The 55,067-nt window shown below is 70.2% G+C and carries 57 protein-coding genes and 3 pseudogenes (2 of these 60 only partly in view); 28 read left to right on the plus strand and 32 right to left on the minus strand.

Annotated elements, in window-relative coordinates; all coding sequences use genetic code 11:
* From ACPPVT_RS17350 to ACPPVT_RS17360, 3 genes and pseudogenes are all read left to right on the plus strand, one after another.
* Positions 1–461 (plus strand): annotated as a pseudogene (locus tag ACPPVT_RS17350) (histidine kinase) (its annotated part extends 10 nt beyond the left edge of the window); the annotation flags it as partial.
* A 36-nt stretch (positions 462–497) separates the two neighbouring features.
* Positions 498–932 carry a sensor histidine kinase gene (locus ACPPVT_RS17355; RefSeq protein ID WP_426567192.1) on the plus strand — a complete coding sequence of 145 codons (435 nt, stop codon included), beginning with the start codon at positions 498–500 and terminating at the stop codon, positions 930–932.
* Positions 929–1,606 carry a response regulator gene (locus ACPPVT_RS17360; RefSeq protein ID WP_426562429.1) on the plus strand — a complete coding sequence of 226 codons (678 nt, stop codon included), beginning with the start codon at positions 929–931 and terminating at the stop codon, positions 1,604–1,606. The genes ACPPVT_RS17355 and ACPPVT_RS17360 overlap by 4 nt, the downstream gene beginning before the upstream one ends.
* A 60-nt stretch (positions 1,607–1,666) precedes the next feature.
* Here the strand turns inward: ACPPVT_RS17360 and ACPPVT_RS17365 are convergent, their stop codons facing one another.
* On the minus strand, positions 1,667–2,101 hold the full coding sequence (locus tag ACPPVT_RS17365; protein ID WP_426562431.1) for a hypothetical protein: 435 nt from the start codon (positions 2,099–2,101) through the stop codon (positions 1,667–1,669).
* Positions 2,102–2,789: 688 nt separating this feature from the next.
* On the opposite strand from ACPPVT_RS17365, the gene ACPPVT_RS17370 reads away from it, so the two are divergent.
* The 3 genes from ACPPVT_RS17370 (at position 2,790) to ACPPVT_RS17380 (ending at position 3,967) form a co-directional block, all read left to right on the plus strand.
* Positions 2,790–2,915, plus strand: a complete 126-nt coding sequence (locus ACPPVT_RS17370) for a hypothetical protein (protein WP_426562433.1) — start codon at positions 2,790–2,792, stop codon at positions 2,913–2,915.
* A gap of 136 nt (positions 2,916–3,051) precedes the next feature.
* Complete coding sequence (locus tag ACPPVT_RS17375) at positions 3,052–3,207, plus strand: hypothetical protein (protein ID WP_426562434.1); 156 nt, start codon at positions 3,052–3,054, stop codon at positions 3,205–3,207.
* A gap of 355 nt (positions 3,208–3,562) precedes the next feature.
* Positions 3,563–3,967, plus strand: coding sequence for an NUDIX domain-containing protein (locus tag ACPPVT_RS17380; protein ID WP_426562436.1), 405 nt, complete (start codon positions 3,563–3,565; stop codon positions 3,965–3,967).
* A gap of 150 nt (positions 3,968–4,117) precedes the next feature.
* Here ACPPVT_RS17380 and ACPPVT_RS17385 read toward each other — a convergent pair whose 3' ends face one another.
* Both ACPPVT_RS17385 and ACPPVT_RS17390 read right to left on the minus strand, forming a co-directional pair.
* A complete protein-coding gene (locus tag ACPPVT_RS17385; RefSeq protein ID WP_426562438.1) occupies positions 4,118–5,272 on the minus strand; it encodes an acyl-CoA dehydrogenase family protein in 1,155 nt (384 codons plus the stop codon).
* 31 nt (positions 5,273–5,303) lie between these two features.
* Positions 5,304–6,293 carry an LLM class F420-dependent oxidoreductase gene (locus ACPPVT_RS17390; RefSeq protein WP_426562440.1) on the minus strand — a complete coding sequence of 330 codons (990 nt, stop codon included), beginning with the start codon at positions 6,291–6,293 and terminating at the stop codon, positions 5,304–5,306.
* An 81-nt stretch (positions 6,294–6,374) separates the two neighbouring features.
* Here ACPPVT_RS17390 and ACPPVT_RS17395 point away from each other — a divergent pair, with 81 nt between their 5' ends.
* On the plus strand, positions 6,375–7,724 hold the full coding sequence (locus ACPPVT_RS17395) for a UDP-glucose dehydrogenase family protein (RefSeq protein WP_426562442.1): 1,350 nt from the start codon (positions 6,375–6,377) through the stop codon (positions 7,722–7,724).
* Positions 7,721–8,149 carry a CoA-binding protein gene (locus tag ACPPVT_RS17400; RefSeq protein ID WP_426562444.1) on the plus strand — a complete coding sequence of 143 codons (429 nt, stop codon included), beginning with the start codon at positions 7,721–7,723 and terminating at the stop codon, positions 8,147–8,149. The genes ACPPVT_RS17395 and ACPPVT_RS17400 overlap by 4 nt, the downstream gene beginning before the upstream one ends.
* Before the next feature lie 31 nt (positions 8,150–8,180).
* Here ACPPVT_RS17400 and ACPPVT_RS17405 read toward each other — a convergent pair whose 3' ends face one another.
* From ACPPVT_RS17405 to ACPPVT_RS17420, 4 genes are read right to left on the minus strand one after another with little or no spacing between them, the layout of a single operon-like run.
* Positions 8,181–9,599, minus strand: a complete 1,419-nt coding sequence (locus tag ACPPVT_RS17405) for a DUF5123 domain-containing protein (RefSeq protein WP_426562446.1) — start codon at positions 9,597–9,599, stop codon at positions 8,181–8,183.
* A complete protein-coding gene (locus tag ACPPVT_RS17410) occupies positions 9,599–10,459 on the minus strand; it encodes a carbohydrate ABC transporter permease (RefSeq protein ID WP_426562448.1) in 861 nt (286 codons plus the stop codon). The genes ACPPVT_RS17405 and ACPPVT_RS17410 overlap by 1 nt, the downstream gene beginning before the upstream one ends.
* Positions 10,456–11,445, minus strand: a complete 990-nt coding sequence (locus ACPPVT_RS17415; RefSeq protein ID WP_426562450.1) for a carbohydrate ABC transporter permease — start codon at positions 11,443–11,445, stop codon at positions 10,456–10,458. The genes ACPPVT_RS17410 and ACPPVT_RS17415 overlap by 4 nt, the downstream gene beginning before the upstream one ends.
* Positions 11,442–12,773 (minus strand): ABC transporter substrate-binding protein, encoded by a 1,332-nt coding sequence (locus ACPPVT_RS17420; protein ID WP_426562451.1) that lies wholly within the window; start codon positions 12,771–12,773, stop codon positions 11,442–11,444. The genes ACPPVT_RS17415 and ACPPVT_RS17420 overlap by 4 nt, the downstream gene beginning before the upstream one ends.
* A 195-nt stretch (positions 12,774–12,968) precedes the next feature.
* Here ACPPVT_RS17420 and ACPPVT_RS17425 point away from each other — a divergent pair, with 195 nt between their 5' ends.
* Positions 12,969–13,739 (plus strand): DeoR/GlpR family DNA-binding transcription regulator, encoded by a 771-nt coding sequence (locus ACPPVT_RS17425; protein WP_426562453.1) that lies wholly within the window; start codon positions 12,969–12,971, stop codon positions 13,737–13,739.
* A gap of 9 nt (positions 13,740–13,748) precedes the next feature.
* On the opposite strand, the gene melA is transcribed toward ACPPVT_RS17425, so the two are convergent.
* Positions 13,749–15,056, minus strand: a complete 1,308-nt coding sequence (melA, locus tag ACPPVT_RS17430; protein ID WP_426562455.1) for an alpha-galactosidase — start codon at positions 15,054–15,056, stop codon at positions 13,749–13,751.
* Positions 15,057–15,153: 97 nt separating this feature from the next.
* Between melA and ACPPVT_RS17435 the strand changes: the two genes are divergently transcribed.
* From ACPPVT_RS17435 to ACPPVT_RS17450, 4 genes are all read left to right on the plus strand, one after another.
* A complete protein-coding gene (locus ACPPVT_RS17435) occupies positions 15,154–16,107 on the plus strand; it encodes a carbohydrate kinase family protein (RefSeq protein WP_426562457.1) in 954 nt (317 codons plus the stop codon).
* Positions 16,104–17,027: an SIS domain-containing protein gene (locus tag ACPPVT_RS17440; protein WP_426562459.1), complete on the plus strand. Its 924-nt coding sequence runs from the start codon at positions 16,104–16,106 to the stop codon at positions 17,025–17,027. Before ACPPVT_RS17435 ends, ACPPVT_RS17440 begins: the two co-directional genes overlap by 4 nt.
* On the plus strand, positions 17,024–17,869 hold the full coding sequence (locus tag ACPPVT_RS17445; RefSeq protein ID WP_426562461.1) for a class II fructose-bisphosphate aldolase: 846 nt from the start codon (positions 17,024–17,026) through the stop codon (positions 17,867–17,869). Before ACPPVT_RS17440 ends, ACPPVT_RS17445 begins: the two co-directional genes overlap by 4 nt.
* 114 nt (positions 17,870–17,983) lie before the next feature.
* Positions 17,984–18,586, plus strand: coding sequence for a hypothetical protein (locus ACPPVT_RS17450; RefSeq protein WP_426562463.1), 603 nt, complete (start codon positions 17,984–17,986; stop codon positions 18,584–18,586).
* Here the strand turns inward: ACPPVT_RS17450 and galE are convergent, their stop codons facing one another.
* From galE to ACPPVT_RS17465, 3 genes are all read right to left on the minus strand, one after another.
* Entirely contained in the window at positions 18,587–19,573 is a 987-nt protein-coding gene (galE, locus tag ACPPVT_RS17455; protein ID WP_426562465.1) for a UDP-glucose 4-epimerase GalE, read from the minus strand.
* A gap of 157 nt (positions 19,574–19,730) precedes the next feature.
* Positions 19,731–20,273, minus strand: a complete 543-nt coding sequence (purE, locus tag ACPPVT_RS17460; protein WP_426562467.1) for a 5-(carboxyamino)imidazole ribonucleotide mutase — start codon at positions 20,271–20,273, stop codon at positions 19,731–19,733.
* Positions 20,270–21,376, minus strand: a complete 1,107-nt coding sequence (locus ACPPVT_RS17465) for a 5-(carboxyamino)imidazole ribonucleotide synthase (RefSeq protein ID WP_426567193.1) — start codon at positions 21,374–21,376, stop codon at positions 20,270–20,272. Before ACPPVT_RS17465 ends, purE begins: the two co-directional genes overlap by 4 nt.
* A 211-nt stretch (positions 21,377–21,587) precedes the next feature.
* On the opposite strand from ACPPVT_RS17465, the gene ACPPVT_RS17470 reads away from it, so the two are divergent.
* Positions 21,588–22,109 (plus strand): GtrA family protein, encoded by a 522-nt coding sequence (locus ACPPVT_RS17470; protein ID WP_426562470.1) that lies wholly within the window; start codon positions 21,588–21,590, stop codon positions 22,107–22,109.
* Between the two features lie 168 nt (positions 22,110–22,277).
* Here the strand turns inward: ACPPVT_RS17470 and ACPPVT_RS17475 are convergent, their stop codons facing one another.
* Genes ACPPVT_RS17475 through ACPPVT_RS17500 form a run of 6 tightly spaced genes read right to left on the minus strand, consistent with a single transcriptional unit; the run spans position 22,278 to position 27,558 of the window.
* Positions 22,278–23,504 (minus strand): sensor histidine kinase, encoded by a 1,227-nt coding sequence (locus tag ACPPVT_RS17475; protein WP_426562472.1) that lies wholly within the window; start codon positions 23,502–23,504, stop codon positions 22,278–22,280.
* A gap of 21 nt (positions 23,505–23,525) precedes the next feature.
* Positions 23,526–24,194 carry a response regulator transcription factor gene (locus tag ACPPVT_RS17480; RefSeq protein WP_426562474.1) on the minus strand — a complete coding sequence of 223 codons (669 nt, stop codon included), beginning with the start codon at positions 24,192–24,194 and terminating at the stop codon, positions 23,526–23,528.
* 57 nt (positions 24,195–24,251) lie between these two features.
* Positions 24,252–25,055, minus strand: coding sequence for an enoyl-CoA hydratase-related protein (locus tag ACPPVT_RS17485; protein ID WP_426562476.1), 804 nt, complete (start codon positions 25,053–25,055; stop codon positions 24,252–24,254).
* 10 nt (positions 25,056–25,065) lie between these two features.
* Positions 25,066–26,166, minus strand: coding sequence for an adenylate/guanylate cyclase domain-containing protein (locus ACPPVT_RS17490; protein WP_426562478.1), 1,101 nt, complete (start codon positions 26,164–26,166; stop codon positions 25,066–25,068).
* A gap of 2 nt (positions 26,167–26,168) precedes the next feature.
* On the minus strand, positions 26,169–26,699 hold the full coding sequence (locus ACPPVT_RS17495) for a PH domain-containing protein (RefSeq protein WP_426562480.1): 531 nt from the start codon (positions 26,697–26,699) through the stop codon (positions 26,169–26,171).
* Between the two features lie 7 nt (positions 26,700–26,706).
* On the minus strand, positions 26,707–27,558 hold the full coding sequence (locus ACPPVT_RS17500; protein ID WP_426562482.1) for a biotin--[acetyl-CoA-carboxylase] ligase: 852 nt from the start codon (positions 27,556–27,558) through the stop codon (positions 26,707–26,709).
* A 24-nt stretch (positions 27,559–27,582) separates the two neighbouring features.
* Here ACPPVT_RS17500 and ACPPVT_RS17505 point away from each other — a divergent pair, with 24 nt between their 5' ends.
* Positions 27,583–29,190: an acyl-CoA carboxylase subunit beta gene (locus ACPPVT_RS17505; protein ID WP_426567194.1), complete on the plus strand. Its 1,608-nt coding sequence runs from the start codon at positions 27,583–27,585 to the stop codon at positions 29,188–29,190.
* The gene (locus tag ACPPVT_RS17510) at positions 29,187–29,420 is read left to right on the plus strand and encodes an acyl-CoA carboxylase epsilon subunit (protein ID WP_426562484.1); all 234 of its coding nucleotides are present in this window, start codon (positions 29,187–29,189) and stop codon (positions 29,418–29,420) included. Before ACPPVT_RS17505 ends, ACPPVT_RS17510 begins: the two co-directional genes overlap by 4 nt.
* A 28-nt stretch (positions 29,421–29,448) precedes the next feature.
* On the opposite strand, the gene ACPPVT_RS17515 is transcribed toward ACPPVT_RS17510, so the two are convergent.
* From ACPPVT_RS17515 to ACPPVT_RS17540, 6 genes and pseudogenes are all read right to left on the minus strand, one after another.
* Positions 29,449–30,861, minus strand: coding sequence for an FAD-dependent oxidoreductase (locus ACPPVT_RS17515; RefSeq protein WP_426562486.1), 1,413 nt, complete (start codon positions 30,859–30,861; stop codon positions 29,449–29,451).
* 248 nt (positions 30,862–31,109) lie between these two features.
* Positions 31,110–31,868 (minus strand): class I SAM-dependent methyltransferase, encoded by a 759-nt coding sequence (locus tag ACPPVT_RS17520; protein WP_426562488.1) that lies wholly within the window; start codon positions 31,866–31,868, stop codon positions 31,110–31,112.
* A 51-nt stretch (positions 31,869–31,919) separates the two neighbouring features.
* Positions 31,920–32,216, minus strand: a pseudogene (locus tag ACPPVT_RS17525) (GNAT family N-acetyltransferase); the annotation flags it as partial.
* Positions 32,217–32,327: 111 nt separating this feature from the next.
* Positions 32,328–32,792 (minus strand): GNAT family N-acetyltransferase, encoded by a 465-nt coding sequence (locus tag ACPPVT_RS17530; protein ID WP_426562490.1) that lies wholly within the window; start codon positions 32,790–32,792, stop codon positions 32,328–32,330.
* Between the two features lie 48 nt (positions 32,793–32,840).
* Positions 32,841–33,719, minus strand: coding sequence for an RNA polymerase sigma-70 factor (locus ACPPVT_RS17535; RefSeq protein WP_426562492.1), 879 nt, complete (start codon positions 33,717–33,719; stop codon positions 32,841–32,843).
* The gene (locus tag ACPPVT_RS17540; protein ID WP_426562494.1) at positions 33,716–34,306 is read right to left on the minus strand and encodes a carboxymuconolactone decarboxylase family protein; all 591 of its coding nucleotides are present in this window, start codon (positions 34,304–34,306) and stop codon (positions 33,716–33,718) included. Before ACPPVT_RS17540 ends, ACPPVT_RS17535 begins: the two co-directional genes overlap by 4 nt.
* A 184-nt stretch (positions 34,307–34,490) precedes the next feature.
* Here ACPPVT_RS17540 and ACPPVT_RS17545 point away from each other — a divergent pair, with 184 nt between their 5' ends.
* Positions 34,491–34,880 (plus strand): carboxymuconolactone decarboxylase family protein, encoded by a 390-nt coding sequence (locus ACPPVT_RS17545; RefSeq protein WP_426562496.1) that lies wholly within the window; start codon positions 34,491–34,493, stop codon positions 34,878–34,880.
* A 55-nt stretch (positions 34,881–34,935) separates the two neighbouring features.
* Here the strand turns inward: ACPPVT_RS17545 and ACPPVT_RS17550 are convergent, their stop codons facing one another.
* Together ACPPVT_RS17550 and ACPPVT_RS17555 are read right to left on the minus strand one after the other, a co-directional pair.
* Complete coding sequence (locus tag ACPPVT_RS17550; protein WP_426562498.1) at positions 34,936–35,292, minus strand: VOC family protein; 357 nt, start codon at positions 35,290–35,292, stop codon at positions 34,936–34,938.
* 50 nt (positions 35,293–35,342) lie between these two features.
* Complete coding sequence (locus ACPPVT_RS17555; RefSeq protein WP_426562500.1) at positions 35,343–36,350, minus strand: GNAT family N-acetyltransferase; 1,008 nt, start codon at positions 36,348–36,350, stop codon at positions 35,343–35,345.
* 194 nt (positions 36,351–36,544) lie between these two features.
* On the opposite strand from ACPPVT_RS17555, the gene ACPPVT_RS17560 reads away from it, so the two are divergent.
* The 8 genes from ACPPVT_RS17560 to ACPPVT_RS17595 all read left to right on the plus strand — a co-directional run bounded on the left by ACPPVT_RS17560 (position 36,545) and on the right by ACPPVT_RS17595 (position 45,072).
* On the plus strand, positions 36,545–38,236 hold the full coding sequence (locus ACPPVT_RS17560) for a DUF885 domain-containing protein (protein WP_426562501.1): 1,692 nt from the start codon (positions 36,545–36,547) through the stop codon (positions 38,234–38,236).
* Entirely contained in the window at positions 38,233–38,880 is a 648-nt protein-coding gene (locus ACPPVT_RS17565; RefSeq protein WP_426562503.1) for a Maf family protein, read from the plus strand. The genes ACPPVT_RS17560 and ACPPVT_RS17565 overlap by 4 nt, the downstream gene beginning before the upstream one ends.
* 56 nt (positions 38,881–38,936) lie before the next feature.
* Positions 38,937–39,785, plus strand: a complete 849-nt coding sequence (efeU, locus tag ACPPVT_RS17570) for an iron uptake transporter permease EfeU (RefSeq protein WP_426562505.1) — start codon at positions 38,937–38,939, stop codon at positions 39,783–39,785.
* Positions 39,786–39,839: 54 nt separating this feature from the next.
* A complete protein-coding gene (gene efeO, locus ACPPVT_RS17575) occupies positions 39,840–40,976 on the plus strand; it encodes an iron uptake system protein EfeO (RefSeq protein WP_426562507.1) in 1,137 nt (378 codons plus the stop codon).
* Positions 40,977–41,017: 41 nt separating this feature from the next.
* On the plus strand, positions 41,018–42,280 hold the full coding sequence (efeB, locus tag ACPPVT_RS17580) for an iron uptake transporter deferrochelatase/peroxidase subunit (RefSeq protein WP_426562509.1): 1,263 nt from the start codon (positions 41,018–41,020) through the stop codon (positions 42,278–42,280).
* Between the two features lie 348 nt (positions 42,281–42,628).
* On the plus strand, positions 42,629–43,417 hold the full coding sequence (locus ACPPVT_RS17585; RefSeq protein ID WP_426562511.1) for a class I SAM-dependent methyltransferase: 789 nt from the start codon (positions 42,629–42,631) through the stop codon (positions 43,415–43,417).
* 290 nt (positions 43,418–43,707) lie between these two features.
* Positions 43,708–43,989, plus strand: coding sequence for a hypothetical protein (locus ACPPVT_RS17590; protein WP_426562513.1), 282 nt, complete (start codon positions 43,708–43,710; stop codon positions 43,987–43,989).
* Positions 43,990–44,181: 192 nt separating this feature from the next.
* Complete coding sequence (locus tag ACPPVT_RS17595; protein ID WP_426562515.1) at positions 44,182–45,072, plus strand: hypothetical protein; 891 nt, start codon at positions 44,182–44,184, stop codon at positions 45,070–45,072.
* A gap of 274 nt (positions 45,073–45,346) precedes the next feature.
* On the opposite strand, the gene ACPPVT_RS17600 is transcribed toward ACPPVT_RS17595, so the two are convergent.
* The 3 genes from ACPPVT_RS17600 to ACPPVT_RS17610 all read right to left on the minus strand — a co-directional run bounded on the left by ACPPVT_RS17600 (position 45,347) and on the right by ACPPVT_RS17610 (position 47,529).
* Entirely contained in the window at positions 45,347–45,952 is a 606-nt protein-coding gene (locus tag ACPPVT_RS17600) for a sugar O-acetyltransferase (protein ID WP_426562517.1), read from the minus strand.
* Positions 45,945–46,304: a cyclophilin-like fold protein gene (locus ACPPVT_RS17605; protein ID WP_426562519.1), complete on the minus strand. Its 360-nt coding sequence runs from the start codon at positions 46,302–46,304 to the stop codon at positions 45,945–45,947. Before ACPPVT_RS17605 ends, ACPPVT_RS17600 begins: the two co-directional genes overlap by 8 nt.
* Before the next feature lie 205 nt (positions 46,305–46,509).
* The gene (locus ACPPVT_RS17610) at positions 46,510–47,529 is read right to left on the minus strand and encodes a zinc-dependent alcohol dehydrogenase family protein (protein WP_426567195.1); all 1,020 of its coding nucleotides are present in this window, start codon (positions 47,527–47,529) and stop codon (positions 46,510–46,512) included.
* A gap of 173 nt (positions 47,530–47,702) precedes the next feature.
* On the opposite strand from ACPPVT_RS17610, the gene ACPPVT_RS17615 reads away from it, so the two are divergent.
* Both ACPPVT_RS17615 and ACPPVT_RS17620 read left to right on the plus strand, forming a co-directional pair.
* The gene (locus ACPPVT_RS17615; RefSeq protein WP_426562521.1) at positions 47,703–48,602 is read left to right on the plus strand and encodes a helix-turn-helix transcriptional regulator; all 900 of its coding nucleotides are present in this window, start codon (positions 47,703–47,705) and stop codon (positions 48,600–48,602) included.
* Between the two features lie 10 nt (positions 48,603–48,612).
* Positions 48,613–49,026 (plus strand): (R)-mandelonitrile lyase, encoded by a 414-nt coding sequence (locus ACPPVT_RS17620; RefSeq protein ID WP_426562523.1) that lies wholly within the window; start codon positions 48,613–48,615, stop codon positions 49,024–49,026.
* 310 nt (positions 49,027–49,336) lie between these two features.
* Here ACPPVT_RS17620 and ACPPVT_RS17625 read toward each other — a convergent pair whose 3' ends face one another.
* Positions 49,337–51,952, minus strand: a complete 2,616-nt coding sequence (locus ACPPVT_RS17625) for a M12 family metallo-peptidase (RefSeq protein ID WP_426562525.1) — start codon at positions 51,950–51,952, stop codon at positions 49,337–49,339.
* Positions 51,953–52,294: 342 nt separating this feature from the next.
* Between ACPPVT_RS17625 and ACPPVT_RS17630 the strand changes: the two genes are divergently transcribed.
* Complete coding sequence (locus ACPPVT_RS17630; protein WP_426567163.1) at positions 52,295–53,536, plus strand: IS110 family transposase; 1,242 nt, start codon at positions 52,295–52,297, stop codon at positions 53,534–53,536.
* Positions 53,537–53,562: 26 nt separating this feature from the next.
* On the opposite strand, the gene ACPPVT_RS17635 is transcribed toward ACPPVT_RS17630, so the two are convergent.
* The 3 genes and pseudogenes from ACPPVT_RS17635 to ACPPVT_RS17645 all read right to left on the minus strand — a co-directional run.
* Positions 53,563–54,057: a transposase gene (locus tag ACPPVT_RS17635; RefSeq protein WP_426567196.1), complete on the minus strand. Its 495-nt coding sequence runs from the start codon at positions 54,055–54,057 to the stop codon at positions 53,563–53,565.
* Positions 54,058–54,353: 296 nt separating this feature from the next.
* Positions 54,354–54,782 (minus strand): annotated as a pseudogene (locus ACPPVT_RS17640) (IS110 family transposase); the annotation flags it as partial.
* Positions 54,783–55,011: 229 nt separating this feature from the next.
* A protein-coding gene (locus tag ACPPVT_RS17645) for a hypothetical protein (RefSeq protein ID WP_426562527.1) crosses the window boundary here: on the minus strand, positions 55,012–55,067 show its 3' end. Its footprint extends 964 nt past the window's final position; only the last 56 of its 1,020 coding nucleotides appear in the window; its start codon lies beyond the right edge, outside the window; it ends in the stop codon at positions 55,012–55,014.

Raw genomic sequence — 55,067 nt, forward strand, 5'->3', positions numbered from 1 at the left:
TCTACACCCTCGAGTTCGCGGCCTTCGGGTCTCCGGAGGGCTTCGGCGTGGCGGTTCCGCCGATGGTCGCGGCTTACAGCGTGGCTCGCTGGGAGCGCCGCAGACCGGCCTGGTGGGGTCTCCTGCTCATCGTCGTTCTCGGCGTCGCGTGGATCCTGTTCGACCCGGTGTCCGACACGACGGCGACCCGTGCCCGGCAGGTGGTGTGGTGGTCCCCCTGGGTGATCGCCTGGCTCCTCGGGGCGCTGTTACGCGTGCGAGCCCAGAACGCCGAGCAGCGACGCCTCCGGCGTCAGGACAGAGCGGTCCGGGCTGTGACGGAGGAGCGCAACCGGATCGCGCGCGAGCTGCACGACGTCATCGGACACAGCGTCAGCATCATGACTGTGTAGACGTCCGCCGTGCGCCGCCGGCTCCACGAGGACCAGGTGGTCGAACGTGAGGCCCTGGAGACAGTGGAGTCCACCGGCCGTCAGGCCCTGGCCGAGATGCGCCGGATGGTTGGCGTGCTACGCGAGGACGGTGCGGTGGATGGCCGGGAACCCGCGCCAGGCCTGAGCCAGCTTTCACAACTGGTCGCGCAGTTCCGCAGTGCTGGACTGCCTGTCGACGTGACGATCACCGGCCCAACCCAGCCACTGGCACCGGGCCTGGACTTGACCGCCTACCGCCTCGTGCAAGAAGGGCTGACCAACTCACTGAGACACGCGGCCTCCCCCAGCCGGGCCGAGGTGAGGATCGGGTACACCTCGGAGCACCTCACCCTCATGATCCGCGACGACGGGAACCACGTCGCCGCGGCTGCTGAGGGGGGCCAGGGTCTGCTCGGTCTGCGGGAGCGTGTCTCGGTCTACGGCGGCGACCTCGTCGCCCGGCCACGGCCCGAAGGCGGCTTCGAGCTGCTCGCCACGCTTCCCCTGGTCTCCGCATGAGCCCCAGCGCGAGCGATCCCACGAAGGTGCTGATCGCCGACGACCAAGCGCTCGTCCGGCGCGGTTTCCGGATGATCCTCGAGATCGAGCCCGACGTGGACGTGGTCGGCGAGGCATCCGACGGTCAGGGTGCCGTGACCGGCGCCCGCGACCTTGCCGCGGACATCGTGCTGATGGACGTCAGGATGCCGGGCGTCGACGGGATTGAGGCAACCAGACAGATCACGGCTGACAACCGGTGCCGGGCCAAGGTCATCATGCTCACTACCTTCGACATGGATGACTACGTTTACGACGCTTTGCAGGCCGGGGCGAGTGGGTTCTTGCTCAAGGACATCCAGCCGGAGATGCTCGTGGCGGGCGTTCACGCCGTGCACGCGGGCGAGTCACTGCTGGCCCCCACCGTCACTCGGAGAATGATCGAGACGTTCCTCGATCGCCGCCCCCCGCGAGGCCGAGTGGACGACGCGCGGCTCCGATCGCTCACCGAACGCGAACGCCAGACCCTCGAGCTCATCGCCCGCGGGCTGAGCAACACCGAGATTGCCGAGGCTTTCGTGGTGTCAGAGGCGACTGTGAAGACGCACGTCGGCCGAGTTCTTACCAAGCTCGGGGTCCGCGACCGGGTGCACGCGGTGATCTACGCCTATGAGCACGGGCTCAACTCAGCCTGATCCGGCCCGCTGCGTCGAGTTCGACCGAAGTGCCTCGGCTGCATCCGATGTCGTAGCGGATCACGGGCGGTCGAGCTGTCGGCTGGCGCGGGCCGCGGCGGCACGTACTCGAGCAGAGGTATCGCTTCGGAGTTCGTCGACCCGTCCAGACGCTGCATGCACGCTGTGCCGGGCGACCACCTTCAGCGCCATCTCCCGCACTCGCCATGCGTCATCTTGGAGCGCGTTGATCACGGCTGCGGTGGCCGAGACATCCCAGGCGTACAGGAGTCCTCGTGCTGCCCAAACCCGCAGCCAATAGGGCGGTCCGGAAGGCTCGCCGTTGCGGATCCAGTCCGCCGGAGGTCCGCCGAGTGCCAGCACCAAGTCGTCGTCGACGGCCTTGCCGTTCAGCAGGTCGACGCAACCGGCCACCACTGGGCCGACACCGCGCCGGGTGCATTCGTCCTCGACGCTCTGCCGTGGCGTCTTGCCCCAACGGGAAGACGTGCTCATCACGTCAATCTACGGTGAGGGACAGAGATTGGAGCGACCTCTGCCCCGGGCCGAGTAGCCGCAGTAGCCTTGGCTTGCGGCGTTGGCCGCTCAGGCCCATGGAGGTCCGGATGGCTGCTCCGTCACCAGCGGGCCCGCCGCGGTTGCGGATGATGCGTCCCCTCGAACTGGACGAACATCCCACACACCATGTGCGTGACCACTTGCTCGCGCTCGGGGCGACGGTGCTCTTCTGTCTGATCGCCGTGATCCTCAGACGCTGACCCGACGCATCCCACCTTCACGGTTACGTCGGCGGACCGCTCGGCGCTGGCCCTCCGAGGCAACCTCGACGGTGCCGTCGTTGACTTTAGAGACGACGTGCAGGGCGAGCACCCCGATGACGTTGCCCGATCCAGTTTCCTCGTCTTTCGTCGCCTAGCCGCCTACCATCGGAACTGCCTGGCTGTGATCTGCCGCCTTGGCCCGGTTGAAATCGGCCAGTCGTTCCATCCGCCTCGGTGTGTCAACCACGACACCTCGGGAATGTTGAGAGCAGCGGCGCTATGCCTGAACCTCCGATTCAACCCAACCGCGTTACTGACCCCATGGTGCGTTCGGTTCTCGGGTATCGGGGACGACGATTTCGCCAGTCCGCACTGGTCAGGCTCACCGTTGCGGTGGTGGTGCTGGCTGGCCTGCTCGCGGGGTGCAGCAGCAAGACCCCAACGAGCTCGCCCACAGGCTCCACCTCATCGGCCGCCTCGCCGAGCAGCGTTGGGATCACGCCGGCGACCCGATCGCCGTCATCGACCCCACCCGCGAAAACCACTGACACCACTGGACTCTCGGGCAGGTGGAAAGGGAAGTACAGCGGTGTCGATCAGGGCACGTTCGTCCTCAACTGGACGCAATCCAGCTCGCATCTGAGCGGCACGATCATCCTCTCGGGATCAGCGGACGCCATACCCTTGACCGGCACGGTCCACGGCAAAACGATCACGTTCGGCACGGTGGGTACGGCGGCGATCACGTACTCCGGTCGCGTGTCCGGTGACTCGATGGCCGGCACCTACCGACTCAACGGCTCGCTCGGCGGACCATGGAGCGCGACCAGGGCCAAGTGATCGACTTGCCCATCGACCACTTCCAGGTTGCCGGCAGGTCTCGAGATCCGACACACCGCCGCACGAAGTGGCCCCGACTGGGGCTAACACGGTGCTTCGTGCGCGACCCGAACGCGGCGATCATCAAGGTCACCCTGCACCTGAACATCAGTCGACTAAGCCACCCCGTCGCGCCCGACCCACACAATCGACCCCAGCGCGTGCGCACACATCGGCACGACAGCGCACGATCAGCGGCTCCAGATCCGGGCGAGCGTAGCCGCCCTCAACGCGACAGAAGAGTACGTGTTCTCGGCTGGGATCGCCCGCACACTCGTGAACCACCCCGAACGTGCTTGATCGATAGCCTGCCGCCATGGTCGCCCCGACTCCGATCGCAGTCGCTGCACTTGTGCGCGACGGCCTCGTGCTCATGGTGCATCGCCAGCCATTTCGTCAGTGGTATCCAGACTGCTGGGACCTCGTCGGCGGACATATCGACTCGGGTGAGTCGCCTCACCAAGCCGTCCGTCGGGAATGCCTCGAAGAACTCGGCATCTACGTCCACGACCCCCTACCCATCCCGATGACGGTCAGTGACCCCACCCTCGACATGCACGCCTTCCTTGTCACACGCTGGGAAGGGAACCCTGTCAACGCCGCGCCCGAGGAGCACGACGATCTTCGTTGGTTCCGGCCCTCCGATCTCGCAGACTTGAAGCTTGCCCACCCGGCCAGCCTGTCGAGCATCGTGGGCGCCGTCCAGGGCAGAACCGAATAGCCCTACGAGCCGCCCGCTCATCGCCAGATGAGTGAACTCACGGCAAGGGGACATCAGCCCAACTCTGCCGCGGCGGATCACGCGTTGTCATGCCCTGTCCCGATCGACCAAAAAAGGCGACCTCGAAGGTTCGCAAACGCGCCTTCTCGACTACTTGAGCAGCTGGCGCGCCATCACGAGTCGCTGGATCTGGTTGGTGCCCTCGTAGATCTGGGTGATCTTGGCATCACGCATCATCCGCTCGAGCGGGAAGTCCTTGACGTAGCCGGCCCCGCCGAGCAGCTGGACGGCGTCCGTGGTGACCTCCATCGCGACGTCCGAGGCGTAGCACTTGGCGGCCGCGCCGAAGAACGGGAGGTCCGCGTCGCCGCGCTCGCTCTTGGCCGCCGCGACGTACACCAGCTGCCGGGCCGCCTCGAGCTTCATCGCCATGTCGGCCAGCATGAACTGCAAGCCCTGGAACTCGGCTACGGCCTTGCCGAACTGCTTGCGTTCCTTGACGTACGCCAGCGCCGCGTCGAGGGCGCCTTGGGCGATGCCGACGGCCTGCGCGCCGATGGTGACTCGGGTGTGGTCGAGCGTGCTCAGCGCGATCTTCAGGCCCTCACCTCGGGCCCCCACCATGCGGTCGGCTGGGATCCGGCAGTTGTCGAAGTGCAGCTCGCGGGTGGGGCTGCCCTTGATGCCGAGCTTGCGCTCCGGCTCGCCGAAGGTGAAGCCCTCGTCGGACTTCTCCACCACGAACGCGCTCACCCCGCGGCCGCGCGCCGCGTCGGGGTCGGTCACGGCCAGCACGGTGTAGTACTCGCTGATGCCGGCGTTGGTGATCCACGACTTGTGCCCGTTCAGCACGAAGTGGTCGCCGTCCTCGCTCGCCTTGCAGCGCATGCTCGCGGTGTCGCTGCCCGCTTCGCGCTCGGACAGCCCGTAGCTGAACATCGCCTCGCCGCTGGCCACCGGCGGCAGGTACCTGGCCTTGACCTCCTCGCTCGCGGCGAGCAGCAGCGGCATGGTGCCCAGCTTGTTCACCGCCGGGATCAGCGAGGACGACGCGCAGCCGCGCGCCACCTCCTCGATCACCAGGCAGGTGGCGAGCGCGTCGGCGCCGACCCCGTCGTACACCTGCGGGATATGCGGGGCGTGGAAGTCGGCAGCGCGCAACGCATCGTAGGACATCTGCGGGAAGACGCTCTTGTCGTCCACCTCAGCGGCGTGCGGCGCGACCTTCGCGTCGACGACGGCACGCACCGCCGCACGCAGGCCCTCGTGGTCGTCGCTGAGCCGGAACAGGTCGAAGTCGGTCACGGGCGACTATCCTACCGGCCGGTCACTTCGGTCACTGCAGGGCGGGGATGACCTCGCGCTCGAACAGCTCGACGTCCTCGGTGTCGTAGGCCATCCCCGCGAAGTTGGTGATCGTGTACGTCATGCCGGCGGCCTGCAGCGCGGTCAGCCGCTCGACCAGCTGCTCCGGGGTGCCGACCAGCGTGCCGCCACGCTGCATCTCAACGTAGCCCTCCAGCCGCTCGGCGGGCACGAGCGGCTCGCGCTGCGCGCGGTACCAGCGCAGCCTCTCCTCGACCTCGGCCTCGTCCCGGCCGATGAACACGTTGTAGTTCGCGGTGCGCACGATGGCGTCGAAGTCGGTGCCGACCTCGCGGCAGTGCTCCGCGAGCACCGCAGACTTGTGCTTGAAGGTGTCGATCTCGCCGTCGAAGTTCGTGTACTGCGCGTACTGCGCGGCGATCCTCAGCGTCTTGCGCTCGCCACCGCCTGCGATCCACAGCGGGATGCCGCCCGGTTGAACCGGCAGCGGACGACAGATCGCGCCGTCCACCTGGTAGTGCTGACCGTCGAGGGTGGCGACGCCGTCGGTCCAGGCCTGGCGCATGATCTGGACGCCTTCGTCCAGCATGGCGATGCGCTCCCCGGCCCGCGGGAACCCGTACCCGTAGGCGCGCCACTCGTGCTCGTACCAGCCGGCCCCTATACCCATCTCGACCCGGCCGCCGCTGACGTGGTCGACGGTCGCAGCGACCTTGGCCAGGTACACCGGGTTCCGGTACGCCATACAGGTGCACATTTGGCCGAGCCGGACCCGGCTGGTGGAGGCCGCGAAGGCCGCCATCAGCGTCCACGCCTCGTGCGTCGACTCCGCGGTCGGCGCCGGCACGGTGTGGAAGTGGTCGAAGACCCAGATCGACTCCCACACCTCGTTGGCGTCGGCCCGCTGGGCGAGCCGGAGCATGGTGGACCAGTCGTCGGCCGGGTCGATCCCGACCAGGTCGAGCCGCCAGCCCTGGGGTACGAAGATGCCGAAGCGCATGCGGCCACCTTACGAGCGGGTCCCCGGGGGCGCACGACGGGCGCACAGAGGGACCCCGCAGCACCAGGTATGCTCGCGGCCATGTCTTTGCGCCTCTCTGTCATCGGTACCGGCTACCTCGGGGCGGTTCACGCAGCGGCTATGGCCGAGCTCGGCCACACGGTGGTGGCCCTCGATGTGGACGAGACGAAGATCGCCGAGCTGGCCGCCGGCCGGGCGCCGTTCTACGAGCCGGGGCTGCCCGAGCTGCTGACGTCGGCCCTTGCGTCGGGCCGCCTGACCTTCACCACGGACTACGCGCTGGCCAGCGACGCCGACGTCCACTTCGTGTGCGTCGGCACCCCGCAGCGACCCGGCGAGAACGCCGCCGACATGCGGTACGTCGACAGCTCGTTCGAGGAGCTCGCCCGGCACCTGCAGGGCCCCACCCTCGTGGTGGGCAAGTCGACCGTCCCGGTGGGCACGGCGAGCCGGCTTGAGCAGATGCTCCGCTCGAAGGCGCCCGGCGGCGACCAGGTGAGCCTCGCCTGGAACCCCGAGTTCCTGCGTGAGGGCTTCGCGGTCAAGGACACCCTGCACCCCGATCGGCTGGTGTACGGCGTGCATCCGGGCGAGCGCGGTGCGCGCGCGAAGGCACTGCTGGACCAGGTGTACGCCGCGACGATCGCGGACGGGACGCCCGTGGTGGTCACCGACTACGCGACCGCCGAGCTGGTGAAGGTCTCGGCCAACTCCTTCCTGGCCACCAAGATCTCGTTCATCAACGCGATGTCGGAGGTCTGCGAGGCGGCCGGCGCCGACGTCGTCGCCCTCGCTGAGGCGATCGGCCACGACGACCGGATCGGCGCCAAGTTCCTCGGGGCCGGCATCGGCTTCGGCGGCGGCTGCCTGCCCAAGGACATCCGGGCCTTCATGGCACGGGCCGGCGAGCTGGGCGCCGACCAGGCGCTGACCTTCCTGCGTGAGGTCGACGCGATCAACATGCGGCGGCGCTCACGGATGGTCGACCTTGCCCGCGAGCAGTGCGACGACTCCTTCATCGGCAAGCGGGTGGCCGTGCTGGGTGCCGCCTTCAAGCCGGACAGCGACGACGTCCGCGACTCCCCCGCCCTCTCGGTCGCGGCCCAGGTGCGACTGCAGGGCGCGCACGTCACGGTGCACGACCCGCAGGCGATCGCGAACGCCCGTCGCCGCTGGCCCGACCTCGACTACGCCGACTCCGCGCTCGAGGCGATGCAGGGCGCGCACGTGGTGCTGCACCTGACCGAGTGGCAGGAGTACCGCGATCTCGACCCGGCCGTGGCAGGCCAGGTGGTCGCGACCCGCCGGATCATCGACGGGCGCAACAAGCTCGACGTGCACCGCTGGACCGACGCCGGCTGGACGCTGCGCGCGCTGGGCCGCCCGACCGCGGTGGCGCACCAGGCGTGAACGACTCGCAGGTCGTCCGTCGGCTGCTGACCACACCCGCCACCTGGGCCGTGGTGGGCCTGTCCGCGAACACCGCGCGCACGGCGTACGGCGTGTCCGACTGGCTGCGCAGTCGGCTCGACCTGCGCGTCATCCCGGTGAACCCGCGCGGTGAAGGGGTGTTCGGCGAGGCCGGCTACCGGCGGCTGGCCGACATCCCGGACGACGTACAGGTCGCGGTGGTGGACTGCTTCGTCAACAGCCGCCGGGTCGGCGAGATCGTGGACCAGGCCATCGAGCAGCGCGAACGGCTCGGCATCGGGGCCGTCTGGCTGCAGCTCGGCGTCATCGACGAAGCGGCCGCGGCGCGCGCCACAGCCGCCGGGCTGGACGTCGTGATGGACACCTGTCCGAAGATCGAGGCGCCTGCCCTCGGCCTTCGCTGACCGCACACCGCGGGCATCGCGAAGCCCGCGACTAGCGCGCCGTGGAGTGCTGGTCCTGGCCGGTGGCGTGCCGGTAGGCGGCGAAGCCGGTGTACGTATGTCCCGACCAGCCGAACTCGAGCTGCGCGGCGCGGACGCCGACCGCGCTGAAGCTGTTGTGGTCGCTGCGGTTTCGCTGCTCCGACCCGCTCGGCACAGTGCCGTAGACCACGTGCGCGGAGTTGGTCGCGATGATCGTGTTGTGGGTGAACGTGTTGTCCGAGCTGTAGTACTGGACCAGCAGCTCGGGCGATCCGTCGTCCAGCCGGTTGTTGCCGCGCAGCCAGTTGCCGTCGAAGACGTTGTCGTGCGACGTGCCGGTCCGGACGTCGCCGCAGTCCTCGGCGCCGTTGCAGTACCCGCCGGTGGTGATGCCGGTGAACAGGCTGCCGGTCACCACGTTGTGGCTGACCAGCACGTGGTCCGCCGACCCGCGGGGGTTCTCCGCGGCGACCTCGATCCCGATGTCGTCGTCGGTGACCACGTTGTCCCGCACCACGATGTGCGTGCCGCCGTCGACGTAGATGCCGTTCGCGCAGTTGCACCAGGCGGCGGCACCGGACCCGCCCTCCCAGTACGCCGGGTTGCCGCGCGAGACGATCCGGGCCACCGAGTTCTCCGCGATCACGCCGTTGCGCGCCCGATTGAGCTCGGTGTACCGGTACGCGCCCTTGAGCGTCGGCTCGAAGCCGATCGCGTCGATGCCGATGTTGTCGTTGTCGTGGATGCGGTTCCGGGCGATCGTCCAGCCGTCCACGTTCCCGTTGACGACCACGCTCTCGCTGGCACCCAGGTGCAGGTGGTCGACCTCGTTGCCGTCGATCGCGAGATCGGTCACGGACGCCTGCGGGTCGTCGCCGTAGACCGCGATGCCGTGCGCGTCGATGTCGAAGCTGCCCAACGTCGAGTTGTCGTTGCCCAGGTCGTGCACGTGGTTGCCGACGATCCGGACGGCCGTGTCGTGCCCGTGCACGTAGATCCCAGCCGGCGTCACGTCGAGCTGCTCGGTGCGGTAGCCGGTGACGTCGAGCCCGGACACGGTCACCCGGGCACTGTCCGCGATCTCGATGAGCGCGGTCAGGCCGGACGGCGCCACCAGGCCCGCGCCTGACAGCACCGGGTGCTCGTGCCGGTACGGCAGCAGGGACACGTCGTGCACGCCGACCAGCCGGGCCCGCTGGTCGTAGACCCCGCCGCGCAGCTCGATGCGCCCACCGGCCGGCAGCCGGCGCAGGGCCGCATCGATCGTGCGCATCGGGTGGCCCGCCGTGCCGGCGGCCCGGTCCGAGCCGTGCGGCGCGACGATCACCACCGTGGCGGGCGTGGCCGCTGCGGCCGCCGCGGCGGGCGCGGCGCCGGCCACCAGGGCGAGCAGGACGGCAGACAGGACGGCTACGGCTCGAGACGTCATCACTTGATCCCCGTGTTCGCGATGGAGCTGACGAAGAACCGCTGGCCGGCGACGAAGAGCACCAGCACTGGCAGCTGGCTCATCAGCGTGCCGGCCATCAGGATCGGCCAGTTCGTGAAATGGGCGCTCTGGAAGGTGGACAGCCCGAGCTGGACCGTCATGACGTCCGGCGAGGACGTGACGACGAGCGGCCACAGGAAGTCGTTCCAGACCGACAGGAAGGTCAGCACCGCAACGGTGCTCAGGGGTGGCCCCATCAACGGCAGCAGCACCCGGAACAGGATGCGCAGGCGACCGGCGCCGTCGATCAGCGCCGCCTCCTCGAGCTCGACCGGCAGCGAGACGAAGAACTGGCGCAGCAGGTAGATCCCGAACGCCGTCACCAGGTTCGGGGCGATCAGCGCCGGCAGGGTGTCGACCAGATGCAGGTGCTTGATGATCAGCAGGGTCGGGATCATCACCACCTGGAACGGCACCATCAAGGTGACCAGCAGGGCCAGGAAGGCGACCTGGCGCCCGCGGAACCGCAGCCGGGCGAAGGCGTACCCGGCCAGGCTGCACAGCACCACGTTGCTCAGCACGCAGGTGACCGAGACGATCGTGCTGTTCAGCATCCAGCGCGCGAACGGCGAGTCCGTCCACGCCTGCGCGTAGTTGTCCCAGTGCAGGCTCGAGGGCAGCTCGGGTGGGAAGTGCCGGGTCTCAGCCAGGGTCGACAGGCTGGTGACGAGCATCCAGAGCAGCGGGGTCGCCATCAGCAGCGCGATCGGGATCAGCGCGAGGTGCCAGCCGGAGGGCCGCGGCAGGTGCCTGCGACGTCGTTGCGCCACAACGACTTCGGTGCTGTCCAGCGTGGTCATGGCCCGACCTCGCCGGTGTCCGAGCGCTCACGGGTGACGCGCAGCTGGATGAGGGTGATCGATGCGATGGCGACGAACAGCACCACCGCGATGGCCGCCGCGTAGCCGGCGTGGAAGAACTGGAAGGCCTGCTGGTACAGGTAGTACACGACGACGGTGGTGGACCTCGCCGGCCCGCCCTTGGTCGTCGCGTAGACCTCGTCGAACAGCTGCAGCGCGTTGATCGTGAGCCAGACCAGCAGGAAGCCGCTGACCGGCCGCATCAGCGGCACCTGGATCCGCCAGAAGGCCGTCCGGGTCGAACAGCCGTCGATCTTCGCGGCGTCCACCAGGTCGGTGGGGATGCCCTGCAGCCCGGCCAGGAAGATCAGCGCGCCGAAGCCGACCCACCCCCAGACCGTCATCAGCACGACGGCAGGCAGCGCCTGCGTGGGCGAGGCGAAGAACTCGAAGGTGGGCAGCCCCACCTTGCTCAGCGCCGCGTTGACCAGACCGTAGTCGGGGTCCAGTAGCCAGGTGAAGATCACCCCGGTGGCGATGGTCGAGGTGACGACCGGGATGAACACGGCCAGCCGGTACACCGTGATCCCGCGGATCCGGCGATTGAGTGCGGCGGCTGCCAGCAGCGAGAGGACCAGCGTGATCGGGACGAACAGCGCGGTGTAGAGGACGGTGCGGCCCACCGAGTGCCAGAACAGCGGGTCCTGGCTGAGCCGGTCGTAGTTCTGCAGCCCGACCCAGGTCGGCGGGGTCTGCAGGTCGTTGCGCTGGAACGAGAGCACGAACGACCAGACCACCGGGACCAGACCGAACAGCCCGATCAGCAGCAGGCTCGGGCTGATCATCAACCAGCCGGACAGGGCCTCACGGCCGCCCATCGTCAAGCGGGCGGGGCGTCGTCCGTCCGGCTGCGGCCCGCGCGCCAGGATGGTGCGCGGGCGCCGGGACCGGGCCGAGTCCGGCCGGTGCTCCACCGTCGAGCTCACGAACCGGCCAGCACGCTCGCCACCGCTTGGCTGCCGGTCTTCAGCGCAGCGGCCGGCTCGGCCTGTCCGAGCAGCACCGACTGGACCATCTGACCGACCGCGGTGGAGACCTCGGCGTACGACGCGAGGTTCGGCCGCACGTGCTTGACGTTGTCCAGGTTGGCTACGAACACCTTCTCGGCCGGGTACTTGCTCAGGAACGTCTGATACCCGGGCAGCGTGGTCTCGGACTTGCGCAGCGGCAGGTCACCGGTGGCGATGGCGAAGTCCAGGTGCACAGGCGCCGACGTCAGCCAGCTCACGAACTTGACCGCGGTGTTCACGCCCGCCTTGGAGTGGTCGAACAGCATGTACAGGTCAGGGCCAGAGATGGTCTCGTGGTTGCCGTTGTAACCGGGCAGGTAGGTGACGCCGTACTGCACGTCGTCGTTGATGCTGGACAGGTCCCATGGCCCGGTCCACAGCATCGCGATCTTGCCGCTGTTGAAGAGGTTGGAGTAGTTGCCGTTACCGGTGTCCAGGTACACCGACTTGTCGGTGACCGCCATGTCGTGCAGCTGCTGCAGCGCCGCCAGGCCGGCCGGCGAGTCGAACGCCGGCTTCGTGTTGTCGCCGCTGAGCATCTCGCCGCCGGCCTGCCAGAGCATCGCCAGGTAGCGCCAGACGGTGTCCTCGCTGCCGTCGTTGACGTAGGCCCAGCCGTAGGTCTTGGTGCTCGGGTTCGACAGCTTCTTGGCGGCGTCCCGGAACTGCTCCCACGTCCAGTCGTTGGTCGGCTCGGGAACGCCGGCCGCGGCGAACAGCTTCTTGTTGTAGACCAGGCTCAGGTCGTCCACCAGCGCGGGGATGCCGACGACCTTGCCGTTGACCGTCGACGCCTGGCGCTCGGAGGGGTAGAAGTCGTCCCAGTTGAAGCCGCTCGCCTTGACCTTGTCGGTGAGGTCGACCAACTTGGGCTGGCGGGCCAGCTGCGCGGCGGACGAGCCGTACTCGTAGGCGACGTCCGGGTAGTTGCCCGCGGTGAACCCGGCGACGGTCTTCTGCAGGGCGCTGTCGTTGCCGCCGTTGAACAGCAGGTTCACCTTCATCGTCGGGTTCTCGGTGTTCCACTTGTCGGCCTGCGTCTTCAGGGCGTCGGCCTCGGCATCGGTGTACCCGTGCGACACCGTGATGTCGGTCCCGGCGTCCGAGCTGGCGTCCTCGCCACTACTGCCGCCGCCGCACGCCGCCGAGCCGGCCAGCAGGGCGGCGCCCAGCCCGACGGCGACCACGGCCCGGCGGGCTCGCGACACCTGGGCTGCACGAACTGTCAGTCGGTAAGCAGCCATCGGTCACTCCCTGGTCGACGAGCGAAGCAAGCACAGTCGAGCGCGATTCGTGCGCAGTTTTGCACGCTATTTGAAGGCCGGTCAAGAGTCTTGAGCGGGCAGTCAGCGCGATGACGCAGTCAGTCTGCCAGCCGCAGCAATCTGATGACGGATTCTGCTCGAAATGAACGCGTCCTTGCGCGTATGGTGATCGACATGCGACAGGAGGACCGGCTCGGGCTCATCCTGCAGGAGCTCAACGAGCACGGTTCGGTCGGGGTCGGCGGGCTCGCCGACCGGTTGTCGGTCTCCGAGGCCTCGGTCCGCCGGGACCTGCAGCTGCTGGAGAAGCAGAAGCTGCTGACCCGCACGCACGGCGGAGCGGTCGCGTCCGGCGTCCTGTACGAGCTGCCCATGCGCTACCGCGGCGGCCAGCACTTCGAGGCCAAGCGCTCGATCGCCGAGACCGCGACCGAGCTGATCGACGCGGACGTCAGCTCGGTCGGGCTCAACGGAGGCACCACGACCACCGAGGTGGCCCGCGCGTTGGCCTCCCGCACCCACCTGCGGGTCGTCACGAACGCGCTGAACATCGCCTCCGAGCTCGCCGTACGCTCCAACATCGAGCTCGTCGTCTGCGGAGGCAGCGCCCGCTCGGAGTCCTACGAGCTGGTCGGCCCGCTGGCCGAGCTGACGCTGTCGAACATCAACCTGGACGTGGCGATCATCGGCGTCGACGGCGTGCATCCCACCGCCGGTTTCACCACCCACCACGAGGTCGAGGCGCACACGAACCGGGCGCTGGTGCGCTCGGCCGCGCGGGTGATCGTGGTCGCCGACTCGAGCAAGATCGGACGGCGCGGGTTCGCCAAGATCGGCGACATCGCGACCGCCTCCGACATCGTGACCGACGACAAGGCGGCTCCGGCGGACGTCGAGCAGCTGCGACGGCTAGGGCCGCGGGTGCACCTGGTCCGCACGACCTGACCGACGTCCCTACAGCGCCAACGGCTCCCGCAGTGCTGGTGGCAGCCGGTCGCCGTGCGCCGCGACCATGTCGTCGGCCAGCCGCCAGATGGCGTCCACCGACAGCGTCGCGCAGGTGTTCGGGTCGACCATCATCGCCTGGCGCACGTGGTCCGGGCGGCCTTGCACGGCGGCCTGCACAGTCAGCCCGACGACCGAGAGGAACTGCCGGTTCAACGCCGCGCACTGCGGGGGCAGGTCGCCGACGGCGACAGGTCGGGCGCCGTCCTGGTCGACCACGCAAGGGACCTCGACCCCAGCTCCCGCAGCGAGGTTGCCGATCAGACCGGTGTTGGCGACCGTCGCCTGGATGGTGCGGGCGGTTCCGGTGACCATGCTGTGGATCACCTGCGGCGCATACTCGACGGCGTCCTCGTCCGGCTCCACGTACTGCCCGGCGGCTACCTGCGGGATCAGTGACTCGATCTCCGCGGCGTTGTCCGCGCTGATCTGCATGTAGTCGCCCACCGGGATCCGCAGCCGCTCGATCTCGGTGTCGTCGTGCAGGTACCAGGGGACGTACTCGCTGGAGTGCTCGCTGGTCTCGGTCGGGTAGAAGCCGAGCCGGCGGTACAGGTCCACCCGCACCCGGCGGCGCAGCTCGGCGTCGGCGGCGATCCGCTCGTCCAGCAGCGGGTACAGGCTCTGGCCGTCACGCTCCCAGCGCAGCAGCCAGGCCTGGTGGTTCACCCCGGCGCTGTGGAACTGCACCTGCTCCAGCGGCACCTGGACGAGCTCGCACAGGTCGTGCACGGTCCAGAACACCGAGTGGCACAGCCCCAGCACGTTGACCTGCGGGTGCGCGGTCGCCAGGTACTGGATGTTCATCGCCATCGGGTTGGTGTAGTTCAGCAACCACGCGTCGGGGCAGACCGCACGGATGTCGGTGGCCAGGGCGTCCAGGAAGGGGAAGGTCCGCAGCCCTCGGAAGACCCCACCGACGCCGAGCGTGTCGGCGATCGTCTGGCGCAGCCCGTACCGCGCGGGGACGTCGAAGTCGGTGACCGTGGCGGCGTGGCCACCGATGTTCACCGCGTTGATGACGAAGTCGGCGCCGGTCAGCGCACTGCGCCGGTCGCCGTCCGCGCGGACCGTCGCCTCGCTGCCGTGCCGCTCGATCGCGATCCGGGCCAGCCCCTGTGCCAGCTCGAGCCGGCGCGGGTCGTGGTCGTGCATCACCAGCGTCAGCGGGCCGAGGTCGGCGAAGGACAGCAGGTCACGCAGCAGCTGGCGGGTGAACACCGCGGAGCCGGCGCCGACGAAGCACACCGTGGTCATCCGGCGAGCATGCCACGGGACCCAGAACCGAGCAAGATTGAACAGTATTCGTGATTGATTCTGGACAGGTAGAGCAGAGGTCTGCGAAAGTGCAGCCATGTCAGACGTCGTCGCCGCCCCTCACCGGGTGCTCGTCGTCGGCGACCTGAACCCCGACCTGATCCTCACCGGCGACGTCGTCCCGAAGTTCGGCCAGGTGGAGCAGTTGCTCGACCAGGCCACCCTGACGATCGGCGGCTCGGCCGCGATCACCGCGCACGGGCTGGCCAGACTCGGCCGACCCGTCTCGATCGTCGCCGCGATCGGGCGCGACGTGTTCGGCGACCGGCTGCTGGGCGACCTCAGCGGCGCGGGCGTGGACGTCGGTCCGGTCCTGCGCCGCGACGACGTACCGACCGGGCTGACGGTCGTGCTGTCCGCCAGCGAGGACCGCGCCATCCTCACCCTGCCCGGCGCGATCCCGACGGTCACCGCCGCGGAGGTCCGCAGCGCCGTCCGCGCCGCCTGTGGGCGCGGGGTCGCGCACCTGCACGTCGCGTCGCTGTTCCTGCAGCCCGCGCTGGCCACCGAGCTGCCCGAACTGCTCGCCGAGGCCCGGGCGGCCGGCCTGACGACGTCCCTGGACACCAACGACGACCCGCACGGGCAGTGGCTCGGGGTGGACGCGCTGCTGCCCCACCTCGACGTCTTCCTGCCCAACCGCGCCGAGGTGCTGGCGATCGGCCGGGACGGCGACCCCCGCCGCGCGGCGGCGACGCTGGCCTCTCGCGGCCCGCTCGTCGTGGTCAAGGACGGCGCGGACGGTGCGTTCGCGACGACCCTCGACGGGGACGTCGTCCACGTCAGAGGTGCGCGGCGGCAGCCCGTCGACACCGCCGGCGCCGGCGACACCTTCGACGCCGCGTTCCTCGACGGCTGGCTGGACGGGCTCGGGCTCCAGGAGTGCCTGCAGCGCGCCACGACGGCCGGCGCGTTCGCCGTCGCGGCGCTCGGCGGCACCGCCGGCCAGCCGACGCGCAAGGACCTGCTCGACCAGGGGAAGGCCACATGAGCACTGACACCGGGCACGCCGCCACGCACGTCGGCCGCGAGATCCGACACCAACCGCAGGCATGGGCGACCGCCCTGTCGCTGCTGCCCGACCTGACCGACCTGCTGCCCCAGCCCGGCGAGCGGGTCGCGGTGATCGGCTGCGGCACGTCGTGGTTCATGGCTGCGGCCTACGCCTCGCGCCGTGAGCTCGGCGGTGCCGGCGAGACGGATCACTTCGCCGCCAGCCAGTTCCCCGCCGCCCGCCGCTACGACCGGGTGGTCGCGATTTCGCGCTCAGGCACCACGACAGAGGTGGTTCGCGCCATCGAGGCCACGGGCTCCCCCGTCGTCGCGATCACGGCGGTGCGCGACAGTCCGGTCGAGCAGGTCGCGGACCACACGATCGTGCTGGACTTCGCGGACGAGCTGTCGGTGGTGCAGACCGTGTTCGCGACCACCGTGCTGATGCTGCTGCGCGGCTCGCTGGGCGAGTCGCTCGAGCCGGTGATCGCCCAGGCGAGCGAGGTGCTGGCCAGCGAGAACCCCTACCCGCCCGAGCTGGTGCACGTCGACCAGATCACCTTCCTGGGTCAGGACTGGGCGTTCGGGGTCGCCCAGGAGGCAGCGCTGAAGCTGCGCGAGGCCGCCCAAGGATGGACCGAGGCCTATCCGCAGATGGAGTACCGGCACGGCCCGATCTCGGTCGCCCAGCCCGGCCGCGCGGTCTGGGTGTTCGGCCGGCCGGTGCCCGGGCTGGCCTCGGACATCGCGGCGACCGGCGCGCAGCTGGTGGACGCCGAGCTGGACCCGGTCGCCGACCTGGTCCGCGCCCAGCTGCTGGCGGTCAGCCGCGCGCAGGCCCAGCGGCTGCACCCGGACCAGCCCCGCAACCTGACCCGGTCGGTGGTGCTGGCCCAGGACGCCCGGCCGACGCCATGACCGTGGTGCGCACGGGTGACCTGGTCGCCGAGGCGTCCCGCCGGCACCGGGCGGTGGCGGCGGTCAACGTGATCACCCTCGAGCACGCCGAGGCCATCGCGCAGGCCGCGGGGGCCACCGGCACCGCGGTGATCATGCAGATCAGCGAGAACGCGGTGCGCTTCCACGGCGGGCTGCTCGAGCCGGTGGCGCTGGCCACGGCCGCGGTCGCCAGGCACTGCCCGGTGCCGGTCGCCCTGCACCTGGACCACGTCACCGACCCCGACCTGCTCGCCCAGGCTGCCGGGTCGGTGTTCAGCTCGGTGATGTACGACGCGGGCGCCTTGCCGCACGAGGAGAACATCGAGCGCACCCGCGAGGCCGTCGCCTTCGCCCGCGGGGCCGGGCTCTGGCTGGAGGCCGAGCTGGGCTACGTCGGTGGCAAGGCTGACGCGCCGTCCAGCGCGCACCAGCCCGGCGTCCGCACCGACCCGGACGAGGCCGCCGCCTTCGTGGCCGCCACCGGGGTGGACGCCCTCGCCGTCGCGGTCGGCAGCTCGCACGCGATGACCAGCCGCACGGCGCACCTGGACGCCGAGCTCATTGCTCGGCTGCGCGACCGGCTGCCGGTGCCGCTGGTGCTGCACGGCTCCTCAGGTGTGTCCGAGGACGAGCTGCGGCTCGCCGTCCGGGCCGGCATCGCGAAGGTCAACTACGGGACCGGCCTGAACCTCGCGATGACCGCGGCGATCCGGCACTGCCTGCAGGCGGACGAAGCTCTGGTCGATCCGCGCAAGTACCTTGCGCCCGCGCGCGATGCCATGGCTGACACGGTCGGCGCCCTGCTGGGGGCGCTCGGCTGAGCGCATGGTTCCCGGTGCTTGTCGGGACGATGACGGGCCCGTGCCCTAGTGCCTGCTGCCGTCGGCGTCCGACTGCAGGACGACCGGGCCGAACCGAACTCGTGTGGGGCCATCATGAAGCCGCTCGACCAAGTGGTGCGGGACCGGGTGGCGCCGGTCCTGAAGGACGCTGGCTTCAAACGCAAAGGCAGGGCCTTCTGGCTGGCGTCGCCTTCCGGTGACTACGCGGTCGTGGCCGTCAGCGCGTTCAAGCTGGCGGTGCACGACGCGGAGTTCTTCGTCGACTTCGCGGTGACGCCGAAGGCGTACCTCGACTTCGTCAACCGCAACGGCGACGCCCAGGGAGCACCCGGTGGTCTGTGGACCGATCGGCTGCAGGTTCCCGGCAAGCAGACCATCGCGATGCGAGACCACTGGTCGTTCGACCTGGACGACGACGCCACCGGCGAGCAGCTCACGACCCTGTTGCGCCAGGTGGTTCCCAGCCTGATCCGCCTGCTCGACCGCAGGAACCTGCTGGCCTACGTGCGAGAGCCGAGCACCAGGATGCAGGAGATCTGGATCCGGCCCCGCGAGGCCGCGGTTGCGCTGCTGCTCGCCGATGACGGACCGTCCGCCGAGCTGGAGCAGCTGGTCGGCGGGCTGGCCCAGGACGATCGCCACGCCGAGCTGGTCGCCTTCATCCGGCGGCGGGTGGTCGAGAGCTCGATCGGCTGACTAGCTGACCCGCGGCAGGTCGCCCACCTCGGGGTGACGGAGCGTCCAGCCCGCCCAGGCCGACTCGACCATGTCGCGCAGGTCGTACCGTGCGTCCCAGCCCAGGTAGTGCCGGATCGCGTCAGCCGACGCAACCGTGCGGGGCGGGTCGCCGGGACGGCGCGCGACGACGTCCGGGGTGACGTCCAGGCCGGTCACCTCACCGATCATCCCGATCACCTCACGGACCGAGGAACCCTGCCCGCGGCCGATGTTCAGCGAGAGTGACTCGCCGTCGCCGTCCAGGTGGTGCGCGGCCGCCAGGTGCGCCGAGGCGATGTCGGCGACGTGGATGTAGTCGCGGATGCAGGTGCCGTCCGGCGTCGGGTAGTCATCGCCGAAGATGCGCGGGCGCTGGCCGGCCGTCAGCCGCTGGAAGACCATCGGGATCAGGTTGAGCGCCTCGGGGTCGCCGAGCTCTGGGGTCGCGGCGCCCGCCACGTTGAAGTACCGCAGGCAGACTGACCGGACGCCGTATGCGGTCCCGGCGTCCTTGGCCAGCCACTCCCCCACGACCTTGGTCTCGCCGTACGGAGACTCGGGCACCAGGTGGCTCTTCTCCTCCACCAGCGCGGTTTCGGGGGCACCGTAGGTCGCGGCGGACGAGGAGAACACGAAACGCTTGACGTTCGCGTCCCGCATGGCCTCCATCAGCACGAGCTGGCCGAGCACGTTCTGCCGGTAGTAGTAGAACGGGTCGGCCACGCTCTCGCCGACCTGCTTCTTCGCAGCGATGTGCACGACCCCCGTGACGTCGTGCTCGGCGATGGCGCGGTCCACCTGCTCCCGGTCGAGCAGGGACGCGTGCACCAGGGGCGTGTCACCGATCCGCGAGGCGTCCCCGGTGGACAGGTCGTCCAGCACGACGACGTCCACCTGAGCCCCACGCAGTGCCCGCACCACGTGCGCGCCGATGTATCCCGCCCCGCCAGTCACCAGCCACGTCATGCGCAGAAACCTACCGGGACTCCACCTGCACCAACCCGCTGGACTCCCCCGTCGTTGCTCCACCCAGCCCGGTTTACTCAGCCCGGCCCGGTGTTTTGGCCCGGCGAAGCGGGCTGAGCTGAGCAAACCGGGTGGGGTGGAGCAACCAGGGCGATGGTCAGCCGGCGCCGAAGCCGACGTTGCCGGCGCGCCGCGAGCGCAGCCGCTCACCCTTGGCGTGCGCCTGCGCACCGAGCTCGCTCTGGAAGTCGGACATCTTGCGCCGCAACGCCTCCGCGTCACCATCGGCACCGGCCGACAGGATCCGGACGGCGAGCAGCCCGGCGTTGCGCGCACCGCCGACCGACACCGTGGCCACCGGGACACCGGCGGGCATCTGCACGATCGAGAGCAGCGAGTCCATCCCGTCCAGGTACTGCAGCGGAACCGGCACCCCGATCACCGGCAGCGTCGTCACCGACGCGAGCATCCCCGGCAGGTGCGCCGCTCCCCCGGCGCCGGCGATCAGCACCCGCAGCCCGCGCTCGGCCGCCGCGGCACCGTAGTCGAGCATCTCGCGCGGCATCCGGTGCGCCGAGACGACGTCCACCTCGTGCGGCACGCCGAACTCGTCCAGCGCCTTGCTGGCCGCCTCCATCACCGGCCAGTCCGAATCGCTGCCCATGACCACGCCGACCAGCGGCCCCGACGTCCCCGTCATTGCGTCACCACTCCCTGGATGTAGTCCGCCGCGTGCCGGGCCCGCTCGCGCAGGTCGGCCAGGTCGTCCCCGCACACCGTGACGTGGCCGAGCTTGCGACCCGGCCGCACCGACTTGCCGTACAGGTGCACCTTCAGCGCCGGATCATGCGCCAGCAGGTGCTTGTACGTCGGGTAGAGGTCGGGATAGTCGCCGCCCAGGACGTTGGCCATCACCGTCCAGCGGGCTCGCGGCGAGGTGTCCCCGAGCGGTAGGTCGAGCACCGCGCGCAGGTGTTGCTCGAACTGGCTGGTCACCGAGCCGTCGATGGTCCAGTGCCCGCTGTTGTGCGGCCGCATCGCGAGCTCGTTGACGACGAACTCGGGACAGTCCTCGGAGCCGGTCTCGAACAGCTCGACCGCCAGCACGCCGGTGACGTCCAGCGCCCCCGCGATCCGCAGCGCGGCCTCCGTGGCGGACGCCGCGAACGCCGGCGACAGGCCTGGTGCCGGCGCGATGACCTCAGTGCAGATCCCGTTCTGTTGAACCGTCTCGACCACCGGCCAGGCCGCGGCCTGACCCATCGGGCTGCGCGCGACCAGCACCGCCAGCTCGCGCCGGAAGTCGACCTTCTCCTCGGCCAGCAGCGCGCCTTCGCCGTCCAGCCGGTCAAGCCAGTCCGCGGCGTCCGCCACCGTCGAGGCGACCAGCACGCCCTTGCCGTCGTAGCCGCCGCGCGGGGTCTTCAGCACGATTGGCCAGCCCGCCCGCTCGCCGAAGTCCACGAGGTCGCCGGCCGTGCGCACGGGTGCCCACTGCGGGCAGGGAACGCCGATCCCCCTGAGTCGCTCACGCATGACGAGCTTGTCCTGGGCGTGCACCAGGGCGGCGGCGCTCGGGCGCAGCACGGCACCACTCGCCTCGAGGGTGCGCAGGTGCTCGGGCGGGACGTGCTCGTGGTCGAAGGTGACGACGTCGCAGTCCGCGGCCAGCCGGCGAAGGGCGGGCAGATCGGTGTGCAGTCCGGGCGGGGTCTGCGCCGCGACCAGGGCCGCACTGGCGTCCGGCGCCTCGCTGAGCACGCGCAGACCCAGGCTGAGCGCGGTCGCCGGGGCGAGCATCATCCGGGCCAGCTGCCCCGCGCCCACGACCCCGACGAGCGGGAACCCCCCAGGGTGGCGTACGGCGTCCGGCGACACGTCGGCTGCAGTCGTCTCACCCACGACGGCGAGCCTAGTCGGCGGGCCTCTGTCAGCCGACGGGGCTACCCTGACCTTCGCGCGGGCACCCCGGCTGCGCGCCCGCAGACCCGCCAGCCCCGGTACGGAGCCCGACTTGGCCCTCAGCTCGCTGCTCGACCGCGCCCGCGGCGCGATGGACGTCGTCGTCCGCGAGATGATCAAGTTCGGCGCCGTCGGCGCGGTCGCGTTCGTGGTGGACGTCGGCGTGTTCAACCTGCTCCGCTACGGCCTGGGGGACGGCGGCCCGCTGGAGGCCAAGCCGATCACGGCCAAGGTCATCTCGGCGACGTGCGCGACCGTCGTCGCCTGGCTGGGCAACCGGATCTGGACCTTCCGCCACCGCGGTCGGCTCAAGGCGGCGCACGAGTTCGCGCTGTTCGTGGCGTTCAACGTGATCGGCATGCTCATCTCGGTGGCCTGCCTGTGGTTCAGCCACTACGTGCTCGACCTGACGACGGCCCGGGACGACAACATCTCGGCCAACGGTGTCGGGCTGCTGCTGGGCACCCTGTTCCGCTTCTGGGCCTACCGCACGTTCGTGTTCACCGCCGAGCTGGCGGACGACGAGGTGCTGGGCAAGCACCACGATGAGCACGCCCCCGCCGTCCAAGACTGACCCACGCCCACCTCGTGCCCCTTTGTGTCGCGGCGCAACGCAGTTCCAATAGGTTCGTAGTAGCGGCACGCAGTCCCTGTTCAGCGCTTGTGGGACTGCGTGCCGCTACTCCAATAGGTTCGTAGCTGCGTTGCGCCGCGACACTCAGAGCTGGGGGGCATGCGGGGGTTAGTCGACGGCGCTGAGGAAGACGGCGAACACCGGCGGACGGGCCCGCACAAGCTCCAGCCGCCCGCCGTCCGCCTCGGCTAGGTCACGGGCCAGCGCGAGCCCCAGACCGGTGCTGCCGCTGCTGCTGACCGACCGCTCGAAGATCCGCGAGCCCAGGGACGGCGGCACGCCCTCGCCCTCGTCAGTGACCTCGACGACCACCGACCGACCGGTCCGCCGCGCGGTGATCGACACCGTGCCGCGCCCGTGCTGCAGGCTGTTCTCCACCAGCGTGGCCATCACCTGGGACAGCGCCCCCGGGGTCGCCACCACCGAGATCTTCTCCAGCGGGTGCAGCACCAGCCGGCGTCGCCGCTCGCGGAACGCCGGCGTCCACTCCTCGACCTGCTGGTCCAGCAGCTCGCCGAGGTTGACCGACGTCACGGTCGCCCGGCGCTGCAGCCGCGAGCGGGCCAGCAGGCTGTCCACGACCTGGGTGAGCCGCTCCACCTGGTTGAGCGCGACCCGCGCCTCCTCGTGGACCTCGTCCACCTCCTCACTGGTGGCGATCTCCTCCAGCCGCATGGACAGTGCGGTCAGCGGCGTGCGGAGCTGGTGGCTCGCGTCCGAGGCGAACTCGCGCTCGGCGGCCAGCGCGGCGGTCATCGAGGCGGCGCTGCGCTCCAGCCCTTCGGCCACCCGGTCCAGCTCGGCGACCCCGCTGCTGACCGGACGCAGCCGGGACTCGCCGCGGCCGAGCCGGTCCGCGTTGTCGGCGAGCACCTCCAGCGGCTCGACCAACCGCCGGGCCTGCCACAGCGCGGACAACGTGGCGACCCCGAAAGCGACCAACGACAGCCCGAGGATGACCAGCCCGAACTCGGCGACCTCCCAGTTGAGGACCGAGCGTTCGATGTCCACGGCGACCATCACATCGTCCTGGCTGACCGAACGGCGGATCACCTGACCGGTGGGCGCCGTGCCGACGTCCAGCACCCCGTCCGGCGAGGAGATCCGGGCATGCAGGTGCCCCGCGTTCCGGCCCTGGCCGAGCAGCAGCTCGACCTGGCCGGCGAGCTCGGGCAGCGGGGCGGTCGAGCCGGCCACCAGCAGCTGCAGCACCATGGCCCGGCGGCTCAGGTCGGACTCGGTTTGCCGGGTCACCGTCCAGGCGCCCAGCCCGAGCAGCGGCACCCCGACCAGGAGAACCCCGACGGCGGCCGCGATGAGCGCCGAGCGGAGCATGCGAGCGCGCACCGGCGCGGCTCAGGCGTCCCGCTCGAACCGGAAACCGACGCCACGGACCGTGGCGATGAACCGCGGCTGGCCGGCCTCGTCGCCGAGCTTTCGGCGCAGCCACGAGACATGCATGTCCAGGGTCTTCGTCGAGCCGTACCAGTCCGCGTCCCAGACCTCACGCATCAGCTGCTCGCGCGGGACGACGCGCCCGGCCTCGCGCACCAGCACGCGCAGCAGGTCGAACTCCTTGGCGGTGAGCTGCAGCTCGTCGTCGTCCAGGAACGCCTGCCGGGCCTCCGCGTCGATCCGCACCCGCGGCGACGGCTCGGACTCGTGGCTACCGCGGCGCAGCAGGGCGCGCGCCCGGGCCAGCAGCTCGGCCAGCCGGAAAGGCTTGGTCACGTAGTCGTCCGCACCGGCGTCCAGGCCGACCACGGTGTCCACCTCGTCGGCCCTGGCGGTCAGCACCAGGACCGGGACCTCGCTGCCGGACGCTCGGAGCTCACGGCAGACGTCCAGGCCGTCCATGCCCGGCAGGCCCAGGTCCAGCACCACCAGGTCGACCCCGTCGCGAGCGCCGGCCAGCGCGCTCGGTCCGTCGGCCCGGACGTCGACCTCGTACCCCTCGCGGCGCAGCGCACGGGCCAGTGGCTCGGCGATCGAGGCGTCGTCCTCGGCCAGCAGCACCCGCGTCATGCGCGTCATCGTAGGGGCAGCGGCGTCCACTTTGTGATCATGCGTGAAACCCGTCACTCACGCATCCGAGGGCCACTGCGGAGCGCGTCGCTCGGCGAACGCCCGCACCCCCTCCGCGCGGTCCGGCGAGAACGCGGTGGCCCGCCAGGCGGAGTCCTCGACGGCGAGTCCGGTGGCCAGGTCGACGTCCAGGCCCAGGCGCATCGCGCGTTTGGCCTGACGCAGCCCGACCGGCGAGTTGGCGGCGATCGCGGTGGCGAGCTCGATGGCCGCCTCGCGAGCGCCGCCGGCTGGGACGACGCGGTCCACGCAGCCCAGCGCCAGTGCCTCCTGCGCGCTCAGCCGGCGCGCGGTGAAGACCAGGTCGGCGGCCCGCGACCAGCCCACTCGCCGGGTCAGCAGCTGCGTCCCGCCCCCGCCGGGGATGACCCCGACGCTGACCTCCGGCAGCCCGACCACGGCCGTCTCGTCGGCCACGACCAGGTCGCAGGACAGCGCGATCTCGAAGCCGCCGCCGAGCGCGAAGCCGTGCACCGCGGCGACCACCGGCATGGGCAGCTCGAGCACCCCGCGGTAGGCGGCTGCGGTGGTAGGCCGCTGCGCGATCAGGTCCGCGTCGCTGAACCCGTTGCGCTCCTTGAGGTCGGCGCCGACGCAGAAGGCCCGCTCGGCGGCGCTGGACAGCACCACCGCACGCGTCCTGCGGCTGGCCGCGAGCGCCGCGGTCGCCGCCGCCAGGTCGCGAGCCATCGCCGTGGAGATCGCGTTCATCGCCTCGGGGCGGTCCAGCACCAGCTCGACGACGTGCTCGCCCAGCGGTCGCAGCCTGACGTTGTCCAGGTCGATCAGCTCATCGCTCACGGGTTGCACGCTATCGCCGACGCAGCACCCACGGGACGACGTGCCCGATGCCGCGCAGCGAGCGACCGCGCAGCTGCCGCACGTCGACGTCGGCCACGTCGGCCAGCGAGTGCACGGTGGCGACGTCCACCAGCACCGTGCCTGGCCGGGCCAGCGCCGTCAGCCTGCTGGCCCGGTTCACGGTGGTCCCGAACACGTCGCCGAGCCGGCCGACGACCGGGCCGGTGGCCAGCCCGACCCGCACGTCCGGCAGCAGGTCGTCGAGGCCGATCTCGTCGGCGACGCCGAGCGCGATGTGGGCGGCCCGCGCGCCGGGTCGGGCGACGAACAGCACCTCGTCGCCGACGGTCTTGACCACCCGGCCGCCGTGCGCGGTGACCACGTCGGACGCGACCGCCTCGAACCGCTGCACCATGGCGGCCAGCTCGCGCTCGGTCAGCCGGCGCACCACCCGGGTGAAGGACACCAGGTCGGCGAAGCCCACCGAGCGCACCGTGGCGGCCACGTCGTGGTCGTGGTCCTGCCCGTCCCGGACGTCGTGCACGGCGCCGGCGACTCCGTCGACGTGCGGGCCGCCGGGCAGGGCCGGGTCGGCCGCCAGGTCCACCTCGGACTCGCTGTCCGCCAGGATCCTGGCCAGCGCCGACGCGGCCTGGCGACGCCAGGCGTAGGCGACCAGCGGTTCGAGCTGGTCGGCGATCTCGGTGAACAGCTGTGCGGTGCGCCGAGCCGCGGCGCGGTCCGGGGTGGCCGCGGGCGCGGACAGCTCGTCCAGGCTCTGCACGTACTCGGCCAGCAGCTGGACCTGCCAGGTGGCCAGCCGGTCCACCGAGCGGCCGACCGCCCTGGTCATGCCGAGGGCGGTGGGCTCGTCCATCAGGCCGTCCCGGACCAGCCCGGTCACGGTGCGCAGCGCGGCGACGTCCTGCTCGGTGAAGGCCTGGTCCTCGTCGTCCACGATCGGGAAGCCGAGTGCCCGCCAGAACTTGCGGGCCGACAGCAAGGACACCCCGGCGGCACTACTGACCTCGCGCCGGCGCAGTGTCCTGGGTGCGCCGAGCAGGACCTCGTCGTCCGGCAGAGGTCGCTCGGCTGGGGTCCCGTCAGCCATGGTCAGGCCTCGTGGAGGTCGTGCCGTCCACCGTCCTCGCGAGCCTCGAGCGCGTCGTCCGCCAGCTCGTAGAGCCGGCGCTGCACCATCTCGACCCCGGGGACGTCGCGCAGCAGCAGCTGGCCGCGCTCGCCGGCCGACTCCACGACCAGCGTCCCGCAACCGAGTACCCGTTCCACCACCGTGTGCGAGAACGAGATGTCGTTGATCCGGGTCAGCGGCATGTCTCGGCCGTTGCGGGCGACCAGCCCGTGCCGGGTGATCAGCCGGCGGTCCGTCACGATGTAGTGCGTGGTGAGCCAACGCACCAGCTGGCGCAGCGTGCCCAGGATGATGAGCACCGCGCCGACCACGACGATGCCGATCCGGACCGGGGCCTGCGCCGAGCCCTCGGGCACCCGGGCCGCGAGGTAGGACGCGACCGGCACGACGAGCAGCAGCACGAGGACGGGCAGCACGAGCACCTTCCAGTGCGGGTGCAGGTCGAGCTCGATGTGCTCGTCGTCGGAGAGGATGCGCCGGGAGTACGCCATGCGTGCATCATGCCGTGTCGGGGGGCGGCGCGGGACGTACGTGGACGACGTCGCCGGCCGCCAGCGCGTGCACCCGCTGCCCGTCCCTGACCAGCAGCCGCCCCTCGTCGTCCACCCCCTCGGCCTCGCCCTGCAGGGACTCGCCGCCGGGCAGCTCGACCCGTACCACCTGACCGATCGTCCGGCAGCGCTCGCGGTAGGCCGCGGCGACGCCGCTGGCCCGCGGCTGGCCGCCCGCGGCAGCCCAGGCCTGGTACCGGTCGCCGACCGCGCGCAGCACTGCCCGCAGCACGGTGTCCCGGTCGGTGGTGGCCGCACCGGCCACGGCCAGCGACGTCGCGGTGGGCACCGGCAGCTCGTCACGGCGCTGACTGACGTTCAGCCCGACGCCGACGACGACCCCGGCCCCGGCCGGGTGCTCCACCACCTCGGCGAGCACGCCGCAGATCTTCTCCTCCTGGACCAGGACGTCGTTCGGCCACTTCAGCCGGGCGTCCAGCCCGCCGACCCGGACCAGCGCGTCGCTAACCCCCAGCCCGACGGTCAGTGGCAGCCAGGACCACATCGCCCGTGGCACGTCGTGCGGACGGACGAAGAAGGACACGGCGATCGCGGAGCGCGGCGGCGCCGTCCAGGTCCGGTCCCGACGTCCTCGCCCGGCCTGCTGGTCGTCCGTGGTCAGCACCGCGCCGTGGTCGGCGGTGCCCGCCCGGACGGCGGCCGCCAGGTCGGCGTTGGTCGAGCCGGTCGCCGGGACGACGTCCAGGCTCGTCCACGGCCCGCCGCCGGTGAGCGCGCGGCGCAGCGGTCCGGCGCGCAGCGGGGGTCGTGACAGGTCACCCCAGGCAGTCCCGTCCACGCTGGTGAGCCTACGGGCACTAGGCTGCGGGCCGTGCCCGACGACGAAGAGATCATCGACATCCATACGACGGCCGGCAAGCTCGCCGACCTGCACCGACGCAACGACGAGGCTGTGCACGCGGGTTCGGCCCGCATGGTCGAGAAGCAGCACGCCAAGGGCAAGAAGACCGCTCGTGAGCGGGTCGAGACGCTGCTCGACGAGGGCAGCTTCGTCGAGATGGACGAGCTCGCTCGGCACCGCTCAACCAACTTCGGGCAGCAGAAGCGGCGGCCCTACGGCGATGGTGTGATCACCGGTTACGGCACCGTGGACGGCCGGCCGGTGGCGGTGTTCAGCCAGGACGTCACGGTGTTCGGCGGCAGCCTCGGCGAGGTCTACGGCGAGAAGATCGTCAAGGTGCTGGACCTGGCCATGAAGCTGGGCTGCCCGGTCGTCGGCATCAACGAGGGCGGCGGCGCGCGCATCCAGGAGGGCGTGGTCTCGCTCGGCCTGTACGGCGAGATCTTCCAGCGCAACGTGCACGCCAGCGGGGTGATCCCGCAGATCTCCCTGATCATGGGCGCCGCTGCCGGCGGGCACGTGTACTCCCCTGCGCTGACCGACTTCGTGGTGATGGTCGACCAGACCTCGCAGATGTTCATCACCGGCCCGGACGTGATCAAGACCGTCACCGGCGAGGACGTGTCGATGGAGGAGCTCGGCGGCGCGCGCACGCACAACACCCGAAGCGGCAACGCGCACTACATGGGCGCCGACGAGGACGACGCGATCGAGTACGTCAAGCAGCTGCTGTCGTACCTGCCGAGCAACAACTTGGACGAGGCTCCGGTGTTCGACACCGACGTCGAGTCCGAGGTCGAAGAGGGCGACGCGTTCCTCGACACCTTCATCCCGGACTCGGCCAACCAGCCGTACGACATGCACACGGTGATCGAGCACGTGCTGGACGACGGCGAGTTCTGCGAGGTGCACGCGCTGTTCGCGCCGAACATCCTGGTCGGCTTCGGCCGGGTCGAGGGTCGTTCGGTGGGCATCGTGGCGAACCAGCCGATGCAGTTCGCCGGCACGCTGGACATCGACGCCTCGGAGAAGGCCGCGCGCTTCGTGCGCACCTGCGACGCCTTCAACGTCCCGGTGCTGACGTTCGTCGACGTCCCCGGGTTCCTGCCGGGCACGGACCAGGAGTGGAACGGCATCATCCGGCGCGGCGCGAAGCTGATCTACGCCTACGCCGAGGCGACGGTCCCGAAGATCACGGTGATCACCCGCAAGGCGTACGGCGGCGCGTACGACGTCATGGGTTCCAAGCACTTGGGCGCCGACATCAACCTGGCCTGGCCGACCGCGCAGATCGCCGTGATGGGCGCGCAGGGCGCGGCGAACATCGTCTACCGCAGCGAGCTCAAGGCGGTGGCCGACCGCGGCGAGGACGTGGACGCCGAGCGCCAGCGGCTGATCACCGAGTACGAGGACACGCTGGCCAACCCGTACATCGCGGCCGAGCGCGGCTACGTCGACTCGGTCATCCCGCCGTCCTACACCCGCTCGTACGTGATCAAGGCACTGCGCGTGCTGCGCACCAAGCGGGAGACGCTGCCGCCCAAGAAGCACGGGAACATCCCGCTGTGAGCGAGTCCCCGGCCCAGGGGCCCGGCCCCGCCGCCGACGCCGTCCGGGTCGCGCGCGGCGAGCCGACCTCCGAGGAGCTCGCGGCGCTGGTCGTGGTCCTGGCCGCCTCGGGCGATTCGGACGGCGGCGACCCGCCGCCGGCGCGTTCGTTGTGGGCCAGCGGCGGACGAGCGCGGACGTCGCCGCTGCCCGGCGCCGGTGCCTGGCGGGCCAGCGGGCTGCCGCGTTGAGTCGGCGGTCAGCTCCGCGCTGAGGCGGTCAGACCTGCGCCGCGGCGAGCGCGGTCGCGGCCAGCAGGTCGGCCCTGGTTGGCCCGGCGGCCGGCCGAGGGGTCGCCAGCAGTTGCTGGAACTGCTGCTCGATCCGCAGCTGCAGGTCGAGGTCGCCATCCAGCACGGACGTGCTGTCCAGCAGGCCCGTGCGCCGCTGGAAGACCCGGAACACCTCGGGGTCGAGCATGGCGACCGCACCCGCTGCGACGACACTGAACAGCTCGTACGCGCCGTCGTGCCGGGTGAACGCGACCGGCTCACCCGTCCACAGCCGGTACCGCTGGTCGTCGACCGCGGTGGCCAGGTCGTAGCGCTCGCGGGTCGCCGGTTCGGTGGCGGCGGCGTAGGCACTGCCCGCGTCAGCCAGGTCGTCGTGGTCGCGCAGCGCCTGGGCGAGCGCCACCGCGTGCAGGAGCGAGAAGGACAGGCCGAGGGCGAGCACGGGGTCCGTGTGGCAGTAGGCGTCGCCGACGGGGACGAGCCCGATGGTGGCCGTGGGTTCGTAGCGCCGGATCGTGTTGCGCAGGCCGGCCAACGGCAGGACCGGGGTGATCGGGTCTACGGCCTCGGGATCCACCCACAGCCGAAGCGAGCCGATGGCGCCCACCGCCGTCTCATAGGCGGCCGGGTCGTTCAGCACCCGCCACTCGGGGGCACCGGTCGGCACCGCGAGCGTCACCGCGAAGGTCTGGTTGTCGCCGGGGAACGTGGCGAAGGCGAGGTAGCCCAGGTCGCCGCGAGGACCGAGCACCCAGGGTCCGTCGGGCAGTTCACAGCCTGGACGGACCCGGTAGTAGCGGCTGTAGTAGACGACTCCGCAGTCGCTGGACTCGACGCCGTCGGCCGACGCCTCCGAGCCAGGCCGGGCACCCCACGACGCGGTCGGCGTCCGACGACCGAGGGCGTCGACGACGACGTCGGCCGCCAGCTCGGAGCCGTCCAGATGCACGGCGGCGACCCGGCCGGCCGCTGTCCTCAGGCCGGTGGCGCGGACGCCGGACCGGACGTCGATCCGGTCCTGCGTCAGGACGGCGCGGCGCAGCGCCCACTCCAGCAGTGGTCGGCGGACGGCCAGGTACTGCAGTTCGGCGTCCTGCGGCCTGACCTCCCCCGGCAGCTTCGCCCGGCCGTCAACGTCGTGCGCGCCGGCCGCGATGAGCGTGGCGTAGACGTCGGGCAGGTGCTGCATGAGCTCGAGCCGACCGCGCGGGATGAACGCGTGCGGCTGATGGAAGTGCGGCACACCCTTGCGCGGCCAGTCGCTCGCGTCGGTAGGAGCATCGGCGGTGAGCTCGTCCCGCTCGACCAGGGTGACGCGATGGCCGTCCCGCGCGAGCAGCAGCGCCGCGGCGAGCCCCGCGACGCCAGCACCGAGAACAGCGACGGACCCAGGGGGCACAGGGCGGAGGCTAGCAGTCGATGATCAGCTGCGGGTCCGCTTCAGATCGGGCGGATCCGGCTCACCCTCAACGGGTGACCCATTGGCTCCAGCCGCACCTATGATCGTGAGCACGGACCTACTGGAGGTGCCATGCACGGTTGGCTGCTGTGGGGACTCGTCCTTCCGATCCTTCTCGTCGTCGCGGGCGTGATGACCATTCGACGCCGCAAGGACCGTCGCTGACGTCGCCGACCCTGGATTCGTGCTCAGCTTCGTCGAGCAAGGTGCAGGGTGATGTCGGCGACCACCGACACGCGCTCGGGTAGCACGCGCAGGATCCGATCGAACACCTGCTCCCGCGCCGGCATCGGCAGGTCGAGATAGGCCGAGATCGTCGACAGGTGACCGAGGTACTCGCGGCCGGACATCGTGGGGCGACGTCTGATCGTGGACTGACGCACGTCCGTGAACAGGTCGGACTCGGCGAGCTCGGTCCCGGGCCACTGCATCGGACTGTCCGGCGGGGTCCCGTCGGGCGATGGGAATCCGTCGTCCGCGAGAAACGGCGATCTGGCGGCGTGCACAGCCTGCTCGACGGCCTCGTCGGCCAAGTGCAACTGCCCTCCGAAGGACGCGAACACGCCGTCGGGGTTGAGCAGCGCAGCGGCTCGAGTCCACCGGTGTTCCGGTGCGGTCCAGTGCAGTGAGGCCGCGGCGAAGAGGAGGTCGTAGGACCTGGTCAGCGGAAGATCCTCGAACGCGGCCAGCGCGACCGACACAGTTGCAGGCACGTGCTTGCGCAGCTCACCAAGCATCGAAGGGTCTGGATCCGTAGCTGTCACAACGATTCCGCGGCTGGCGAAGACGCGAGTGGCCTTGCCCGTGCCCGCGCCGATCTCCAGTGCGGCGCGGATCGGCCCACTCGCGTAGGCCAGTACCTCGTCGACGAGTTCGTCGGGGTAGCCGGGCCGGAAGCGTTCGTAGGCGGATGCCACTGACCCGAAACTCAGTGCGCGTCCCGTCACGCAGCCATGCTTGCACTGCCAGGACCGTCTGAACGGATTGGCCAGCCAGGGCTAGCTGGCTGGCTTGCCGAGGATCATGAGCATCTCAGGGTCGGGCAGGGGCACAAATCCGGCGCGGACATAGAGCTCGTGGGCGTCGCGCGTCGCGAGGAGAACTCGCTTGAGACGCATCGGCTCCAGCCTGGCGACGACCGCCTCCGACAGGCGCCCGCCCAACCCGCGCCCGCGGTGGTCGCGGTCCACGTACACATCACACAGCCAGCCGAACGTCGCGTGGTCGGTGACAACGCGTGCGTAGGCGACTTGGCTTCCGTCACGGGTGAACGCACCGAAGTTCAGGGAATGGCGGGCCGCGATCCCGGGTCACGACGGCATTCTCCAACCTCACTGCCATCGAGGGGCCACCTGGTCACGCTGTCGCTCCAGCCGCGGTCGCGATGGTGCGGACCTCCAGACCGCCTACTCGGCTTGCTTCTCCAGAAGTTGACGGGAGGACGCGAAACCGAGCCTCTCGTAGATGGGCACGGCCCTGCGGCTGGAGTTGACCGTCACCCGCCGCGCCCCAAGCCGCGAAGCGTGCTCCGATGCGGCCTGTACGAGCGCCGAGCCGATGCGCTTCCCGCGCTGTTCCGACACAACGAAGACGCTTTGAATGTCCGCCGAGCGGCGATTCGTCGTGCCCGGCCTGGGCACCCGTGGAACGAGGGCCAGCCACGCCATGCCGACGGCCTCGGCCTCGCAGTCGGCCTCGGCAACTCGAGCGACAAAGGCGGTATGCGAGTCCTCGTGGCCGGTCCACCAGGCGGCAAGGTCAACCGCGAATGACTCGACGGACTGCTTGCCCTGCTCGTCAGGTGCCGCATGCAACCAGAGCAGACGAGCAAGGTCCGTCAGGTCCTGTTGGCCGGCAATGCGAATCTCCATGCCGGCCAGTGTTTCGTAGGGGCGATGGGTTCACGTCAGGGCCCAGACTCACCGCCGAAGCTCGGCCACCTCGTCCAGCCGCTCGAGCTTGTGCGGGTTGCGGATCGCGTAGATCTGGGTGATCCGGCCGTCCTCGATGACGAACGACACCGCCGTGTCGTTCTCGCCGCCGGGGTCGATGCGCGCCGCGATGCCGCCGTTGAGGTCGACGAGGAAAACACTGGCGCCGGGCGCGACCTGGGCGAAGCTCGCCATCACCGGAGCGAGCTTTGCGGCCCCGCGGACCGGCTTCGGGATCGTCGGGGCCAGGCCGCCGCCGTCGCCCACGACGAGCACGTCGGGAGCCATCACCTCGAGCAGTCCGGGCACGTCGCCGGTGGTCAGTGCGGCGAGGAACCGCTCGACCACCTGCTGCTGCTCACGGCGGCTCACCGACATCCGCGGCCGGCGCGCCGCCACGTGCTTGCGGGCCCGCGTCGCGATCTGGCGCACCGCCCCTGGCGACTTGTCCAGCGCCTCGGCTATCTCGTCGTAGGGGACGTCGAAGACCTCGCGGAGCACGAACACCGCGCGCTCCGTCGGTAGCAGAGTTTCGAGTACCGCCAGCATGGCGATCGACACGCTCTCCGCGAGCTCGACGTCCTCGGCGACGTCCGGGCTGGTCAACACGGGCTCGGGCAGCCACTCGCCGACGTACTCCTCCCGCTGCCGCGCGACGGTGCGCAGTCGGTTGAGGCAGAGCCGGGTCACGATCCGTACGAGGTACGCCCGGGGGTCCCGGACCTCGCGGCGTTCGGTGTCGACCAAGGCTGCCCAGCGCAGCCAGGCCTCCTGCACCACGTCCTCGGCGTCGGCGGCCGAGCCGAGCATCTCGTAGGCGACGGTGAACAGCAGGCTGCGATGGACGATGAAGGGGTCCTCGCTCATGACTCGGACGCTACCCGCGGTCGCTCAGCGAGCGGCTTCAAGCCGCAGGCGGCGGCGAAACCGTCGGACTCGATACCGAGCGCCACATTGCCACGCGTGCTCATGTTCGCGAATGCGATGACCGAGGTGAGCTCGACCACGGCGGCAGGTCCCAGCTCGGCGTGCAGCCGGTCGACCAGCTCGTCTGTGACCGTCGGCGGTGTCGCGCTCATCGCCTCGGCGTACTCCAGGACGTCGCGCTCCAGCGAGGTGAAGACGTCCGCCTCCCGCCACCGCGGGATCTCACGCGCCTTCTCCACGTCGAGGCCCTTGTTGTGGGCCTCGAAGTAGTTGAAGTCCAGGCACCACGTGCAGCCGACCAGCGACGCGACCGCTATGTGGGCGAACGACTTCAGGCCCTCGTCGCAGGCGTCCCACTTTTGCAGCTTGCCGCCGAGGCCGAAGGTGGCGAACAGCACCTTGGGGTTGTGCCAGTACACGCCCACCGCCGTCGGCACCTTGCCCAGCTTCCTCTCGATCATCAACGTGATCAGCGCCCCCTTGACGCCGGTGATCTCGGCCGGGGGGATGCGGGTCGTGTGCTCCATGTCTCCTCCTGTGTCGGTGGCTGTGCCGACGTTGGTACGTCGTCACGCCATGAAGACACCGGCCGGGCCGCGGATGTGACAGGGATCGGGAGAAAGGCTGATCCGGCGGTGGGCTGCACGGGCATGAGGGGGCACCGTCGAGCTGCCCTGGCTGGTGGGAGCCCAGGTGGGAGATACTCGCTCGATGAACAAAGACGATCTGCTAGCCGTCGGCCTCGACGTGCGACGTGACGTTCTCGGAGCCGACTACGTCGATAGCGGCCTGGCCGAGTCGGACGACTTCATGATGGCTTTCCAGGACACGGTGACCTCGCTCGCCTGGGGATACTCATGGAGTCGCCCGGGCCTGGACCGACGCACGCGACTGATCTTGACCCTCGGAATCCTGGCCGGCCTCGGCCGCCATCAGGAGCTTGGCATCTACGCCCAGGGCGCCGTCAGGAACGGCGTCAGCGTGGATGAGATCAAGGAGATCCTGATCCACGTGATGTCGTACTGCGGAACCCCCGCCGGACGGCAGTCCTTCACCGCGGTCCATCGAGCCCTCGCCGACATCGGAGCGCTCCCGGACTAGAGTTTTCCGGGCGTTCAGCCACAGCGCAGTCGCCATCCCGCCGGGCCCGGGCCCGTCAGCTCAGGCAGAGGCAGAACGGGTGGCCAGCCGGGTCGAGAAGCACCCGGAACGTCGTCCCGGGCTGGTGCTCGTGCCGGGTCGCGCCGAGCTCCAGGACAGCCGCCTCGGCCGTGTCGAGGTCGTCCACGACGACGTCCAGGTGCATCTGCTGCGGAACGTCCTGACCCGGCCAGTCCGGAGCCGAGTAGTTCTCGACCTGCTGGAACGAGATGCACTGGCCGTAGTCGGCCCGGATGTCGACCCAGTCGGGGCGTGGCTCGATCTTCCAGTCCAGCATCGTGGCGTAGAAGGTCGCGAGGGCACTCGGGTCGGGACAGTCGATGACGATGCTGGGATAGCGCGCGATAGCCATGCCCGGCACCGTAGCGAGCATTGCGGACGACCTGCGCCCTGAATCCGCGGTCAGATCCGACGCTGGTACATCGGGCAGATCTCGCGCACTCGGAAGCCCAGGCTCTCGTTGATCCCGACCATCCATTGGTTCGCGTCGGCGTTACCGGTGACGACGAACTCGCGGGACGGGTGCTCGACCTGCAGCCGGCGCAGGTTCTCGACCTTCACGGCCATCCCCAGCCGGTGTCCGCGGTGCTCGGCCCGGACCAGCGTCCCCCACTGCCACACGCTGCGCCCCGAGCCGCCAGGGACGACGAGGTCGGTGTACGCCACCACCTGGCTGGTCGCTGGGTCGAGCGCCACCGTGGTGAGCCGATGCGTGCCCTGGTCGCGCTCCAGCTCGAGCTCGTGCCGGTACCGCTCGGGCGTCACCGACTCCGGCTCGAAGTCGATGTCGCCGGTGGGAGCCTCGGCGTCCACCAGGTTGGCCGCGTCGCAGAGCGACTGCTGCAGCGGCTCGGGCACACCGTCGAGGTAGGTGGCCAGCTCGTAGCGCCCTCGCCAGGCCGGCTCGGCCTTCGCCGCCAGCTCGTCGAGCCGCTGGCTCGGAACCGGAAGCGGCAGGTGGCGCATCGAGTCCTGGCTGGCCTCGGCGAAGCCGTGCTTCAGCGCGAACCGCCGGTACGGGTGCTCCGTCGTCGAGTCGGCGGGAGCCAGCAGGTCGCCGACGACCTCGTTGCGCGAGCGTGACCGGGCGACGTCCACGACCTGCTCCAGGAGCGCCGTCCCAGCCCCGCGACCGCGGTGGTCCGGGGCGACCACCACGTCGGCGAAGAGCTTGGAGGTGTTGTCGTGCAACGGGATCCACGTCCGCGAGTAGCCGACCAGCAGGTCGCCGTCGAACGCGCCCCAGACGCGGTGCTCCTCGCCGGCGTCCTCGAACCGGCACTCCAGGGCGAAGAACTCGAAGGACTGCGGGTCGTTCCAAGGCCGCTCGAACGATCGGCTCGCGACCCACACCTCGTGGATCCTGCGGAGCAGCTCATCGTCCTCGACGTCCACCTGGCGCACCTGCACGACGAACACGCTAGGACGACGAGCCCGGCCGGGGCGAACGAATATCCACCGGCCATCCCCCACTCGTGACGCGTTGTCGGGGTCTCAAGCGCCCTGGAGACCCCGACAACGTGGCACAAGTGCTCGACGACAACGCGTCAACCGCGTCACAAGTCGGTCGACGGCGCCCCCGGGGGCGTGGGTAGGGTGCCGACGTGACCGACACCACAGCCGAGGCCCCCCGCCGGCGGACCGCCGTCGACGCCATCGCCGATGCCCACCTGGACGCCGAGACCGCGCTCGACCCGATCGCCGCCACCTACCTGGGCGTGCCCGGGTACGAGACCGAGCTGACCGACTACTCACCGCAGGGCAGCCAGGAACGCCGCGAGGTCGGCCTGCGCACGCTGCGGGCGCTCGAGGACGCCGAGCCGGCGGACGACGTCGACCGGGTGACCATCGCGGCCATGCGCGAGCGGCTCGGGCTGGCTGAGGAGCTGTACTCCATCGATGCGGACGACCACGACCTCAACGTGCTGGCCAGCCCGCTGCAGTCGATCCGCTCGGTCTACGACCTGATGCGCAAGGACACGGCCGACGACTGGGCGACCATCGCGACCAGACTGACCAGGACTCCGGAGGCGCTGGCCGGCTACGTCGAGTCGCTGCGGGTGGGCATGGCCCGCGGCGTCACCCCGGCCCGCCGTCAGGTCGAGCAGTGCGCCGTGCAGGCCGGGCGGCACGGCAGTGCGGAAGGGTTCTTCGCCGAGCTCGCCGCAGGCGCCCGCGCCGGTGACGCCGAGCTGCCGGCCGCGGTCGCCACCGAGCTCGGGCAGGCGGCCGCCGTGGCCGCTCACGCCTACGACGAGCTGGCCCGCTTCCTGCGCGAGGAGCTGCTGCCGGTGGCCCGCCAGGCCGACGCGGTGGGCCGCGAGGAGTACGGCCTGCGCTCGCGCTACTTCCTGGGCGCCGAGGTGGACCTGGACGAGACCTACGAGTGGGGGCGCGCGGAGCTCGCTCGCATCGAGGCCGAGATGCGCGAGGTGGCCGAGCAGATCCGGCCCGGCTCGACCATCGACGAGGCCATGCAGGCGCTGGACGACGACCCCGCCCGTCAGCTCGAGGGCACCGACAGCCTGCAGGCCTGGATGCAGAAGCTCAGCGACGCCGCCGTGTCCGCTATGGCTGGGACGCACTTCGACATCCCCGATCCGGTGCGCCGCCTGGAGTGCTGCATCGCGCCGACCCACGAGGGTGGCATCTACTACACCGGGCCGAGCGAGGACTTCAGCCGCCCGGGCCGGATGTGGTGGTCGGTGCCGGACGACGTGACGACCTTCGGCACCTGGCGCGAGACCACGACCGTCTACCACGAAGGCGTTCCGGGACACCACCTCCAGGTCGCCCATACGGTGTACCGCTCGGCGCTGCTGAACCGCTGGCGCCGGCTCGGCTGCTGGGTCAGCGGCCACGGCGAGGGCTGGGCGCTGTACGCCGAGCGGCTGATGTCCGACCTCGGCTTCCTGGACGACCCGGGCGACCGGATGGGCATGCTGGACGGCCAGCGGATGCGCGCGGCCCGCGTTGTGCTGGACATCGGCGTGCACTGTGGTCTGCCGGCTCCGGCCGAGCTCGGCGGCGGCACCTGGGACGCCGACAAGGCCTGGGAGTTCTTCCGGCACAAGGCGAACATGGCCGAGTCCATCCTGCGCTTCGAGGTCGACCGCTACCTCGGCTGGCCGGGCCAGGCGCCGTCGTACAAGGTCGGCGAACGGCTCTGGCTGGACGTGCGCGACCAGGTCCGGGCGCGCGAGGGTGACGCGTTCGACCTCGCCGGGTTCCACCGCCGCGCGCTCGACCTCGGCTCGGTCGGGCTCGACGTCCTGCGCGAGGCCCTGCTGCCGTGAGCCGACCGACGCTGGTGCTCGCGTCGGCTTCCCCGGCACGGCTGCGCACGTTGCGCGCCGCCGGTTTGGACCCGCTCGTGCAGGTCTCGGACGTCGACGAGGACGCGGCCGTGGCCGCCGCCGAGCAGGTCCACGGCGAGCTCGCACCGGACGAGGTGGCGCTGCTTCTGGCTCGCGCCAAGGCCGAGGCGGTCGCCAGCACCGCACAGGACGCCCTGGTGCTCGGCTGCGACTCGGTCCTCGAGCTGGACGGTGAGGTGCACGGCAAGCCCGCCGACGCCGCAGCGGCCACCGAGCGCTGGCGCCGGATGAGCGGCGGCTCCGGGGTGCTGCACACCGGTCACTGGCTGGTTGACGTGCGCGACCACGAGGACGGCGGCAGCGGCGCCACCCTCGGCGCGATCTCCTCGACGACGGTGCACTTCGCCGACGTCACCGACGTCGAGATCGAGGCGTACGTCGCGACCGGCGAGCCGCTGGCGGTGGCCGGGGCGTTCACCACGGACGGCTTGGGTGGTGCGTTCGTGCGGGGCATCGAGGGTGACCACCACACGGTGGTCGGGGTGAGCCTGCCCGTACTGCGCGAGCTGCTCGCCGAGTGCGGCGTGACCTGGACCGACCTGTGGGGCAGCCCAGAGATTTGACGCCGGCCTCCGATGAGGGTTAGGTAAGGCTAACCTTCAAGTTCAAGGAGTTACGCGTGCTGCCCACCTTCGTGATCGGGCTACGCGAGGGGCTTGAGGCGGCCCTGATCGTCGGGATCATCGCTGCCTTCCTCGCCGGCCAGGGACGACGTGACGCCATCCGCCAGCTGTGGATCGGCGTCGCCGCCGCGATCGTGATCTGCCTCGGCGTCGGCTTCGGGCTGAACGCCCTCGAGCGCAGCCTGCCGCAACGCCAGCAGGAGCAGCTCGAGACCGTGATCGGCCTGATCGCGGTCTCGATGGTCACCTGGATGATCTTCTGGATGCGCAAGAACGCGCGTCACCTCAAGAAGGACCTCGAGAGTGCGGCCGGGTCCGCGCTGGCCCGGGGCTCGGCCCGCGCCCTGGTCGTGATGGCCTTCCTCGCGGTCTTCCGCGAGGGGTTCGAGACGGCCGTGTTCCTGCTGTCCGTCTTCCAGAGCAGCACGAACGCCGTCACTGCATCGTTCGGCGCGGTGCTCGGCATCCTGCTCGCGTCCGCCCTCGGGTACGGGATCTACCGCGGCGGCGTGCGGATCAACCTGCAGAAGTTCTTCACCGTCACCGGTTCGGTGCTCGTGGTGGTGGCCGGCGGGCTGCTGATGACCGCCGCGCACACCGCCCACGAGGCCGGCTGGCTCGACGTCGGTCAGGGAACGGTCGCCGACCTGACCTGGCTCGTCACCCCCGGCACCGCTCAGGCCGCGCTGATCACCGGTGTGCTCGGCATCCAGCCCCAGCCGACGGTGGCCGAGGTCACCGTCTGGGTCCTCTACGTCGTCCCCATGTTGTTCGTCGTGCTCTGGAAGCCCCGCCGCAAGCCCGCGGCCAAGCCCGTCCCGGACGAGGTCCGTAGCGCCGCCTGAGCACAGCTCCCACACGCCCACCTGCACACCGTCACCTCGAGAGGTACCCACCACATGCCCTCCGCACGCCTTCGTACGGCCGCCACCGTCGCCGCCGTCGCCGCCGCCCTGGCCCTGACCGGGTGCGGCAGCTCCTCCGACGACGCGGCCGGCTCCGGCGCGAAGAAGATCGCCGTCAAGGTGACCGACGACGGTTGCCAGGCCAGCCCAGCCACGGCCGAGGCCGGCGCCCTGACCTTCGAGGTGACGAACTCCGACGCCAAGCGGGTGACCGAGGCCGAGATCCTCAAGGACGGCAAGATTCTCGGCGAGAAGGAGAACCTCACGCCCGGGCTGTCCGGCAGCAGCTTCACGCTGCGGCTGGAGCCCGGCGAGTACGTGGTGCTCTGCCCGAACGCCGCGACCGACCAGTCCGCCTTCACGGTCACCGAGGCCAAAGGTGCGACGGCCGCCGCGACCACCGACGCCGACCTGGCCAGCAGCGTCGCGACGTACAAGGCCTACCTCGAGGACCAGACCGCGCAGCTGACCGCCCAGACCGGGAAGTTCGTCGCCGCGGTCAAGGCCGGCGACGTGGCGCAGGCCAAGGCCCTGTTCGCGCCGACCCGGGCCTACTACGAGCGGATCGAGCCGGTGGCCGAGAGCTTCGGCGACCTGGACCCGCAGATCGACGCCCGGGTCAACGACGTGGACCCCGGTGACCAGTGGACCGGCTTCCACAAGCTCGAGAAGGCGCTGTGGGCCGACGGCACGCTCGACGGTATGGACCCGGTGGCCGACAAGCTGCTGACCGACGTCAAGGACCTGCAGACCAAGGTCAGGACGGTCGAGCTCGCGCCCGAGCAGATCGCCAACGGTGCGGTCGGCCTGCTGGACGAGGTCGCCAAGAGCAAGATCACCGGCGAGGAGGACCGCTACAGCCACACCGACCTGTGGGACTTCGCGGCCAACGTCGCGGGTGCCCGTGAGGCGGTCGACGTGCTGGCGCCGACCCTGCGCACCAAGGACGCCGCCCTGCTGGCCACGATCAACGGCCAGTTCAAGGACGTGCTCGCCTCGCTGTCGAAGTACCAGACCGCCGACGGCTACCAGGACTACTCGGCCGTCACCGACGACCAGCGCCGCACGATGACCACCCAGGTCAACGCGCTGGCCGAGTCGCTCAGCAAGATCGCCCCGCTCATCGCCTGAGCGCGGCGACGACTCCACCCGACCAACGCAAGGGAACCGCAGTGACCTCCACCGGAAACCTCTCCCGCCGCCGCTTCCTCGGTGGCCTCGGAGCCGCCGGGGCTGGCGTCGGCCTCGGCGCGGTGGCGATCGCTGCGCACGCCGAGACGCCGGACGCAGCCACCAGCGCTGCGTCCGGCGTCGACGCGGGCGCCCGGGTGGACTTCCACGGCCGGCACCAGGCCGGGATCGGGACGCCGTCCCCGGACCGGCTGGCATTCGCCGCCTTCGACGTGACCACCAAGGACGCCGACGCGCTGCGCCGGGTGCTGACGGACTGGACCGCTGCGGCCGTCGCGATGACCCGTGGCGTGCCGGTGCCGGGCAACTCCGACGACCTGGCCGCTCCCCCGGCCGACACCGGCGAGGCGCGCGGCCTGCCGCCGTCCGCGCTGACCGTGACGGTCGGCTTCGGCCCGTCGTTGTTCGACCAGCGGTTCGGGCTGGCCGGACGCCGGCCCGCCGCGCTCGAGCCCATCCCCGCGCTGCCCGGCGACGAGCTGCAGGCGCAGCGCTGCGACGGCGACCTGGTGATCCAGGCCTGCTCCAACGACCCCCAGGTCGCCTTCCACGTGATCCGCAACCTGGCCAGGATCGGCAGCGGAGCGGTCGCCATGCGGTGGTCTCAGCTCGGCTTCGGCCGCACGTCGTCCACCAGCAGCAGCCAGGCCACACCGCGCAACCTGATGGGCTTCAAGGACGGCACCCGCAACATCCACGGCGAGGACACCGCCGCGATGGACTCGCACGTCTGGGTGGGCGCCGAGGGCGACCAGGACTGGATGCGCGGCGGCACATACCTGGTCTCGCGCCGGATCCGGATGCTGATCGAGTCCTGGGACCGCGACTACCTCGCCGACCAGCAGGCCGTCTTCGGCCGGCACAAGGTCAGCGGTGCGCCACTGACCGGCACCGACGAGTTCGACGCGCCGGATTACCACGCCAAGGGCTCGGACGGCGAGCCGGTGATCGCGCAGGACGCGCACATCCGGCTGGTCAGCCCGGAGAACAACAACGGGCTGCGGATCCTGCGGCGCGGGTTCTCCTACACCGACGGCATCGACGACATCGGGCTGCTGGACGCCGGCCTGTTCTTCATCGCGTTCCAGCAGGACCCGCGCAAGCAGTTCGTTCCGTTGCAGCGCAAGATCGGCCGGATGGACGCGCTGAACGAGTACATCAAGCACACCGGCAGCGGCCTGTGGGCATGCCCGCCCGGACTGGTGGACGACGGCAGGACCTGGGCCGACCAGCTCTTCGGCTGATCCTCGGAAACGTCCTGGCGCCAGGCTCGTCATGGCAGGGAACGCCGGATCTGGTTTCAACGGCGACTGAGCTGCCCGATCCCCCAATTCGGACCCACAGACGGCCGTGCATGCCCCATTCCGCCCAGAATGCCTCACCGGTCGGGCGCATGCCCCGGTCCAAGACTCACGGACGGTTGTGATCATGCTGCGGTCGGTCGGCGGTCGTGCCGGCGCCGTGGCGGCACGGCGGGAACCGCTGTCGGCGGCCTGAGGCTGGAGCGTCGCCGCTCGCTCCTGGGGTGAGCGCGGGTGCGCCGTGGGCGGAAGCGGTCGCGGCATCGGGGGACGCCCGGCAGGCTTGGCGGCATGGACCTGGGGTTTCGCGGTGAGGTGGCCGTGCTGTACGCGCGCTACCGGCATGGGTACCCACCGGCGGTGCTCGACGCCCTAGTGGCCGCGTTCGGGCTGACCGGTGACGACGTGGTGGTCGACCTGGGGTGCGGGACGGGCCAGCTCGCGCTGCCGATGGCCAGGCGGGTGCGGGCCGTCCTCGGTGTCGACCCCGAGCCGGACATGGTCGGGCTGGCCCGGGCCGCTGCCGCGGAGCTCGGCGTGCGCAACGTGAGCTGGCTGGTGGGCGCGGACTCGGACGTCCCGGCGCTGGCCGCGCTGCTCGGAGAGCGGACAGTGGGGGCGATCACCATCGGGCAGGCGCTGCACTGGATGGACCACGAGCGACTGTTCCGCGAGGCGCGGCCGCTGCTGCGGCCCGGTGGCGGGGTGGCGGTGCTGGCCAACGGGACGCCGCTGTGGTTGCAGGACAGCGGCTGGTCGCGCGCGCTGCGGGAGTTCCTGCAGGACTGGTTCGGCAAGCGGCTGACCGCCACATGCGGCACGGACGAGGCGACGCGGCAGCGGTACCGCGCCGCGCTGGCCGCCGCCGGCTACGAGACGAGCACGACGAGTGCCGAGTACCAATGCCTGCTCGACGTCGACCGGATCGTCGGCGGGGTACTTTCCGCGGTGCCGGTGGACGGGCTGCCGCCGCCGGACCGCCGGGCGGCCTTCGCTCGCGGGATCGACGAGGCGCTGCGGCGGCACGCGCCGTACGAGGAGCACGTCCGGGTGTCCGTCCTGACCGGCCGCGTCGACTAGCCGGCAGGCGTCGTTGGAGGCCTCGATACCGCTGGTCGAACCAAACTCACGTCGCGATCGCTGAGTGCGATCAGTGCACGGAACGGATTGGCACGGATGCATATCGGGCGAATCCGGACGTTGCGCCGACCTCGCCTGGGGCACGGAGCTCAGTCACAAAGCCACAGCAGCACACCGTTCGGCCGCGATGCGGATGCTCGGCTGGCGCGTCATCTCGCCGCTTGACGGCGCGCTTCAAGGGAACGCCGGGGATACGTCTCACGCGGGTGCCCTTCTCGTAACGTGTTCGCATGTCGCGATTTGAATATGACGAGGAAGCCGGTCAACGACTGCACATGGATGTTGTGCACGAAATGGACGACCTAGCTGACTCAGGATCGAACTGGGTGGACGCGATGCGTCGCCTCAACGCGATCGACGATCCGCTCGCTCGCAGGCTCCTCGCCCTACACCGCGACTGCGGATCCGGCTCGGGAGAGTGCGACTGCGGCGACGATGAACCCGGCGAGCGGCAAGGCTGGGGCTGCGAGACAACTGCGCTCATCGCAAGCCACTTTGGAGTCGACTACTAGGGGTGCCCGTCCCTGAGGCTGACCTGCGTCACACCGCCGCATGCCGGACGGCCGTTGAGTATCCGGTCATGCCGCTCGCCGCGCCGAGACGCCGCCAGTGAGGGAGCGCGATTGGTGACGCTGCGGTGGTAGCGCGGCCGCCCAGGTCGGTCGTACGGTCATGTAGGAATCCCTACACCGCCGAGATGTGCCATGAGCCAGATCCGCGCCGCCGCCGCCGCTGCCCTGGTGGCCCTCGCCCTCACCGCGGGGTGCAACGCCGGAGACAGCACGGATAGAGCTGGCGATACGAGCTCGCTGACGTCCAGGTCCCCAGCCGGTCGGGTCACGCCCGCCCTGGACTCCATCGCCGTCCTCGGTCACTCCGGGGCCACGGGCACGATGAGCGACGTCCACGACGTCGGACGGGACGCGCACGAGAACTCGTGGGCCACGGGCGAGAACCCGGCCGTGCAGAGCATCTACTGGCGGTTGCTCCAGACCCACCCGGCAATGCGCGGCCACAACTACGACGAGGCGGTCAACGGGACCAAGGTCGACGCCCTGGACGGTCAGCTGCTGACGCTGCTGGCCGAGGCCGACCCGCTGCCCGACGTCCTCCTGGTGCAGAGCATCGACAACGACATGCGCTGCGACGGGACGGACCCGCAGAACTACGGCCCGTACGGCGCTGCTCTCGACGAGGCGATCAGCCAGATGCAGACCGCGATCCCCGGCGTGCAGGTGTTCCTGGTCAGCCAGTGGGCCACCGTCGCCGGCTGGACAACATGGGCGGCGCACCGGCAGGACCTGGTGACCGACAACACCGGCACCGGTCCGTGCGGGGTCTTCGACGCCAGCGGCGCGGTCCGGCCGGCCGGTGTCCAGTCCATGCAGGAGATCGTCGACACCTACTGGCGCACCGTCGTCCAGGTCTGCAGCAAGCACCCCGGTTGCTACACCGACGGCGGGGCCGAGCAGGCGTTCACCGTCACCGACCGCGACCTCGCGGCCGACGGCAACCACCTGTCGATCGCCGGCCACCACAAGTTCGCCGCCATCGCCTGGCGCACCCTCCCCCCGCAGATCACCCAGCGGCCCTGACCGGAATCTTCACGCTCCGGGGTACGGGTAACGGGGCCGCTATCGACAAGTGCTACCGAGTCTCAACGGGCTGCTCTACCTCGACCTCGCAGAGAGCGACAACGAAGCGGCTCTTGGACTGAAGCTTCTGAGTCTGCGGTCGTTGCCGGACGACTTGCGTCATTCCGCCGCCTGTCGGCGCCGGCAGTTCGTCCGGATCCGGGATCCGGTGCCTGTCTTCGGCGGTCGGGTACAGCTAGCCGCGCACGGGTCGGCGCCGGGGGCGAAAGCGCGCTCAGTCCGGGGAAACGCCGAACCCGGTTTCGCGGATGATTTTGGCTGGGACGCCGGCGACGATCACGTTGGCTGGTACGTCGCGGGTCACGACGGCGCCGGCGCCGACGATTGCTCCGTCGCCGATGGTGACCCCGGGGACGATGGTGACGGCGGCGCCGAGCCAGACCTTGCGGCCGATGCGGATCGGTCCGGGCACCATGTCGGCTCGTCGGCCGGGGTCGACGTGATGGTTCAGAGTGGTCAGAGTGCTCCCGTGCCCGATGAGGGTGCCGTCCCCGATGCTGATGCCGCCGGTGTCCTGGAAGCGGCATCCGAGGTTGATGAAGACGTGCTTGCCGAGGGTCAGGTTCTTGCCGAACTCGCTGTAGAACGGTGGAAAGACCGTCACCGACTCGTCGACTTCTTTGCCGGTGAGCTCGGTCAGTAGGGCGCGGACCTCCTCGGGTGTGCGGTATCCGGTGTTGATGTCGGCGACGATCCGCAGGGCGTCCTGCGCGGCGCCATGCATGAACCGATGGTGCTGAGAGCCGCCCTCGATGGGGCCGCCGCTCTTCACGTGGGCGAGGAAGTCCGCCAGGTCAGTCGTGGGCGGGAGGTCAGTCACCGAGCGCCTCGACTCTCGCTGTGATCGGGCCCTCGAGTTCGGAGATACGCTGCGCGGCGTCGCCGTCGAGCTGGCCGAGGATGACGATCCCTGGGAAGTAGGACTGGTCGCCGTAGTAGAGCACGAGATCGTGCCCGGGGGCGTAATAGCCCAGGTCGTCCACGTCGGGGTCCGCTCCGTCGGGCTGTCCGGCCAAGGAGAGCGGTGACGGGAGCCTGCCGGTCTTCTCGACCCCACCATGATCGACCATGGAGATTCTCACCGGCAGCTGCGCGACCAGATCGCGGGCCGCCGCGCTCTCGTTAAGGGTCGCGTCGATGGGTTGGTCGCCGATGGTGATCTGGATCTTCACCCTGTCCTCCTCGGGCGTGTCGTTGCGAGTGGTGCTGGTGGACCTTGTCGGGTTGCTGTCGGCCGCCGCAGGCGGGGTTGCCTCGCTGTCGGGCTCGATATCGCCACACCCGACCAGGGCGATGGTCGCGGACAGGGCCGCGGTCAGCAGCGCGCGTGACGCGGTGGGCGAGGTCATCGTGCGCATCAGGTCTCCGCCGGGGCGCTCACAGGGTGAGCAGGACCTTGGTCGCCGTGCGCTCGTCCATGGCCTGGTAGCCCTCGGCGGCCTGCTCCAGCGGCAGGGTGAGGTCGAAGACCTTGCCGGGGTTGATCTTGCGGTCCCAGATCAGCTGGAGCAGCTCGGGCAGGAACCGGCGCACCGGGGCGGGGCCGCCGTGGAGGTGTACGCCGGCCATGAAGAGCTCCTCGCCGGGGATCGCGACGTCGTGGGAGACGCCCACGAACCCCACGTGGCCACCGGCGCGGGTGGAGTGGATGGCCTGCATCATGGCTTCCTGGGTGCCGACCGCTTCGATGACCGAGTGCGCACCGAGCCCGCCGGTGAGTTCCTTGACCCTCGCGACACCGTCCTCGCCCCGCTCCTCGACGATGTCGGTGGCCCCGAACTCCCGCGCCAGCGCCTGGCGGTCGGTGTGGCGGCTGAACGCGATGATGTGTTCGGCGCCGAGCTGCGCGGCGGCCAGGATGCCGAGCAGGCCGACCGCGCCGTCCCCGACGACTGCAACCGTCTTGCCGGGGCCGGCTTCGGCAGCGACGGCCGCGAACCAACCGGTGCCGAGCACGTCGGAGGCAGCCATCAGGGACGGGACGAGGTCCGGTGTCGGCGTGCCGGGGGTCGCCACCAGGGTGCCGTCGGCGAGGGGGATGCGGGCCAGCTCGGACTGGGTGCCGAGGGTGCCCATCAGCACACGGTGCGTGCAGTACGCCTGGTAGCCGGCCCGGCAGATCTCGCAGGTGTTGTCGGAGGCCCAGAACGAGCCGACCACGAAGTCGCCGACCTTGACGCCGTGGACGTCGGAGCCGATCTGCTCGACGACGCCAACATACTCGTGGCCCATCACTTGGTGGTCGACTGGCTCGGCGCCGCGGTAGGGCCACAGGTCGCTACCGCAGATGCAGGTCGCCGACAGGCGGATGATCGCATCGGTCGCCTCGATGATCCTCGGGTCCTCGCGCTCCTCGACCCGGACGTCCCCGGGGCCGTGCATCACTACCTGACGCATCGCGAGCTGCTCCTCTTCGTCGCTTCGTCTCACCTTGTCGTGACACCGTCGGGGCGCCACGGCATCGAGTGAACCCGCTAGCCGCTCGGGCTGGAAGTCACTGTCGATAGGTGTACTGACAGGGCATCCCTCGCGGCTCTGGTCCGAGCTGGAGGCGGCCTAGGCTCGACGTCGTGGACAACCGCCAGGACGTGCGCCAAGAGGTGCGTGAGTTCCTCACCACCCGCCGCGCTCGAATCACCCCGGACCAGGTGGGCCTGCCGACCACCAGCAGCCGCCGGGTGCCCGGACTGCGTCGCAGCGAGGTCGCCTCACTGGCTGGCCTGAGCGTCGAGTACTACGCCCGCCTCGAACGCGGCCAGATCGCAGGTGCGTCCGCGGGGGTGCTCGACGCCCTTGCCCGCGCACTCCAGCTCGACGAGACCGAGCGCGCCCACCTGCTCGACCTCGCGCGGGCCGCCGACGGCATCCCAACCTCGGGCCGGCCCCGTCGGCGTACCGCCAACAAGGCGGCGTCCCGGCTCAACCTGCGGTGGGCACTGGAGGCGATCACCGACGGCGTCGCGTTCGTCCGCGACCCGCATCAGAACATGCTTGCCACCAATGCGCTGGGTCGGGCGTTCTACTCACCGGTGATCGGCGATGGCGGCCGGATGCCGAACCTGGCGAGGTTCCAGTTCCTCGACCCGGCCTCGCGCGACTTCTACCCCGACTGGGACCTGTTCGCCGAAATGTGCGTCGGGATCATGCGCACCGAGGCCGGGCGCGACCCCCACGACCGGGGACTGCAGGATCTCGTCGGTGAGCTGTCCACCCAGAGCGAGACCTTTCGGCGTCTGTGGGCTGACCACAACGTCCGCACCCATGGTGCCGGCACCAAGCGGTTCCACCACCCGGTCGTCGGCGAGCTGACCCTCGCCTACGAGGAGCTCGCCATCACGGCCGAACCCGGCCTCGTGCTGATGGTGTACACCGCCGAGCCCGGCTCCCCCTCGGCCGAACGCCTCCGTCTGCTCGCCTCCTGGGCAGCACCCGCAGACCTGTCCCCAAACAACCCCTCCACGCACACCTAGAAGGAACCTGATGCAGATCACGCGCAGCTCGATCGACACCGCGAAGGGCCCGACCGACTGGTTCACCGGCGACGTCTACATCGACTCCGTCGCCGCCGCGCCGACTCCGTCGCGGGTGACGGCGAACCTCGTCCATTTCATGCCCGGAGCCCGTACTCACTGGCACCGCCACCCGCTGAGCCAGACCGTCTTCGTCACCGAAGGCGTCGGCCGGTGCCAGCGTCGCGGCGGACCCGTGGAGGTCATCCGCCCCGGCGACCGCGTCCTCTTCGAGGCCGACGAGGAACACTGGCACGGCGCCGCACCCAACCGGCTCATGGTGCACGTCGCCATCAACGAAGCAGACGACCAGCACGACGTCGTCCACTGGCTCCAGCCCGTTACCGACGACGAGTACGAAGCAGCGCTCGGGCTCCAGGACTGACAAGGCAGCAACAGCCAGGTCGCCCACGAAACCGACCTCGTCGCTCGCTGCGCCATGCCGCCCATCCAGATCTGAGCGCGATGCGCCTGTTCGACGGGTGCGTCACACCGCCGCAATCGTGCGGGCGGCCGACGGTCGCACGGCGGCCGGCACCGGCGAACTCAGATGCGGGACCACCCCTACCTGAGACGCGAAGGCAGGGTGCGGGAGCCTCCGGGCCCAAGTCAACGCCGTCCGATCGAGGGCAGTTGCGCGGTCGTTGCGTATGGTCCGGACCACGCCGGCAACAGGCCTCAGTCGTGGAGTCTTGCTATCGGATGGTGAAGGCCGCGTCGTTGACGTCGAAGAAGTAGTTGTCGACTGCGGCGACCATGATCCGTGCTGTCGACGTGGTCTTTACCGGTATCTGGATCTGCGCGGCTCCGTCGTTAGGGGTTGGGCCCGAGACCTGCGTCCAGGTACCGCCGCCGTTGGTGGAGAGCAGGACTCGCACCTGGGCGGCCAGCCGCTGGGTGCCATTGACCTGCCACCGGATCGTGGTCCGTTCGCCGGCACGGACCGTTCCGCCGGTCTGGAAGGAGCTCACCAGGAACGGTCCGGCGTGGGGGTCGATCCGCAGGGTGACATCGTCGTAGCCGTACCCGCCGCCGTCCGGCGCCCCGTCGCGCGCCGTGACGCGGAAGTGCATAGCCGGGCGGGCGGGGTTGGTGCCAGCCGTGCCGACGTACCCAGCCACGGGCAAGAACTCCGAGTAGCAGTTCACGATCGGAACGGGTACGACGACGTACTCGTCGGGATCGTCTGCCGGCGCGGATGGGCACTTCCCGGTCTTCGCATTGGTGTTGCCGGCCAGGACCTGCGCCATGTTGGGGAAGGTTCGCGACCGCGTCGGCCCAGCGTGGTTCTCGCCGGGCGACGGGCTCTGCGTGGCGTCCTCGTCGCTCACGTCCGCGTAGGTGCCGAAGACCCGGAACAGCGGGCCGTCGACCTTGGCGTTGTCGACCAGGGCCGTGCCGTTCTCGCCGCCCACGTCGTTCTGCTCCCACAGGTACGTGAGCGGGTCGTCGTCCGCGTCCTGGGCCGAAGCGGTCAGGGTGAACGGCGTCCGGAGGGGCAGCGTGCGGTTCGCCGGCGCGCGCACGGACGGCGCGTGGTTCCCGCTGTTGTTGATGTCGAACCCGGTGTTGTGGACCTCGCCACCGCGGGCGGTCTCCCCGACCGTCGCGCTGACCCCGGGCGACGTGGTGCCCACCAGGAGTGACTGCATGTCCTCGCGGGGGCTGTCGTCGGTGTACGGGTTGGCATCCCCGGCGAACATCACCTGGAAGCCTGTGTCGTCCGGCTTGGTCAGGTCGGCCGGGTAGTCACCGTCCTCGTCGTAGATCTCGCTGTACGAGTCGTAGCCCCAGCCCGCGACCGTCACGACCTGGCCGGTGAGTTTCTGAATGGCCGCCTTGAGGTTCGCCCGGTTGTACGCCTTCGCGCCGTGGCCGCCCCGGACCAGGGTGACCGATGGGGTGGGGCCGGGGTAGTCGAGGGTGATCGACTTGCCGTTCGTGTCGAAGCCGGTCAGCGAGACGTCCTGAACCTCGACGGGCGGCCGGCCAGGACTACTTGTGTAGCCGCTGATCTCGGTCTGGGACCGTTGCGAGAAGTAGGGGTCGCTGTGCGGCTGGAGGTTGTCCTGTCGGCAGATGCCGGCGTAGGCCATGATGGACGATCCTGAGCCAGGCTCGACCGACGTGTCGGCGTTCCGGTTGCCGCCGGAGCAGTTCCAGCGGACGCCGTTGAAGGTGTGGTTGCCGTCGAACTGGTGGCCCATCTCGTGAGCTACGTAGTCGATGGCGTAGAAGTCACCGATCGGCGCCGGGATTCCGGTGCATCCCATGGCCTTCTCGATGCCACCGACCACGCCGAGCTGGGCGATGCCGCCGCCGTTGGTGCCAAGGGCGAGGTGGCCGATGTCGTAGTTGCCGGCGCCGACGAGCTGGCCGAGCACCGTCTGGGTCCGCACGAGGGTGCCGACGTCGCAGTAGGCGATCTGTCCCTGAACGTAGCCGGGGTTGTCGGGGTCGTTGGTGAAGCAGGCATGCGCGCCGCACGGGCCATTGGGCCCAGTCGCCTCGGCGTCGGTGGCGAGGTTGAGTCGATCGGTGTTGTCGACGAGAACCAGCTTGATGGCCAGGTCGTCGTTGTAGACCTGGTTGACCCTGTTGACCAGGGTGACCTTGGCTGCCGTGACGTTGGCCGCACCGAAGTACCCGGCGTACGTCGGGTCCGAGAGCAGCGCCAGGCGGTAGACGCGTTGCTGGACGGAACTACGAGCAGATGGCGCCGAACGTTGGGCCGATGCAGGGGCGAAGTCCGGCACCTCCCGCTCCACGAACTGCTGCTCGGGGCGCGGAAGCTGACTGCCGTAGTAGCTGAGGTGGACCGACTCCCCGGTCCGGTCGGAGGCCGGGTCGACGTACCAGGAGCCCTGACCGCCTACCGGGCGGACGGCGGCGTGGAAACCGAGTGGGGTGACGTCCAATGCGATGGTGCTGTCGGGGTGGTCCAGTGAGCGGCCGGACCACGTCTGGATCTCGGGGTGGGCGGCGGCGAGCCCGACCTGCATCACCTGGGTGCGTTGGACGGCGAACGGCTCCATCCCGCCGCTCGGCGTGGGCACCCGAAAGACCGTCGAGCCTCTAGAGCCCGCCCCGGGAGCCGATCGCAGCTGGCTGCGGATCTGGGCGGTGTCGACCAGGACAGCCGTGAAGTGCTTCGGGTGCACCCGGACTCTTGAAGCGGCAGGCCGGAACCCGTCCAACGCCTGAAACGCGGGGTCGGATGGCGCCGCGGCCGCGGCGGGAAGCCCGGCCTGCAGCAAAGCGGCGGCGAGGACCCCAGCCGCTAGCGTCGCGATGGTCTTCAGCGTGCGCATCGACCCACTCCTCCCCTGTCGGTCCGAGCGGCCGACAGCCCTCGCACTCTAGGCCGGACCGGCGACAGTGCCTAGACGTTGGCCGAACGTGCGTCATTCCGGCTCCCGTTACCTTCTTCGGACCCTCAGATTGAGGGTGCAGGCCAGCGTTCCTCGGCATGACTTCTGGCTCCTGTCGTTGATGATCACAGAGGTGTTGTCACCGGGGATCGCAGGACGTGTGTGACCGCTGATAGGGACTTGGGCCCACTTGTGGATGCCTTCTCGTAACGTGGCTGCCGGCGCTTCGTCCAGGGCTGGTCTGCCCGCTCGGAGGAAGGAAGCCAGTTGTCCAGATCCAGCCTGTCCCACCCGCCGGCCGCGGCCGGATTCGAAGTGTTCTGCGGGATCGACGTCGCCCGCGAGACTCACCACGCCGTCGCCCTCGATCCTGGTGGGCGGCGGTTGATCGACCGCCCACTGCCGAACGCCGAACCTGAGCTGATCGCGCTCTTCGCCGAGCTCGAGGTGCACGGACGGGTCTTGGTGGTGGTCGACCAGCTTGCCTCGATCGGCGCGCTGGCGGTCGCCGTCGCCCGCTCACGAGGTGTGGCCGTGGCCTACCTGCCTGGTCTGTCGATGAGACGAATCGCCGACCTTTACCCCGGAGAAGCCAAGACCGACGCACGCGACGCCCACATCATCGCCGACGCAGCACGCACCCTGCCGCACGCGCTGCGCCGGGTGGGGTTCGAGGAGCAGACCACCGTCGAGCTTGCCGTGCTGGCCGGCTATGACGCCGACCTGGCCACCGAGGCCACCCGCGTGACCAACCGCCTGCATGACGCACTGCTCCACGTCCACCCGGCGCTGGAACGGCTGCTGGGCAGGCACTTTCGCCGCCCTGGCGTCCTGCGCCTGCTGGCCGCGACGGGCACTCCGGGCGCGATCGCAAACCTCGGCCACGCTCGGATCAAGAAGATCATCGCGGCGGGGTCCCCACGGATCGCGGCCGCCGTGACCAGCGACATCCTGACCGCATTGTCCGAGCAGACGGTCGTGGTCCCCGCCACCGAGCAGTACGGCAAGGTCATCCGCGCCCTGGCAGCACAGCTGATGTCGGTCCTGGAACTACGCCAGGCGCTGGCGGCCGAGCTCGAAGAGCTGCTCGACACCCACCCAATGGCCGAGATCCTGACCTCGATGCCGGGCGTCGGTCCGCGCACGGCCATCGAGCTGTTGCGCACCATCGGTGATGGGTCGAACTTCGCCAGCGCCGCACACATCGCCTCCTACGCCGGTCTGGCGCCGACGACCCGCCAGTCCGGGCGCAGCATCCGCGGAGAACAGCAGGCTCGACGCGGCAACCGCTCACTTCGCAGCGCCCTGTACGTGTCGGCGTTCGCCAGCCTCAGGCACCCAGCCAGCCGCACCTACTACGACCGCAAGAGAGCCGAAGGCAAGACGCACACCGCGGCGCTGACCTGTCTGGCCCGGCGCCGAGTTGACGTTCTCCACGCGATGATCCGAGACCGCCAGTGCTACCAAGCCGACCGGCTCGACCCTTCACGCCCGCCGACCTCCGAGTCACCCTCCGCGGCTTGACGAATCAGATAGGGACACTTCTGTTGTCAACCTGCTGGTCTGAGGGCGTTGCCGGGCGGGGCCTTCCGGGCTGGTGGTGTCGGGCGTAGCGTCTGGTCTGCGGGTCCGGGAAGTGGCTGATCCGAAGTGTCGATGTGCGGGGGTAGGTCGACCGCGCTGGATGTGAGAGCCGCCCCGCAGTGCCCTCCCGGACCCGCGTCATCGACGCTGGGGTCAGCTTGGGCGTCGTCGAGCAGCTGGCGGTAGATCGCGTCGGAGAGCCGGCGTTTGAGACACCTGATCGCTTCGAGGGACTTCTTGCCCTCGGCTCGCTTGCGTCGGTAGTAGGCGCGGCCGTCGGTGTCCAGGCGGAGCTGGCTGATCGCGGCGATGTGGATCATGTGATTCATGCGACGGTTACCGGCGCGCGAGAGGCGGTGCCGGTTCTGCTCCCCTGAGGAGGCGTCCAGGGGTGCGGTGCCGGTCCAGGACGCGAACCGGTTGCGGTCGGCGAAGCGGGTGACGTCACCAACGTCGGCCAGGACCGGGCCGCCACGACGGGTCCGACGCCGGGCAGGTCCATCAGGTGTGAGCCGCGGGCCAGCACGATCGTCTTCAGCTCGGCGGTGGCCTTCTTGATCTTCGCCTCGACGGCGACCAGCTCGGCCAGTTCCTCGGCGGCGATCCGACGACGGGTCTTGCCGGCGACGTCACGCGGGCGGACGCTGGCCAGCATGGTCTTGGCCTGACCGGTGGTCAGGTCGCGTTTGGCTTGTCCTGGAAGCAGTTCGGCCAGCAGGGCCTGGAGTCGATCGACGGTCTGAACCCGACGTCGGGTGAGTGCTTCGCGGCGGTCGGTGAGCATCCGCAGCGCCTCGAGCTCCCCGTCCGCCTGCAACACCCGCAGCGTCCGGGTGCGGACCGCGACCACGGCGACCGAGTGGGCGTCACGGGCGTCGGTCTTGCGGTTGTGGCCGGAGTCGAACAGCCGGACCCGGGCGGACAGCTTGGCCGGAACGTCGACGACATGCTCACCGTCCTCAAGCAGGCGCTGGGCCAGCGGCCGCCCGGCCCCGTTGCTCCCTTCGACCGCCCACAGACGCTGGGGCCACGACTTGGCGTCGGTCAGCATCGCGGCATACCCGGCCCGATCGGTGGTGAACCGACCAGAGCCGAGTAGCTGTTCACGGTCGTCGACGACCTCGATGGTCGCCGACAGCTTGTGGGGATCGACCCCGACGATCACACGCTCACCGACCTGCTCCATGCGCTGCACCTACCTCTGCTCGTTGCGACCTGGACGGCGAGGTGGGCATTGCTACTACGAGCTGGGCAGTCCCTTCTTGAGCCACGCCTCGTCACGGTGACCGGCGGACCGCAGACCGATAGTGAGCCACACCGGTTCAGCTGGTGGGCAGCCGCATGGAGAGCTGCCCGCCGATCACCTGGACCGAGTCTGGCCAGACACCGGCCCTAGAGGAATCGTCTAGTAGCCGCTAGTTCTCGGGGTGCGCCGACTCGTCTCGTGGGGTGACCTCTTGTCCGTTCAGGA

It is taken from the genome of Angustibacter sp. McL0619 (assembly GCF_049994355.1).
Taxonomy (GTDB): Bacteria; Actinomycetota; Actinomycetes; order Actinomycetales; family Angustibacteraceae; genus Angustibacter.

Bases quoted from the DNA above. Each gene is read 5' to 3' on its own strand.
- ACPPVT_RS17450 (WP_426562463.1), top strand. From the start codon at position 17,984: ATGAAGCCGCTCGACCAAGTGGTGCGGGACCGGGTGGCGCCGGTCCTG.
- ACPPVT_RS17530 (WP_426562490.1), bottom strand. From the start codon at position 32,792: ATGGAGATTCGCATTGCCGGCCAACAGGACCTGACGGACCTTGCTCGT.
- ACPPVT_RS17435 (WP_426562457.1), top strand. From the start codon at position 15,154: ATGTCAGACGTCGTCGCCGCCCCTCACCGGGTGCTCGTCGTCGGCGAC.
- ACPPVT_RS17465 (WP_426567193.1), bottom strand. From the start codon at position 21,376: ATGATGCTCGCCCCGGCGACCGCGCTCAGCCTGGGTCTGCGCGTGCTC.
- ACPPVT_RS17495 (WP_426562480.1), bottom strand. From the start codon at position 26,699: ATGGCGTACTCCCGGCGCATCCTCTCCGACGACGAGCACATCGAGCTC.
- ACPPVT_RS17425 (WP_426562453.1), top strand. From the start codon at position 12,969: ATGCGACAGGAGGACCGGCTCGGGCTCATCCTGCAGGAGCTCAACGAG.
- ACPPVT_RS17595 (WP_426562515.1), top strand. From the start codon at position 44,182: ATGAGCCAGATCCGCGCCGCCGCCGCCGCTGCCCTGGTGGCCCTCGCC.
- ACPPVT_RS17475 (WP_426562472.1), bottom strand. From the start codon at position 23,504: ATGCTCCGCTCGGCGCTCATCGCGGCCGCCGTCGGGGTTCTCCTGGTC.
- ACPPVT_RS17355 (WP_426567192.1), top strand. From the start codon at position 498: ATGGTTGGCGTGCTACGCGAGGACGGTGCGGTGGATGGCCGGGAACCC.
- ACPPVT_RS17390 (WP_426562440.1), bottom strand. From the start codon at position 6,293: ATGCGCTTCGGCATCTTCGTACCCCAGGGCTGGCGGCTCGACCTGGTC.
- ACPPVT_RS17540 (WP_426562494.1), bottom strand. From the start codon at position 34,306: ATGGAGCACACGACCCGCATCCCCCCGGCCGAGATCACCGGCGTCAAG.
- ACPPVT_RS17380 (WP_426562436.1), top strand. From the start codon at position 3,563: ATGGTCGCCCCGACTCCGATCGCAGTCGCTGCACTTGTGCGCGACGGC.
- ACPPVT_RS17440 (WP_426562459.1), top strand. From the start codon at position 16,104: ATGAGCACTGACACCGGGCACGCCGCCACGCACGTCGGCCGCGAGATC.
- ACPPVT_RS17365 (WP_426562431.1), bottom strand. From the start codon at position 2,101: ATGAGCACGTCTTCCCGTTGGGGCAAGACGCCACGGCAGAGCGTCGAG.
- ACPPVT_RS17590 (WP_426562513.1), top strand. From the start codon at position 43,708: ATGTCGCGATTTGAATATGACGAGGAAGCCGGTCAACGACTGCACATG.
- ACPPVT_RS17395 (WP_426562442.1), top strand. From the start codon at position 6,375: ATGTCTTTGCGCCTCTCTGTCATCGGTACCGGCTACCTCGGGGCGGTT.
- ACPPVT_RS17620 (WP_426562523.1), top strand. From the start codon at position 48,613: ATGCAGATCACGCGCAGCTCGATCGACACCGCGAAGGGCCCGACCGAC.
- ACPPVT_RS17410 (WP_426562448.1), bottom strand. From the start codon at position 10,459: ATGACCACGCTGGACAGCACCGAAGTCGTTGTGGCGCAACGACGTCGC.
- purE (WP_426562467.1), bottom strand. From the start codon at position 20,273: ATGACGGGGACGTCGGGGCCGCTGGTCGGCGTGGTCATGGGCAGCGAT.
- ACPPVT_RS17490 (WP_426562478.1), bottom strand. From the start codon at position 26,166: ATGGCTGACGGGACCCCAGCCGAGCGACCTCTGCCGGACGACGAGGTC.
- ACPPVT_RS17480 (WP_426562474.1), bottom strand. From the start codon at position 24,194: ATGACGCGGGTGCTGCTGGCCGAGGACGACGCCTCGATCGCCGAGCCA.
- ACPPVT_RS17610 (WP_426567195.1), bottom strand. From the start codon at position 47,529: ATGCGTCAGGTAGTGATGCACGGCCCCGGGGACGTCCGGGTCGAGGAG.
- ACPPVT_RS17535 (WP_426562492.1), bottom strand. From the start codon at position 33,719: ATGAGCGAGGACCCCTTCATCGTCCATCGCAGCCTGCTGTTCACCGTC.
- ACPPVT_RS17585 (WP_426562511.1), top strand. From the start codon at position 42,629: ATGGACCTGGGGTTTCGCGGTGAGGTGGCCGTGCTGTACGCGCGCTAC.
- ACPPVT_RS17625 (WP_426562525.1), bottom strand. From the start codon at position 51,952: ATGCGCACGCTGAAGACCATCGCGACGCTAGCGGCTGGGGTCCTCGCC.
- efeO (WP_426562507.1), top strand. From the start codon at position 39,840: ATGCCCTCCGCACGCCTTCGTACGGCCGCCACCGTCGCCGCCGTCGCC.
- ACPPVT_RS17420 (WP_426562451.1), bottom strand. From the start codon at position 12,773: ATGGCTGCTTACCGACTGACAGTTCGTGCAGCCCAGGTGTCGCGAGCC.
- melA (WP_426562455.1), bottom strand. From the start codon at position 15,056: ATGACCACGGTGTGCTTCGTCGGCGCCGGCTCCGCGGTGTTCACCCGC.
- ACPPVT_RS17550 (WP_426562498.1), bottom strand. From the start codon at position 35,292: ATGGCTATCGCGCGCTATCCCAGCATCGTCATCGACTGTCCCGACCCG.
- ACPPVT_RS17405 (WP_426562446.1), bottom strand. From the start codon at position 9,599: ATGACGTCTCGAGCCGTAGCCGTCCTGTCTGCCGTCCTGCTCGCCCTG.
- ACPPVT_RS17360 (WP_426562429.1), top strand. From the start codon at position 929: ATGAGCCCCAGCGCGAGCGATCCCACGAAGGTGCTGATCGCCGACGAC.
- ACPPVT_RS17445 (WP_426562461.1), top strand. From the start codon at position 17,024: ATGACCGTGGTGCGCACGGGTGACCTGGTCGCCGAGGCGTCCCGCCGG.
- ACPPVT_RS17545 (WP_426562496.1), top strand. From the start codon at position 34,491: ATGAACAAAGACGATCTGCTAGCCGTCGGCCTCGACGTGCGACGTGAC.
- galE (WP_426562465.1), bottom strand. From the start codon at position 19,573: ATGACGTGGCTGGTGACTGGCGGGGCGGGATACATCGGCGCGCACGTG.